Source organism: Arthrobacter sp. P1_B9, from assembly GCF_056406495.1.
The window spans coordinates 1-57,671 of the sequence record NZ_JBFUAA010000003.1; the positions used below are offsets into that span (position 1 = coordinate 1).

The window sequence follows — 57,671 nt, forward strand, 5'->3', positions numbered from 1 at the left end:
GCCGATAACTTACACCACACACTCTTCCCGTGAACGGATTCAATAGAAGTTCACACCATGGGACGGGTACAAAGAAACAAGACTGCTTGCGTCAACTATGTGGTTCCCAAACAACAAAACCGTCAACGAAGGCACTGTTGCGACAGGAACAAAACCACAACAAAATAAAAACACCAAAGATGATGTAAGAACAGTATTCCCCACCAACGCCAACAGCGGGCACGGTGGCGGAGCAAGGGGGTTACGGCGGTCATAGCGTGGGGGAAACGCCCGGTCCCATCCCGAACCCGGAAGCTAAGACCCACAGCGCCGATGGTACTGCACCCGGGAGGGTGTGGGAGAGTAGGTCACCGCCGGAACACCATTAACGGGAGGACCCCCACCACCAGGTGGGGGTCCTCCCGCATTTAACCGCCCAAAACACCCAACTGACTGGCAGCAGGGGCCGTTTTGGCGGCTCAGAACGGCCCCTGCTGCGAGTCAGTTGGGAAGAGGCCCCTGATGAAACAGGCGGGCAGTTCTGGCCATGCGCAAGAACCATGGAAAAACCTTGGGCATTTCCTTAATCGATGGAGACCTTGGGAATACCTTTAAACCGCCGGCTATTTTGGTCATGCGCATTGAGGGGCAGGATTTGACCGGCTAGGGTTTGAATTCCTACGGACCACTAAGGCGCAGGGTGCGTCGACCGGACCTTATAGGAGTCCCGCGATGCGCGTAGATCCTGGATTCGCTTTGGGCACGAAGGCAACTAAGGGGCATCGGTTTGCCCGGTCCTTTGTGGGGCGCCGAGGGATTTCCCTGGCGTCAGTTGTCTTCCTGGTGGCTGCCACAATTTCCCTTATTGCCGGCCCCGCAGAAGCCGCCACTTTGACCTTTTCTACCACGGCCGATGCCGTGGTGAAGCGTGACAGTCCCACTATCAATTTCCGCACGGCGACGGGCCTCAAGGCTGATAATTCGCCGGTCGAAATGATCTTCCTCAAGCTCACGGTCACCGGCACCGCCGGCAGTACCGTGACTGGCGCCAAGCTCCGGCTGTTCGCTACGGATCCATCCAACTCAGGCGGCCAAGTCCGACGGGTCCTCAACAACTCCTGGAGTGAGAACACGATCACGTTCAACAACGCGCCCGTTGCGGAAACCCCGATTGTGGCTTCGCGCGGCGCTGTTGCCGATAACACCTATGTGGAGTTCGATCTCTTCGGCGCGATTAAGGGTGACGGGACGTATTCGTTCCGCATCAGCAACACATCCTCTGACGGCGTCATTTACAGTTCCAAGGAAACTTCCGTCACCACGCAACGGCCTCGATTGACCGTCACCACGAACGCGACGCCGCCGCCGCCTCCTCCGCCGCCACCGCCGCCGCCTCCGCCCCCCGGCGACAATCCGTGTGGCACGGCGACCGCCCCTCCGGCGAAATACGACCACGTCATATGGGTGCTTTTTGAGAACAAGACCTATTCACAGGTCATCGGGAACGCCAGCGCGCCGTACATGAGTACAAAGGCGACCCAGTGCGCCTCGGTTTCCACCTGGGCTGACGCCGGCCTGGGACTGCCCTCGTTGCCGAGCTATCTGGCCATGACCTCCGGCAGCACGCAGGGCGTCACGTCCGATTCGAGCCCGAGCGGCCTGCCGCCCATTACGGCCGACAATATCTTCCGGCAGGTGCGTACGTCCGGCCAGTCCTATAAGAGCTATATGGAGGACATGCCGTCGAATTGCCGGCTGAGCGCGTCCGGCCTTTATGCCGAGCGGCACAACCCCGAAATCTACTACCAAGGGACGGGGGACAGGGCGGCATGCGCGGTCAACAATGTGCCCCTGGGCACCGTGAGCGCCGGGCAGCTGGCGGGCGACCTCGCCAACAACACATTGCCGAATTTCTCCGTGGTGGTGCCGAATGTTTGCAATGACATGCATGACTGCAGCGTCGCGACGGGCGACACCTGGCTCTCGCAATGGCTGCCGGTCATCCTAAACAGCCAAAGCTACCGGGCGGGACGCACGGCGATATTCGTGCTTTTTGACGAAGATACTCCGGTACCCAATTTCGTGGTGGCACCATCCGTGGTCCCGGGCACCGTTATCCAGGGCAACTACAGCCACTACTCCCTGCTCCGGACCACCGAAGAAATGCTGGCCATCAGCCTGAAGTTGCAGAACGCCAGCACGGCCCTGAGTTTCCGGTCGCCGCTGCGCATCTAGGCGCTGCGGGGGATTCCCAGCAGAGTCTCGGAAAGCTCCAGGCTCCGGCGGAACGAACTCTCAGTTGCACTCGTTAGAATTCGACGGGGCTGGATTCCAAAAAACCAGCCCATCGCTTCGTTCTAAGGACACCTCAATGCCCGAGCGCACTATCGTCATCACCGGAGCCAGCGACGGCATCGGCGCGTCCGCCGCGCGGACCTTCGCCCGGCAGGGGGAACGTGTGGTCGTCGTCGGGCGTTCCGCGCAAAAGACCGAAGCGATCGCAAACGAAATCGGCGCCGATTTCTTTGTCAGCGACTTCGCCGACCTTGCCCAGGTACGGACCCTGGCCACGCAGCTGAAGGAAAAGTACCCGCGGATCGACGTACTGGCCAACAACGCCGGCGGCATCATGGGTCCCCGTGAGCTCACCGTGGACGGCCACGAGAAAACCTTCCAGGTCAACCACCTGGCCCCGTTCCTGCTCACCACCGAGCTGATCGAGGTGCTGACCGCCAGCCAGGCCACCGTCATCAACACCTCAAGCGTCGCGAATTCGCTCTTCGCCAAGTTCGACATCGACGACCTCGACGCGGCCAAGAGCTACTCCACCAACCGCGCCTACGGCAACGCCAAGCTCGCCAACATCCTCTTCACCGCCGAACTCCACAACCGCTACAACACCGAGGGAATCTCGACGGCGGCGTTCCACCCCGGCGGCGTGGCCACCAACTTCGCGGCAGACTCCACGAGCCCTATGCGCCTGGCCTACAAGTCCTTCCTCAAGCGCTTCATGCTGACCCCTGACCAGGGCGCGGACACCCTTGTGTGGCTCGCCAACGCCACCCCGGGCCACGACTGGATCTCCGGCGCTTACTACGCCAAGCGGACGCTCTCCAAGGCCAACAGGCAGGCCTACGACGCGGGCCTGGCCAAGGCGCTGTGGCAGCGCAGCGAGGCGATGGTGGCCCAGGACCTCGACAAGCTGGACCAGGGCTCGGATCACGGCGCCTGAGCCTGACCGGAAACGCCGAATTCGTGGGTTAGCATTTTCCTGCCCCTCGCCGATCCGCGGTCGAGGGCTTCTACCTGGGGGAGTGCTCTTAAACGTGCGCCTGAAGAAATTGCTTATCGCGTCCCTGGCGGCATCCGCCGTCGTCCTGAGCGCTACGGCCGTGCCGGCATCCGCCGCGCCCGCGCCGAAGTCGTACAAGAACTGCACGGAGCTGAACAAGGTCTATCCGCACGGCGTCGGCAAGAAGGGCGCCCGCGACAAGACCAGCGGAAAGCCGGTCACCACGTTCCGTGTCGACAACACCCTGTACAGCCTCAACGACGGCGGTTTCCGCCAGTACGACCTCGACCGTGACAACGACGGCATCGCCTGCGAAAAGCGCTGATATGGCCAGTCGGGATCCTCGCCAATGGCGGGGATCCCGACTGCTTTAAGCGGCTACGGCCCCGGGACTCTAACTTCTGGGGCCGGCCCGGACCATCCAACGAAGTGCCACGAACGGCCGCTAAGCCATGATGCTTAGCGGCCGTTTGCGTCCAATGGCAGAGTGTGGCGGCGTCAACGCGCTCCGCCCGGACGGCCAGCGGCCGGCCTAACGTCAGCCAGCCCGCCCGCCTACTGCGCGGCGTCGACCTTGTCCAAGGCGTTCAGGGCACTCTCCATGGTCCCGGCCAGGTGGCTGGCGGGGGCCGGCTTGGCGAACAGGTAGCCCTGCAGGGAGTCGCAGCCGCGGTCCATCAGGTACTTGGCCTGCGCGGGCGTCTCGATGCCTTCCGCCGTGACTTTCAGGCCGAGGGCATGCGCTGCGCTGATCATGGTGGCGAAGAACGGGAGCTGTTCCTGGCCGGTCTTGATCATGGCCACGAAGGAGCGGTCGATCTTGACCTTGTCCAGGGGCAGTTCCTGGAGCCGGCCGAGCGTGGAATACCCGGTGCCGAAGTCGTCCATGGCAATCCGGACGCCGGCGCCGCGCAGCTGCCGCAGCTGGCCCAGCACGTCCGAGGAGGCGTCGAAGAACACGCTCTCCGTCAGCTCAAGGGTGAGCTGGCGCGGGTCAACGCCCGTGGACGCGGCAATCGCCAGCACGTCCGCGGCGAAGTCCCGGTGCTGGAACTGCAGGCCCGAGACGTTCACGGCGACGCTGTAGGCAGGATCGCCGGCCAGCCAGGGCCGGATCTCGGCGCAGGCGCGGCGCAGGACCTCGTCGCCGATCTCGCGGATCAGCCCGCTCTGCTCCGCGACGGGCAGGAACTGGTTCGGCGGCACCAGCCGCCCGTGCCGTTCCCACCGCGCGAACGCCTCGAACTGCACCACCGAACCGATGCCGGGCGAGACCACGGGCTGGTAGTGCACCGAGATCTGGCCCAGTTCGACGGCGCGCCGCAGCCCGGAATCGCCGTCGGCCTTGTGGGCCGCGGTGTTCAGCATCTCCGGCCGGAACCGCATCCAGTTGTTCTTCCCGGCAGCCTTTGCGGCGGTCATGGCGGCGTCGGCCTGCCGCAGCAGTTCCGCGCCGTCCAGCGTCTGCCCCGACTTTGACGCCAGTCCCATGCTGACGCCGGGCCGGACCATGGAGCCGCCGACGCGCAGGGGGGCGTAGAGGGACTCGGCGATCCGTTTGGCCACCGCGTCCGCGTTGAGGCATTCGGTGAGCAGCACCGCGAACTCGTCGCCGCCGAGCCGGGCCACCGTGTCATGCGGGCGGACGCAGTTGCGCAGCCTGGATGCCACCTCCACCAGCAGTTCATCGGCCGCGGAGCGTCCCAGCACGTCATTGAGGTGCTTGAAGTCATCGAGGTTCAGCAGCAGGATGTCCACCGGATCCGGGCGGCGCAGGGCCGCGGCGAGCCGCTCGTTGAAGAGCGGGCCGTTGGGCAGCGCCGTCAAGGGGTCGCGGAGCGAGCCCGCCTTGAGTTCGTCGTCGTGCTCGGCAAACGCCGCAGGAGCGGCTGTCGCTGGACCTCCGGAAAGAGAAACTCCCGCTGCACCAGAAGTACGACGGCGGGCAAAGTCGCCGCTGAGGGTGCGCCCGGCGCTGCCGGCGCCCGGGTTCCGCCCTGCGGCGCCGCGGATGGAGAGGGCAACGGACGTTCCGGCGTCGGCCGCTCCGGCCGCGGCGGGGACCAGCGAGCAGGTGATTTCAACGGGGAGTTCCGTGCCGTCGGCGCGGCGGCCCGAGCCGGCGAACGGGGAGCCGGGGGGCGGGGAGCCGGGGCTTGCGGACTTGGCCAGCCCGGCCAGGACGCCGTGAAATTTCTCCCGCGAGGCCTCGGCCAGGAGCATGCTGTGGTCCGCGCCGAGCAGTTGCGCCCGCGGGTAGCCGAAGAGCCGTTCCGCGGCCGCATTGAGGAAGGAAATGGCTCCGTCCTCGGCGACCAGCAAAAGTGCGTCCGGGCTGTACTCCAGCAGTTGTTGTGCGAAACCAGCTTCCACGATGTCTAACAGCCCCCCGGCGATGAATACGGATAGCGGGCACCTTGCGGAGAGCAGGCGCACTGCGCTGACTGAATCATATGCGGTGCGGGCTCCCCGGACGGGATGGCCATCATGCCGCAATCAAATGTGTCGAACGGCCCCTGCTACCCGGGCAGCGGCACGCCCTCGAGGTCGGCGATGGCCGCCGCCGAGTTCCGGACCGCGCGGTGCCTGGCCGCCCCGGGTTCCGGGCGAGAGAAGAGGAAGCCCTGCAGGGCATCGCAGCCGTGGTCCATGAGATAGCGTGCCTGGGCCGGTGTCTCGATGCCCTCGGCCGTGACCTTCAGCCCCAGGCTCCGGGCCATGTGGATCATGGAGGTGAGGATGGGCAGCTTTTCGACGCCGGTCTGCAGCATCGACACGAAGGACTTGTCGATCTTCACCACATCCACCGGCAGGTCCTGCAGGCGGCCCAGCGAGGAATAGCCGGTCCCGAAGTCGTCCAGGGCCACCCGGATGCCGGCCTCGCGGAGGGTCTCGAGCTGGCCGATCACGTGGGAATGGGCGTCGAAGAACACGCTCTCGGTCACCTCCAGGACCAGCTGGCGCGGGTCCACGCCGCTCCACGCCGCAATGTCCAGGACGCGCTCGGCGAAGTCCCGGTGCTGCAGCTGCACGCCGGAGACGTTGACGGCCACGCTCCGGAACGGGTCCTCCCCGAGCCACGGGGCGAGCTCGGTGCAGCTGCGCCTGAGCACCTCGGCGCCGATTTCCCGGATCAGGCCGCTGCGTTCGGCGGTCTCGATGAACTCGTCCGGCGGAATCAGCTCGCCGTCCCACTCCCAGCGGGCCAGGGCCTCGAACTGCACCACCTCGAGCCGGTCACTGGAGATGACGGGCTGGTAGTGGACGGTGATCTGCCCCAGTTCCACCGCCCGCCGCAGCCCGGCCGTGAGCTGGGTGCGCTCCAGCAGCGCGGCCAGCATCTCGGGCCGGAAGTGCACATAGCAGTTCTTCCCGGCCTCCTTGGCCGCGTACATGGCCAGGTCCGCCTGCCGGAGCAGCTCCGACGACGTCTCGGTGCCGGCGTCGCGCGATGCCACGCCCAGGCTCAGGCCGGGCCGCATGAGGGTTCCCTCGATGGAGACCGGGGCGTTCAGGGTGCTGACCACGCGCTGGGCCACGGTGTCGGCGTCCCGGCAGCCGACCAGCAGGACCACGAACTCGTCCCCGCCCAGCCGGGCGACGGTGCCGTGCGGACCCACGCAGTTCTGGAGCCGGCGGGAAATCTCGACCAGCATCTCGTCGCCGGCATGATGTCCCAGGACGTCGTTGACTTCCTTGAAGTCGTCCAGGTCAAGGAGCAGCACGTGTACCGGTTCCGGGGTCAGCAGTGCCGCGGCAGCCCGTTCGTTGAAGAGCATCCGGTTGGCCAGCCCGGTGAGCGGGTCCTGAAACGCGAGTTCCTTGAGCTTGCCCGCCTGCTCGGCCAGTTCGTCCATGGCGCGGCGGGCCTGGTCCTGGGCGCGCCGGCGTGAGGTGATGTCCCGGAAGTTCCAGATCCGTCCCACGATTGCGTCCGCCACCTTCTGCGGGCGCGAGTACAGCTCCACGGTGCGGCCGTCGGCGAACTCGAGGATGTCATGGCTCTGCATCAGGTTGTCCGCGTAGAGCGCTGCAACCTTTTGCAGGAAGGAGTCGGAATCCACCAGCTGGTCCGCGATGAACCGCACCAGCGCATCGGGGTCCTCGGCCGCGATCAGTTCCGGCGGCATGCCCCACAGCAACAGAAACTGGTCGTTGATCCCGGTGATTTGGCCTTCGCTGGAGAGCACGACGATACCGTCCGACGTCGATTCCAGCGTGGCGTCCACGAGGGAGAGGGCCAGCCGGCGGCCGGAATCGGGGTCGTTGCGGTGCTCGGCGTCGCGGACGGCTACCGCCATGGCCGTGCCGCCGTCGACGCTCACCAGCGAGCACGTGATCTCCAGGGCGAGGTCCGAACCGTCGCGGTGCAGTCCGGCGGCCGCGAACGGGCGGCTTCCGGCCGGGCTTTTGCGTCCCAGCCGGCCGAAGACCCGCAGGAAGCCGCTGTGGGCTTCCTCCGAGAGCAGGATGGTGTGCTGAACGCCGAGGAGTTCCTCGCGGGGGTAGCCGAACAGCCGTTCCGCGGCCGAATTCACGAAGGCGATGGTCCCGTCCGCGGTCAGCAGCAGGAACGCATCAGGACCCTGCTCCAGCAGGTCTTCACCAAATCCAGTTCCCACGACGATACCGGCCCCCAAGCGACGGAAGTTCATAGAGCGATGATGTTCCCGGCCGAGGGCCCGGAGCAATGCGTTTCACTGAATCATAGGGTCCTTCGGCCCCGTGTCCAGCACCTCGGCCATGGAACTTTGCGGGTCACCGGTTGCCGGGCACCCGATCGCCGCGCAGCGCGGCGATGGCCAGGGCCGCCCGGTCCAGCGCGGGCTGGAGCGTGGCCTCCGGCTGGGGGCCTGAAAACAGGAAACCCTGCAGCGAATCGCAGTGCAGACCCATCAGGTAGCGGGCCTGGGCGGCCGTTTCCACGCCCTCCGCGGTGACGGTCAGCCCCAGTCCGTGGGCCATCCCGATCATGGCGTTCAGGATGGGCAACTGCTCGGTGCCGGTGTTGATCATGGACACAAACGACTGGTCGATCTTCAGCGTGTCCACGGGCAGGCCCTGCAGGCGTCCCAGGGAGGAGAAGCCGGTGCCGAAGTCGTCCAGCGCCACTTGGGCACCGGCCGCGCGCAGGGTCATGAGCTGCTGGATGACGTGGCAGTCGTCTTCAAAGAAGACGCTCTCCGTGACCTCCAGGATCAGCTGGCGCGGGTCCACGCCACAGGATTCCGTCACGGCCATGACCAGCTCGGCGAAGTCCCCGTGCTGCAGCTGGACACCGGAGACGTTCACGGCCAGGGACCGGGTGGAGTCCTCGTCCAGCCAGGGCTTGAGCTCCGTGCAGCCGCGCAGCAACACCTCGGTGCCGATCTCGACAATGAGGCCGCTGCGTTCCGCCGCCGGAATGAAATGCTTGGGCGGGACGAGCGCGCCGTTGCGCACCCAGCGGGCCAGGGCCTCGACCTTTGTCACGGTCCCGCTGCCGGCAGAGACGATCGGCTGGTAGTGGACGGCGATCTGTCCGCTGTCCACGGCGCGCCGCAGGCCGGCCTCGAGGTCGTTGCGGTCCACGAGGGCCTTCATCATTTCCGGCTTGAAGCGCATGTACCGGTTCTTCCCGGCGGTCTTCGCGGCGTACATCGCGACGTCGGCACGGCGCAGGAGCTCGGAGGCGTCCACGGCGGCCTCGCCGATCGAGGCGAGCCCCAGGCTGAGGCTGGGCCGCAGCATGGTGCCGTCGATCCACACCGGGACGCGCAGCGAGTCGACGATCCGGGCGGCGACCGCCTCGGGCTCCAGCGAGTCGAGCAGGAGCACCACGAACTCGTCGCCGCCCAGCCGGGCCACGATGTCGCTCGGGCGCACGCACGCGCGCAGGCGCCGGCCGACCTCAATGAGCATCTGGTCCCCGGCGTGGTGGCCCAGGATGTCGTTGACTTCCTTGAAGTCGTCCAGGTCAAGGAGCAGGACGTCGACGGCGCCGCCGTGCTGGTCCGCCAGGGCGCTTGCGAGGCGGTCGTTGAACAGTTGGCGGTTGGACAGTCCGGTCAATCCGTCCCGGAACGCCAGCGCCGTCAGCTGCGCGGACTGTGCGGCGAGGTCGGCCATGGCCCGGGTGATCCGGTCCTGGGCCACCTTGGCCGCGGTCACATCCCGGAAGCTCCACACGCGTCCGACCACCTGGTCCGCGACTTTCTGCGGGCGGGAATAGCGTTCAAAAGTCCGGCCGTCGCGGAATTCCAGGATGTCGTGGCTTTCCGCCGCGGGGTCGGCGTAGAGGGCCTCGACCTTCTCGACGAACTGGGCCGGATCCTGCAACTGGTCCAGGACGAAGGCCATGACCGCCTCGTCCTCCCCGGTGGCCAGCATCTCCCGAGGGATGCCCCACATGGTGACGAACTGATTGTTGACACCGGCGATCTCGCCGTCGCTGCTGACCACCAGGATGCCGTCGGCGGTGGATTCGAGCGTCGCGCTCAGCAGCGACATGGCCTCGCGGAGGCTGTCATCGTTCTCCGGCCGGTGCGAGGTGTCCCGGACCGCGGCGATCATGCTCGCGGTCCCTTTACCAGTCCCGTCCCGGGCGCCTGTACCGGTGAAGAAAATAGATCCGGCCACCTCGGCCTGGAACTCCGTACCGTCCCGCCGCACCCCGTAAGCCTCCACGGGAGCAGTGTCAGTGTCAGTTTCGGCGTCAGCGGCGTCGCCGTCGGGGTGGGCGCCGCGGCGGAGGTTGAAGAACAGCCGCTCGAGGCCGTTCCGGAACCCCTCGGCCAGGAGCATGCGGTGGTCCGAGCCCACGAGTTCCTCGCGAACGTACCCGAACATGCGCTCCGCGGCGGTGTTGACCATCCTGATGGTCCCGTCCTCGGCCACCACCAGCAGGGCGTCGGGGCTGGATTCCACCAGGTCCCCGTAGCCCGGGACCGCGGCGGATACTTCCTGGGGGACTGTCGTTGGGACTGTGCCGGGGGCTTCCTCCGGGTACGACGACGCCGTCACCCGGCTACCGCCGTGCGAACCTGAGACCACCAACGAGACATTTAGAACCCTCCCATCGGGAAATCATAGGCGCCGGAAGCCTCCCTTGGGTGTCAAGAGGGTGTCAACACGTGGGCGGGGCCGAATCCGTGCCCGTGGCGGAGGACCAACCGCCCAGTTGCGCTATCACCTAGGGTGCTTAAAACCCCGGTTTGGCAGCCCTAAGTGATAGGGCAGCGCGGGGGGAGCGGCCCACCTGGGACTCGCTGATCACGGCCCTGTAGTGGCCAGCGAGTTCGGCGCCTAGCACGGACCACGTGCGGCCCTGGACCGAGGCGTGCGCGGCCGCGGCGAACGCTCGGCGCTTGGCGTCGTCGCCCATCAGGTCCATCACCCGGGCACGGAACCCGGCGAGGTCGCCGGGCTCGTACAGCCAGCCGGTCCGCGAGTTCTCCACGAGGTCCAGCGGGCCGCCGCGGCCAGTGGCCACCACCGGCACCCCGGACGCCATGGCCTCCTGGATGGTCTGGCAAAATGTCTCGAACTCGCCGGGATGGACGAAGAGATCGAAGGAGGCCACGGCCCGGGCGAGGTGGTCGCCGCCGAGGAAACCGGTGAAGACCGCCCGCGGCAGGGCAGCTTCCAGGGCGGCCCGCTGGGGCCCGTCGCCGATGATCACCAGCCGGGTCCCGGGAACATCCGCCAGCACCGCCAGATCCTCCACCTGCTTCTCGGCCGCCAGCCGGCCCACGTAGCCGATGAGGCGCTCGCCGCCGGGCGCCACGGCAGCCCGCCAGCCGGCGTCGCGCTTCGCGGGGTTGAACCGCTGCGTGTCCACGCCGCGCCGCCACATGTCCACGCGCGGAATGCCGCGGCCGCGGAGCTGGTTGAGCGCGAACGTGGAAGGGACCAGGGTGCGCGAGGCCAGCAGGTGGATCTGGTCCACCCGGTTCCAGGCCCAGTTCTCCAGGAAGGGGACGCCGTAGCGGCCCGCATAGCCGGGGACCTCGGTCTGGTAGATGGCGACCGTGGGGATGCCGAGCTGGTGGGCGGCCTGCGCTGCCCGCCAGCCGAGCACGAACGGGGACGCGAGGTGCACGACGTCGGGCGCGTAGTCGGCAAGGATTCGCTTGACCCGATACACACCGCCCATCGCCACCCGCAGATTCGCGTAGCCGGCCAGCGGGACCGAGGGGAGCCGGAGGACGTGGGCGCCATAGACCTCGTCCTGTACATCCGTGTCCTGCGTGGACGGTGCGATTACCAGCACCTCGTCCCCGCGCTCGTGCAGATGCTCCAGCACGCGCAGGATGGAGTGGGTGACCCCGTTCATGAGCGGCAGGAATGATTCGGCGACGATTGCGATCCTCACCCCTCCACGGTGCGGGCGGCGGTTTGCGGTGCGGGGGAGCAGGCGTGGCCGGGAGGGGAAGAGTGGGTAAACAGGTGGGCGAACTCAGGAGGGAACCGCCACAGGGCGCGCGGATAGGCGGACGGTTGCCGGGAACTAGTCAGGCGCCCTCAAGTGGGCACACTCCAGTGCGGCCATGCGTCCACGGCGCAAACCCTACGAAGCAGCGGTGCCGGATGGCATGACGAAAGTCGAGCTACAGCGGGTCGGGCCAGTTGCCGACCGGGAAGCGGGCACGGATGCCGGAAACCGGACCGCAACGCGCACGCTTGTTGCCTTCCATCAGAAATACCTCCAGAGGCTACGGAACTTCAGAATACTCCCGTCGCCTCTTACCGTCCAGAGGGTCAATCGGCCTTGAGGACATCCGGAAGTTCGTCCACAAACACCGTCTGCGGCGGCTCAAAATAGATGACCAGGACCTGCTCGCCCACGGCGAAAACGCTGGTCTTATCGAACGGGTGCGCGTGGAACGCACTGGTTCCGCCGCGGACCGGCAGCATGACCTCGCCGATGGTGCCTGGGCCGATCCGTCCGGTGACGCGGCCGATCTTTCCGGTCAGGCTCCGGTCAACATCCTTATGCATCAGAACCCCAGTACATCAGAATCCCAGTACATCAGGTCCTCCGGCTCTCCGCGCGCATTCCCGCCCCTACGCCTCAGGCGCCTTCGCCGGCCGTTTGCCGCCATCCCGGGTGTTTTTGAGGGCTGTGGAGAGCGCCGGGAGGTAGTCGCCCACCTGTGCCAAAATCCCGCCGATCATCCGGTTGACCCCTTCGCCGCCGTTGAGAACGGTCATCTGGCCGACGTGCGCGAACGGCTCGGCCGCCGCCGCCACGATCGCCGGCATGTTCTCGGCGAGCTGCTGGGAGATGACGGCGTCCTGGTTGGTGCCCAGTGCTTCGGCGCGGGCCTTGATGCCATCTGCCTCTGCCAGTGCCTTGGCTTTGATGGCGGAGGCGGCGGCATCGCCGCGGGCCTTCGTGGCGGCGGCCTCGGCCTCACCGGTGACCTTGGTGGCCCCGGCCGCGGCTGCTGCCGCCGTCGCGTTCGCCTGGGCCTGCACCTCGGTCCGCCGGGCGTTGGCCTGGGCCTCGAGCTCGGTGCGCCGGGCCAGCGCCTCGGCAGCGCTGATGTCCGCGGATTTCTGGCCTTCCGCGTCGGTGCGCTTGGCGTACGCCCTCGCGTCGGCGGGCTTGCGGACGGTGGTCTGCAGTTTTTGTTCCTCCCGGTCGGCCTCGAGCTTGGCCACCTCGGTTTCCTGGACCACCACCTGCTGGCGCGCCGTGGCGTCGGCCAGCGGCCCGGCCTGGGCCGCGTTCGCCTTGGCGCGCTCGGCATTGGCCTGCGCCTCGGACTGCCGGATGGCGGATAAGCTCCGGGCATCGGCAATCAAGGCCTCGGCCTCCGCTTCCTTTTCCGCCGCCTCGCGGTTCCGGGTGGCCTCCGCGATGCGGGCCTCCATCTTGACCATGGCAATGTGCGGCTTGGCGATGTTCTGGATGTAGCCCGTGGGGTCCTGGAGGTCCTTGATCTGCAGCGAGTCGACGACGAGACCCAGCTTCTCCATTTCCACGCCGCTGGCGCTGCGGACCTGGGAGGCCAGCTTGTCGCGCTCGCGGATGATCTCCTCGACCGTCATGCTGCCGATGATCGAACGCAGGTGGCCTTCGAAGACGTTGTACACCTGGCTTTCCATCTTGGGCTGCTGGCCCAGGAACCGGCGCGCGGCGTTGGCAATGAACGGCGGGGCGTCGCCGATCTTGTAGATGACCACGCCGTCGACAATCACCTGGATGCCCTGGGAAGTGACGCAGGAGACCTTGAGTTCGGTTTCGTTCAGCGTCAGGGACAGCGGCCGCACCGTCTGCAGGCCCGGCAGCACCAGGGCCCCCTTGCCCGTGACGATCTTGAAGTCCATCCCTTCACGGGTTTCCAGCGTGCCGCGCGTCAGGCCGGAGATAATGAGGGCCTCGTTCGGTTCCGCCACCTTCCACATCAGTTTTGTTGCCACCCAGATGACGCCGACGACGGCGACCGCCCCCAGGATGATCGAAATGAGCGGATACAAAAATGACAAGTCCGGCATAACCAGGTCCTTTCACGGCGGTGGAAAAGAAATTAAGCAAAGCCCCAAACGATGCTGCTGGTAGTCCCCGGCCGGCCTGGAGGCAGGAATTCCCACGCCGCCCAGCCAGCTGTTGTACACAGTCTGTGGTGCTTCCGGCCGGGAGTCCAGCAATTCGACGATGTCCGGGCATACGCCCAGGTCCCGCCGGTGCCTAAAGCCCCTGTTGGGAGCCTCCGCCGCCGTGCCAGCGTGGAAGAGGGTGCGGGCGTGGAAGGGCGGACGAGCGCGCCTGCCTGAGTGAGCGGGGAACGGCGGAGGCCATGAGTGCCTGCCCGTGAAGGGGTGATGGGTGATGCGCGGCTCTCCTCTTGGGATGACACGGACGGCCGGGATCGCGTGGGACATCTGGCGGGCCGGTCGGGCAAGCCAGGATGAGGTCGCCCGCCGGCAGCGCGACCGGCTCGCCGCGCTGGTCGAGTGCGCACGGTCCTCCTCGCCCTTCTTCCGCAGGCTGTACCGGGACGTCCCGGACGTGGTCCCGGACGTGGTCCCGGACGTGGTCCCGGACCGGGCCAAGGATCTGGGCAGGTATTTAGGGGAGCTGCCTCCGGTGGGCAAGCGCGAGCTCATGGAGAACTTCGATGACTGGGTGACCGATCCCCACATCACGCTCGCCGGGCTGAAGCAAGACCTGCTCGATGACCCGTCGCGGATCGGCGGCCTCTACCGCGGACAGTACCTCGTGGTGACGACGTCGGGGTCCACTGGTGAACCCGCGGTCCTGGTCCATGACCGGACCTCGCAGCTGGTGGCCATTCTCCTGGGCCCGATCCGCGAACGGCGGACCCTGATGGCGGCCAAGGAGGCGCGGGCTTTCCTGCACCGGGGACTGCGGGCCGCGGCGCTGATCGCGGACGGGGACCACTTTGCCGGCGTCGTGCTGACCGAATCCGCGCGGCGGCGCAGCCCCCGCATCGCCCGCCGGGTGCGCGTATTCTCCGTGCTCCGGCCGCTCCCGGACCTCGTGGCGGACCTCAACGACTTCCAGCCGACAGTGCTTTACGGGTATCCGAGCGCCATGGTGCAACTGGCCGCCGAACAGAAAGCGGGACGGCTACGGATTCATCCGCTCCTGGCGGTCGCGTCCGGAGAGAGCCTGGCAGCCCACGCAGCGGCCGAGATCGAGGCGGCCCTCGGCTGCCGGGTCACTGAGCGATACCTTGCCTCGGAGGCGCTCGCCCTGACCAGCCGCTGCCGGCAAGGGCTGCTGCACGTCAACGCGGACTGGAACATCGTGGAACCGGTGGACGACGCCTTCCGGCCCGTCCCGCCCGGCGAACTCTCCCACACGGTGCTGGTCACCAACCTGGCCAACCGGGTCCAGCCACTCATCCGGTACAACCTGGGCGACCGGGTGCAGCTGGCTGCCGGCCCGTGCGCCTGCGGCAGCCCGTTTCCCACGCTGCGGGTCGAGGGCCGCAGCGGCGGCGTGCTGAGCTTCGCTGCCGCCGACAAGGCAACGTTGGACGGCACAAGGTTGGACGGTCCAGGGTTGGACGGTGCAGTGCCGGACGGGGCAGTGGTGGACGGTGCAGGGTCGGACGGGAAAGTGGTCACCGTGCTGCCGTTGGCGCTGGGCACGGTGATCGAGGAGACCGCCGGCGTCCGCCGGTTCCAGGCGATCCGCACCGGGCCGCGCTCGCTCACCGTGCGGCTCGAGCTCTGGCCGGATGCCGCGACGACGGCCGTGCGGACGGCGGTGGGGGAGCGCCTGGGTGCGTTCTTCGCGGCCCAGGGCGCCGCCGGCGTCGACGTCCGCTTTAGCGATGAGCCGCCCCGGCCGGACCGGAGCGGCAAGTTCCGCGAGGTGTGGTCCGCCTGAGCCGGCTGCTGCTGCCCCTGCTGTTAGGGCTGTTAGTGCTGTTCCAGGATCCGCCGGGCGTCCTGCTGGGCCTGGAGCTGCTCCGGGGTCACGGACTGTCCGGTCAGGAACCCGGCGGCGGCCATGATCCGGCGCAGCTCCGCGACGCTGCGCGGGGTCCGTACCCCGTGGTGCGCCATGGCGTGGCAGTTGGCGCAGAGCGGGACGAGGTCTGTGATGGGGTCCAGTTCATACCCGCTGCCCAGCTGTGACACCGGGACCAGGTGGTGGACCGGGATGAAGTCTTTACCGATCTCGCCGTAGGCGATTTCAAACGAGAATCCGCACGCGGCGCAGCTGGTCCCGTGGTGGGCGACGCAGACCCTTCGGGCGTCCGGACTGTGTTCGTACTTGTTTACTTCGACCCGGGTGACCGCCGCCGCCGGGACGGTGCCGGGCACGGGCTGCGTGGGGTCAGCCGGCACCGGGCCAAACTCACCCCAGAGGCCGCGGAGCAGGGGCTCGACGGCGGGGTCGACGGCCAGCGCGGGACCATGAAGGGCTTCCCAGTCGATGCCGGGCACGGCCTCGGCGAGGACCCCGGTCGGGATCTGGTCGCCGGCGGGCAGGAGGGCGTCGAAGTCCACCTGGAGGTAGAGCGGGGACGCGCCTTGTGCGCCGGGCGGTGCGCCGGGCGGCGAGTCGGCCGGTACGCCGGTCCGGGCGGCGCTCGCGGAGTCCGGTGCCTGGACGCGGGGAACCGGCCGTTCCGCGACGATAACGCCGTGGCCGATCAGGCCGCGTCCGTGGCGGCCCTGGAGCACCAGCCACGCGTCCGTGCCGGCGGCGCTTCCGGCCGCGTTGCCGGCTCCGCTGTCGAGAGAGGTCCCGACGTCCCAGCTGGCCAGGTGCCGGCCGGTTTCGGCGACCTCTTCCAGCACGGCCGGGTAGGTCCAATCGTTCCATTCGTCGGGGTCCCAGACGAGGATGATTGCTGTCATCTGCCCATTGTCGCAGTGCCCGGACTGCCTGCGGCATTGTTGAGCGGCCCGGTCGGCCCGGTCATGCACGTGGCGTTGAGGGTGTCCTCCGCGATGGACTCCATTTGGTGCAGAATGTGGGTGTCCCCGCGTGGGAGCGGTTCCGGCGGGTAGGCCACGGCCATGGTGAGCTGCCGGGTTCCGTCCGCGCTGGTCATGGTGATGGTGCCGTAGCCGGGCACGTCGCCGGGATGGCCGTAGTAGAAGTCGTTGGTGCACAGATCGTTCCAGCGGACCACGCCGAGTCCGTACCTGGCGTAGAGCGGGCTCTCCATTTGCGTGATCGTCGCCGGCTTGAGCAGCTTGTTCTGCAGCAGCGCGCGGTAGAACGTATTCACGTCCGCCACGGAGGACACCATGCCGCCCGCGGCGTTGTCGATCTGGGCGGCCGGATAGGTGACGTCCAGTTGTTTGCGGTCCAGCGCGATGTAGCCGTGGATCATGGACGACGGCGCCGGCCCGGCCGCCGTCATCAAGGTTTCACTCAAACCCAGCGGCTCGATGATGTCGGTGCTGATCACCTCGCCGATCCGCCGGCCGCTGAGGCGCTCGACGATCAGCGCCAGGGCAATGTAATTCGAGTTGGAGTATTCAAATCCCTGGGCCAGCTTCGCCTGCCAGGAGATCCGCCCCGCCATGGCCAGCAGATCCGCCAGGCTCACCTTGGTGGTCAGGGCTTCGCGCACTGTGGCCGGATCGAACAACGGCCCGTCCACCGACGGCATGCCGGAGCGGTGCTGCAGCAGCTGGCGGACCGTGACCGGTCCCGGCGGGTGCATCACCTTGTTGAACTCCGGCAGGTAGGTGCTGACCGGCGCGTCCAGTTCCAGCCGGCCCTCCTCGGCCAGTTTGAGCACGCAGACGGCCACCATGGACTTGGTGACCCCGCCGATGTGCACCGGGTCCGTTATCTCGGCCCGGGACGGGCTGTTCAGGTTTCGGACCCCGTAGGCCGCGGACCACTCGTCCCCGCCCACGCGGACCTGGATGAGGACGGCCGGGGCGCCCTCGTCGAGCAATCTCCTGCCGAACTGTTCGAGCACGGACCGGTAGCCGGAATCGGGCGACGCCGGCGCCGGCGGTTTCGGCCCGGGGACGCAGCCGCCGAGGGCGGCCGTAAGCACGACGGCGAGGATTGCGGCCGTGAACCGGCGGGATTTTTCGCGGATCCAGACCATCGGCATGAGGGTCCTTCTTGCAGGTCGGGAGTGCAGTCAGGGCAGGAAAACGCCCCCAGCCAGGCACAGTCCTAATGCTTGTGATGGTCCTCAGGCAGACATCAGTCGACCAGAGCCATAAGTCACGGGTATGGATTCGACCGACATTCCGAGATCGCGGGCAACCGGCGCAGCGGGCTCAAAGCCTTCGATCATCCATAATTATCGCTGTGGACCATGCGCGAGTACCTCGGATCGAGGTCGTCTTCGAAACGGATCGGCTGCTGCTGCGGCCATGGCGGGTGTCTGACGCCGCCGTCCTGCGCGAGCTGTGGACCGAGCGCGATCCTCGCGTCCCTCCGCATCGTCGCATCAGTCCCGATGGTCACCCCACGCTGGAAGATATCGAGGACCGGATCCGTCGTGATAGCCGACACCCCTTCCCTGGGTTGCTGGCCGCAGAGCAAAAGAGTTCGGGGCAGGTCATCGGCTACTGCGGGCTGATTCCCAACGAGCACGGACGGGCTGGAGAGCCAGAACTCGCGTTCGAGTTCCTCCGCGAAGTCTGGCGCCAAGGGTTTGCGACCGAGGCCTCGTGGACCGTCCTCCAGCGGGCGCAGGCGTCGGGCTACCGACGCCTGTGGGCTACAGTCCGTGACTGGAACACAGCGTCACGCCGTGTGCTGGCCAAACTCGGATTTGTCGAAACCGGGCAAGTAGAACCTGACGAAATCCACGGCGATTCTCTCTTCACTACGAAGACACTCTGACCATAATCCGGCCCGGCACTGGAGCTAGTCGGTCCGTCTTGGTAGCTTCAACGCATGGCCATCAAACTTGAAAACGTCGGTATTGCGGTTCGTGACCTCGAAGCAACAATCGCCTTTTTCACCGACCTCGGTCTCACCGTCGTCGGCCGTGATACCGTCAGCGGCGAGTGGACCGACACTGCCGTCGGACTTGATGGCAACCATGCCAAGATTGCGATGCTCCAGACCCCGGACGGTCATGGTCGACTTGAGCTCTTCGAGTACATCCACCCTAAAGCGATCGAGTCGAACCCAACCCGTCCCAACGACATCGGCATGCACCGCGTGGCCTTCTCGGTTGACGACATCGACGAGGCCCTTGAGGTAGCTGCGAAGCACGGATGCCGTCCGCTACGCGGTGTGGCGACCTACGGTGACGTCTACAAACTCACCTACCTCCGAGGTCCCAGCGGAATCCTCGTGATGCTCGCCGAGAAACTGAAAAAAGACTGACACCCGGATCGGCCCGATTAGCCCGTGAATCGCGGCCATGCGATCGAGCTGATTGGCGGCCCATCCGGGTCAGTATCCACCAGAGTCAAACCGGCAGCTCACAGTTATCTGCGCAAGGCTGGGGTCGCCCGATGATGGATGGCGGGCAGCGGCGTGATGCGACATGATCAGAAGATGCGCCGATCCGGAAGGACTGCATTCTGGGCGGTCCCGCCGGCCCTGCGTGGCTACAGGATCGAGTGGCTGCGCCACGACTTGGTGGCGGGCGCCGCGCTCTTCGCGATCTTGGTCCCAGCTGGCATGGCGTACGCCCAGGCCGCCGGCCTTCCACCGGTGACCGGCCTGTACGCCACGGTAGTGCCCCTGCTTGTCTACGCGGCAGTCGGGCCATCGCGTGTGCTGGTGCTGGGCCCGGATTCCGCGCTCGCTCCGATGATCGTGGCAGCCTTGATTCCCTTGGCCGCGGATAACGAGCAGAAATCCGTGGCCCTGGCCGGTCTCCTCGCCATACTGATTGGCGGCATCTTGCTGCTCGGCTCAGTGCTGAGGTTGGGAATCGTCACTGGACTGCTGTCGAAGCCCATCCGGCTCGGCTATCTCAACGGTATCGCCTTGCTGGTGGCCGTGTCCCAGCTTCCCACCCTCCTGGGGATCTCCGTGGAAGGCGGTACACCCTGGGAAAAACTCATCGCCGCCGTGCCGAAGGTGCTTGCCGGCGAGACCAATTTGACGGCACTACTGCTCGGCTTGGTCTCGCTGGCGCTCATCTGGGTTCCCCGCCGGCTGAAATGGAAGGTTCCGGGCGTGCTCATTGCGGTGGTTGTGTCCTGCATCGCCGTGGCCGTGCTGGGACTCCAAGAGCGTTTGAAGGTCACTGGTGCCCTCCCGCAGGGGCTCCCTGCACCGGCCCTGGGTGGAATTGGCTGGGCCGACGTCCTGACACTGTTGCCCGCCGCCGCCGCGATCGCCCTCATCGTCTTCGTTGATACCGGTACCCTGGCACAATCCCTGGCGGCCGCAGAGGACGGCAGGGTATCCGGCAACCACGAAATGGCAGCCTTGGGCGCGGCGAACGCTGCCACCGGGCTGCTCGGTGGCTTCCCGGTGTCGGCCAGCACGTCCCGCACGCCGGTGGCAGTCGAGTCCGGGGCGAAATCCCAGCTCACGGGGGCCGTAGGCGCCGTCCTGGTGCTCGGCTTCATGCTTGTGGCGCCTGGCGTCACCGAGTTCCTGCCGGCCACAACCCTTGCAGCCATTGTCATCGCCGCAGCCGCCGCAATAGCCGACCCGGCCGGTGTGCGACGGCTCATCGGCATGAGCCGCAGTGAATCGTTGGTGATGCTCGCGGCCTTCCTGGGGGTGACCATACTGGGCGTCCTCCCGGGCATCGCCGTTGCCATCGGCTTGGCAATTCTGGACTTCCTACGGCAGGCCTGGGACCCCTACCGTGCTGAACTGGTGGACGTGCCCGGGGTACCGGGATACCACGACGTGAGCCGTCATCCGGAAGGGGAACGCATCCCCGGCCTGTTGATCCTGCGCTTCGACGCACCGCTGTTCTTCGGCAACGGCGCCTTGCTGGGGTCCTTCGTGCGCACCGAACTGGACCAGGCGGGGGACGGCATAGAACGCGTGGTGCTGGCGGCAGAACCAGTGACGGGAATCGACACGACTGCACTGGACGAGTTGGTGCAGCTTGACGAATGGCTGGACCGGCACGGCGTGGACCTGGTGTTCGCCGAGCTCAAAGACCCGGTCAAAGACAGATTGTTGCAGTACGGCATGGGCGCCCGCTTCTCTCCCGAACATTTCTACCCAACAGTGAGCGAAGCAGTGAGGGCGTTCCAACGGGAGAAAAGGGAGGGGTAGGGAACGGTTGTCCCCGGTCATCAGCCAGTTCAGTCACGGGCTCAGCCGACGGCGCGTGCGCCTAGAGGCGCACGCGCCACCACCGGGTGGTCGCGGTGCAGGTTTCCGAGGGCTGAGGCGCCCTGCGGCGACCCCAGTTCCTCGAAGAACTCCACGTTGGCGCGCACGTAGTCGTCCCACTCGTCCGGGACATCGTCCGAGTAGTAGATCGCCTCGACCGGGCAGACGGGATCGCAGGCGCCGCAGTCCACGCATTCGGACGGGTGGATGTAGAGCGAGCGTTCACCCTCATAGATGCAGTCCACCGGGCATTCGTCGATGCAGGCCTTGTCCTTGACATCCACACAGGGCTGGGCGATCACGTACGTCATGGCTGGCTACACACCCGTGTAGACGGTCTTGCCCCACGTGAAGAAGTCCAGCGCGGACTTCCCCTGTTCGCGGAACGTGTTGGTGGAGGAGTCCTTGACGCCGCCGAACGGCACGTTCAGGTCCAGGCCCGCCGTCGGACGGTTGACCTTGATGACGCCGGCCTGGGCGCGGGCGGCGAAGTCCGTGGAGAACGCCAGGGAGTCGGTGCAGATGCCGGCGGTCAGGCCGTAGCGGGAGCCGTTGATCGCGGCGAGCCCGGCCTCGTAGTCCGGGACCTCGAGGACGGCCACGACGGGTCCGAAGATCTCTTCGGTCACGGCGGCATCGTCGAAGGGCAGGTCCGTGAGGATGGCGGCCGGGAAGAGGAACCCGGCGTCCGTGCCGCCGTCGTACTCGCCGTGCAGCAGCGTGGCGCCGCGTTCGACGGCGGTGCGCACCGCGGACTGGTTCTGTTCGAACTGCTGGCTGCTCACCACGGCGCCCATCCTTGCGGCCTCGAGGCCGTCGCCGGCCGTGTACTGCGCGGCTTCCTCGGTGAGGGCCGCCAGGAATTCCTCGCGGATGCCGGGCGTGACGTAGACGCGGGACGTGGCGGTGCAGGCCTGGCCGGTGAGGCCGAACGCGCCGGCCGCCACCACCTGGGCGGCCTTGCGGGGATCGGCGTCGTCCAGGACCAGCACGCCGTTCTTGCCGCCCATTTCCAGCTGGACCCGGGCGCGGCGGGCGTTGAGGATCTCCTGCAGCCCCAGCCCGACGTTGGTGGAGCCGGTGAAGGACAACCCGGCGATGCGGGGATCGCGGGCCAGGGCGTCGCCCACCACGCGGCCCTTGCCGTGGACCACGTTGAACACGCCGGCGGGCAGCCCGGCGTCCTGCAGGGCGCGGGCCAGGTGCGTGGCGGAGAGCGGGGTGAGCTCGGCCGGCTTGATGACCACGGCGTTGCCGCTGATCAATGCAGGGGCGGACTTCCAGGCCGGGATGGCGATGGGGAAGTTCCACGGCGTGATGAGCCCGACGACGCCGAGAGCCTCGCGGCGGGTGGTGATGGTGGTGTCCGGCAGGCCGCTGGGCAGCACCTCGCCGGTGGCGGCCCAGCCGAGGGAACCGAAGAAACGCAGCACGTCGGAGGCGCGCTTGACCTCGCCCTTGGCCTCGGCGAGGGTCTTGCCCTCTTCACGGACGAGGTCCTCGGCGATGGCGGTCTGGCGCTCCAGGAGCAGGTTGCCGGCGGTCATCAGGATGGCGCCGCGGGACGGGGCGGGCAGTGCTGCCCAGGCCGGCTGCGCGGCGGCGGCGGCGGTGATGGCGGCGTCGACGTCGGCTGCGGTGCCGCTGGGGGAGAGGGCGGCGAGTTCGCCCGGGCGGGCCGGGTTCATCCGCTCGGTGTCCGCCCCGCCGAGCCATTCGCCGTTAATCAGGTGCCGGGCGGTGAGGAGGTCCCGGGCTGTTGCGGTTGAGGTGTCTGTGTCGGTGGAAGTCATGGTGTTCCTTCGTGAGAGTCGGAGCAGGGTGTGTGCTGAGTGTTCAGCGCCTGTGGCTAGAGCCCGCGGATCAGGCCGCCGTCGCAGCGCAGTGCCACGCCGGTGATGTAGGAGGCCGGGGCGCTGCAGAGGAACGCCGCGGCGGCGCCGAATTCCTCGGGTTCGCCGTAGCGGCGGGCGGGGATGGTCTTGCGGGATTCGAGCTGGATTTCCTCGGGCGTGGTGCCGCGCCGTTTGGCGGCGGCCTGGTCGAGTTCCGCGACCCGGTCCGTGGCGATGCGTCCGGGAAGGAGCATGTTGACCGTGACGGCGTCCAGCGCCACCTCGGCGGCGAGGGTCTTGAGGTAGCCGGCCAGTGCCGCGCGGCCGGTGTTGGACACGGCCAGGTTCGGCAGTGGTGCCACGACGCCGCTCGACCCGACGGCCAGGATCCGGCCCCAGCGCCGTTCCCGCATGCCCGGCAGGATGTGCGAGACCAGGGCGTGGTGCGGTTTGACGAGTTGTTCGAACGCCGCGGCGATGTCGTCCGCGCCGAGTGTGGCGGCCGCGCCGGGCTTCGGCCCGGGACCGTTGAGGACCAGGATGTCGATGGGCCCGAGTTCCGCGACTGTCTGCTCGACGGCTGCGGCCACGCCTTCGGCGGTGCTGAGGTCCGCTTCGATGGCGACGGCGCCCGGTCCGTAGGCGTCCGTCAGTTCGGCCACGATCTCCTTGGCGCGGACTTCGCGCCGGCCGGTGATGGCCACCCGGACGCCTTCGGCGGCGAGGGCCCGGGCGATGGCGAGGCCCAGGCCGCCGGTCGAGGCGGCCACAAAGGCGGTCTTTCCGCTGATTCCGAAATCCATCAGTTCCTCCCCGCCGTGGTCAGCACGGCGGCCGGGTTCTGGCCGAGGGCCTCGGCGGCCTCGGCCAGGTGCGTGCGCAGCCCGGTCCGGAGAACCTCCGGGAACGCCGCGGCCGGTGCCCGGACGCCGGCGTCGGCAATGAGTCCGCGCTGGTGCAGGCATTCCTTGCGGATCGCCAGCGCGATTTTCGCCTGCTGCTCGAAGTTGATCAGCGGCAGGTAGGGCAGCAGGGCATCGCGGGCGGCCTCGTAGCCGTCTTTCTGCCAGGCCTGCACGCAGGCGATGAGCGCTTCCGGGTAGGAGAAACCGGTCATCGCCCCCGCGGCGCCGGCCATGAGCTCGTCCAGCAGCCCTTGGCCGCCGAGACCGCCGAAGACGGAGACGTCGAGGGCTGCGGTGAGGTGCCCGATCGCCACGGAGGTGGGCGGGGCCTCGGCCTTGACCGCGGTGACGAAGCCGCAGGCCTGCACCACCGAAATGAGCGCCTCGGTGCTGATGTGGACGCCGCTGGCCAGCGGGTAGTCCTGCAGCACCACGTTGGCGCCGGTGGAGTGGTGGATGGCGTTCAGGTGCGCGATGACCACCCCGGGGGTGGCGGAGTTGGCCTGGACCATGACGGCCGACAGCCGGTCCCCGGTGGCGGCCTGGATGGAACGGATTTCATCGACGGCCGTGCCGGTGAAGAGGGAAGTCACTCCCACCACGAGGGGCAGGCGCGTTTCCTCCATGACCACTTCCAGGACCAGGCTGCGCTCGGCCGCCGTCAGGGCCGCGGCCTCGCCGAACACGCCCAGGACCGTGAGCCCCGTGGCGCCGATCGACTCGTAGTAGCTCACGAGCCCGGCCAGGCTGTCCGTGTCGACATCCAGGGCGCTGCCCTGGAACGGTGTGGCGACGACGCCCCACACGCCGGGTGTCAGTGACTCCCGCATTGGTTTCTCCTTCTAAGCTCTTGTTGTTCTTCGAGCGGCTGAATCTTCGGGCCGTGGAACGGCTAGCGTCCCGGCCAGTGCGGGGCGCGCTTCTCCTGGAAGGCGCGGACGCCCTCGGCGGAGTCTTCGCTGTCCAGCGCCGCCATGAGGGCGGGGAGCCGGAGGCCGCGGGCCTCGGCGGCGGTCAGGTGCGCGGTCTGCGTGACCATCTGCTTGACCGCCCGGACCGAGGTGGGGGCGCAGGCGAGGATCTGGTCCAGCCAGCGCTGTACCGCGGCGTCGAGCTGGTCCGCGGGGACCACCTCATTGACCAGGCCCATGGACTGCATCTCGGTGGCCTCGGCCTTCCGCCCGGTCAGGAGCATGCCCATTGCCTGGGTGTAGGGGATCCGGCGCACCAGCTGGTGGATGCCGCCGTCGAGCGCCAGGCGCCCGACGCGCGGTTCCGTCAGCCCGAAGCGGGCCGTGTCCGCGGCGATTACGATGTCCGCGCCGAGCACGATCTCCATGCCGCCGCCGAGCGCATAACCGTTGACCCGGGCGATCACCGGGATGTCCAGCGTGGTGCGCAGGCTGAGCCCGCCGAACCCGTTCGGGTCCAGACCGGCCCAGTATTCGAGCCCGGTCTTGTCCACGGCGGAGGCGGACATGTCCGCGCCGACGCAGAAGGCCCGGGTCCCGGCGCCGGTGATGACCACGGCGCGGACGTCCGGATCGGCTTCGAGCTGGTCCCAGATCTCGTTGAGCCGGGCCTGCGCGCCGCCGTCGACGGCGTTGAGCACGTGCTGGCGGTCGATGACCACGGTGGCGACGTGGTTCTCGATGGTCAGGGTGACCTGGTCAACGGCGGCGGGAACCGAGGCGGTATGCCCGGCTTCTGAAACGGCGGTCACCGAAGGACTCCCAGCTGCTGCAGGCGCTCGATGGTCTCGGCGTCGAACCCGTTCTCCAGCAGCACCTCGACGTTGTGTTCGCCGAGGCGCGGGGCCACCCGGCGGATGGTGGGCGGGGTGGCGGAGAGCCGGATGGGTGCGTTGAGCATCTTCACGGTGCCGACGCCGGGGTGTTCGGCCTCGACGATCATGTTGTTGGCGTGGGTCTGAGCATCGGCCAGGGTCTGTTCCAGGGTGTGGACCGGGGCGTTGAGCAGCCCCTGGTCTTCGAGCCGGGTGGTCCAGTATTCGGTGGTGTTGGTGGCCATGCGCTCGCGGAAGATCGCCTGCAGTGCCGGCTTGTGCTTGAACTGCTGTTCGAGGTTGGCGAACTCGGGCCGCAGCGTGAGGTCCTCGTCCAGGCCCAGGGCCTCGGAAATGCGCAGCAGCGGGTCCGGGGTGAAGCCGCCCACCATGCAGACGGCGCCGTCGGTGGTTTCAAAGACGCCGCTGAGCGGCATGGCGCCCCAGTTGACCTCGTAGCCGCGGTTGAGCTGCATGCAGGCCTCCTGCATCTGCAGGTGCAGCATGGAGTCGTACATGGTCACCTCCACCTTCTGCCCGACGCCGGCGGACTCGCGGGTGCGCAGTGCCAGCAGGATGCCCTGCATGAGGTGCATGCCCGTGATGTAGTCGCACAGCGTGGTGGGGTAGATGGCCGGTTTCATGTCATCGGACTCGCGCCGCCACATGACGCCGGAGTAGGCCTGGGCGATCGCGTCCTGGCCACCCTTGTGCGAGTAGGGGCCCTCGGGGCCGAAGCCGGTGCCGGAGGCCCAGATGATGCCCGGGTTCTGCTCCTTGAGGTCCTCGTAGCCGAAGCCCATCCGCTCCATGACGCCGGAGCGGAAGTTGCTGACCACGACGTCGGCGTCGGCGAGCAGCCGGTGGAGGACGGCTTTGCCCTCATCGGTGCGGGTGTCCACGGAGATGCTGCGCTTGTTCCGGTTGATGGACAGGAAGATCGGGTTGTCCTGGCCGTCCTTGTCCGGGAACGAGTTGCGGGAGATGTCTCCGGCGCCGGGGCGTTCCACCTTGATGATGTCCGCGCCGTAGTCGCCCAGCAGCTGGGTGCAGGACGGGCCCATGAACACCTGGGTGAAGTCCACGATCTTGATTCCCTCGAGCGGGAGCGGGGTGCCGGCCGGGAACGGGGTGCCGGCCGGCTGTGCCTCCGTCCCGGCGGCTGGGGCCGCCGTCGTGCCGTCTGCTGTTGTGCCTTCTGCTGTTGCGCCTGAGAAGAGGTCGTCGATGACGGTGCTCATGCCCCCACCACCGCGTCCACGTCAAGGGTGGCGTTCGACGACGGGACGTCGCCCGGGTCCGCGCCGTGCCGGCGCATGCCCTGCTGGATGTCCAGGGCGGAGACGTCGCGGACGAGGGTGCCGTTCTGGATCGCCAGCGCGGCGGCGACGCCGACTGCCTGGCCCATGGCCATGCAGGGCGGGATCTCGCGGGACATCTTCTGGGCCTCGGGGGTGGCGGAGTAGTGCCGGCCGGCGACGAGCAGCTGGTCCACTTCCTTGGGCAGCAGCGAGCGGAACGGGTAGTAGTAGTCGCGGCCGCGGGCCACGGTGTCGGCGAAGTGGCGGCGGGAGGTGACATCTTCCTTGGTCATGACGTACTCGCCTTCGAGCAGGCGGGTCTGGCGCACGCCCATCTGGGACGCGACGTCGAGCATGTAGCAGTTCTCGAAGCCGGGCAGGTTGGCGCGGACGTAGTCCACGGCCTCGGTGATGCGGTCCCGTGCGGCGAACTCGGCGGCCGTCATGTCCGCCGGGTCGACGCCGTCGAAGCCGGTCATGTGGGGTGCGTTGCACCAGACGACGCCGTCGATGGGGGTCTTGAGCCACCACAGTTCCCAGGCGCCGCCGAGGAGGCGCTTGATCTTGCGGTTGATGGCGCGGGCTTCCTTCGGGTTGGCCTGTTCGAAGGCCTCCGCGGCGTTGGTGTCGACGTTGCCCAGGCGGAAGACGAGCGTGGTGAGGTAGCTGTCCTTGACGTAGCTGGCGCCGGCCCGGGAGGCGACGTCGATGTCGCCGGTGGTATCGATGACGATGTCGGCCATGAAGGCCTGCGGGCCGGACTTGGTCTCGCAGATCACGCCCTTCATGACGCCGTTGTCCACGATGGGGCGGGAGAACCAGGAGTGCAGGCGCAGGTTGACGCCGGCCTCGCGGACGAGGTCGTTGGAGACACGCTTCCAGCCGTCCGGGTCGAAGGCTGCGGCGTAGCAGACCGGCTTGGGGGTGGTGTGGGAGTGGAAGTCGAAGGTGCCGTAGCGGCCCCACTTGTTCCACAGTTCCTCGGAGGTCTTGCGGTCATCGGCCGGCGGGACGATCGCCAGGCCCAGCTTCTGCAGCCGCTCGACGTACTCGGAGACGATGCCGGTGACCGTGATTTCCTGGCCGTTGATCATGTCATCGAGCACCAGGACCATGCCGCCGGAGGCGAGGCCGCCCAGGGAGGAGTAGCGTTCCAGCAGCGTGACAGAGGCGCCCGAGCGGGCCGCGGTGACGGCTGCGGCCACGCCTGCGGGGCCACCGCCGACGACGAGGACGTCGGAGCGGGAGATGACGGGGGCGGTGAGGTCCGCCGTGGTGGTGCTGAGTTCCAGCGACGACATGGCTGTGGACGGGTTCATGGGGGATCCTTACTGTTTCGGCCGAAGTGCCGTTAGAGGCGTGCCGTGGGAACGGGTGCCGTTGGAACGGTGCCGGTGACGTAGAAGACGGTGACGTAGAAGACGGTGCCCGGCAGTAACGCGGCAACGCTGACCGCGAAATCGACCCGGCAGAGGGTATGACGCATCGCGGCCCGTTGCGGGGCCGTGGTGCGGGCTGTTGGAGGGGTTCCGGCGGACACCGCGGTATAGAAGAGGCGTCCGGACCGGAGAAAGGTGACGGCGGCTAGGGCCGGCGGATCACCACGCGTGAGGTGCGTTAACCCAGATTGCTACGCAGACCTCTTCGTAGCTGTTCTTGTACCAGTGGGGCGTATCCGAGGAGAAGGTGATCGAATCGCCTTCTTCCAGGGTGTACTTCTCGCCGTCCAGGAAGATGTCCTTCCGGCCGGAGAGCACGATGCCGAATTCCTCGCCGCTGTGCCGGAAAGGAGTGGCGCTGGTGTCGTGGCCTGGCGGACTCACGATCCATTGGGCCTCCAGCGCACCGTTGAGGTCCGGGGTGAGCAGTTCATAGACCGCTTCACCCACGGACTTCTTGGTGACGCCCTTGAGGTTCCGCCGCTCGGCCTTGCGGACCACGGGGGACCTGGTTTCCTCCTGTCCGAGGAAGAACTTCCCCACCGGAATGTCCAGGCCATGTGCCAGCTGCGCCAAGGTGGTGAAAGAGGGATTGGCCAGGCCGCGTTCGATCTGGCTGACAATCGCCGGGCTGAGGCCAGTGACTTCCGAGAGCTTCGCAAGGGTCATTCCTTTGTCCTTGCGCATGTTGCGGACCTTGTTGCCGACGGTGGCAAGAAGGACGCTTGTGCCGGCGGGGGAATGTCCCGTGACGATTTCGTTGGTCATGCTCCGACTCTCTCTTGGTGAGCTAACACACATAACTATAGTGAAAACTTTTAGCGAATCAAGGTTTTAGTGAATATTTTTACGGTTCCGGGCCGAATCTGCGCCTGACGTGGGGCTTTGTAATCCGGCCCGGGCCCGGCCTGCTGCGGGCGGACGGGACTTCTCCGAAAACCATTGACTCTGTGAAGATCTTCAATATAGTTGTGTGAGCCGCAACACTTTTGGGAAGAACGCTTCAAACAGGTTAGGGCGCACAGCCTTCTGGCGGAAGGTGCATCCGACCCGCGAACACGTTCCTTGCCTTAAGCCAAGCTGCCGTGACATCTGCCAAGCCATCCGCAGAGCACGATGTTGGCCGGTCACCAGGGACCAGTTCCTTGTTGCCGAGCTGGATGGCCCGTTTGCATTCAAGCGCTACGAAGAGGCATGCGTAGCTATCTGGGCTAACTCGCCTCCCATGTGGTGAGCCGGTCCCGCCCCGCGGACCAAGCCAAACGATAGTTTCGATTGCCGGCGACCCCAACAGGGGTGCCCGCCGGCAATCCGTACCCTCACGCACCCCGAAAGTGCGGGGGAAGGAAAAAGGAATCATGACTGACACTGTCGTCAAGACTGACCTGGAGACCGGCCGCAAGTCCCGGCTATCTCCGGAAGTCCGCCGGGGACTGCTCGGCCTTGGACTTGGAAACACCCTGGAATGGTACGACTGGATGGTCTTCGGCCTGCTGTCGGCCTTCATCGGACCCAAGTTCTTCCCGTCGCAGGACCCCGTTGCCGCGACGCTGAGCGCGCTGGCAGTCTTTGCTGTCGGCTTCGCGTTCCGTCCGCTGGGCGGCATCCTGCTCGGCACCTTCGCCGACAGGATCGGACGACGGCGGGTAATGCTCTGGTCCATCATGATGATGGCGATCACCACCCTGATCATTGCCGTGTCGCCGACCTATGACCAGATTGGCCCCGCGGCCGGCGTCATCCTGCTGGTCTGCCGCATCGTTCAGGGCATCTCCACCGGTGTCGAAGCTCCGCTGTCCACCGCCCACGCCGTCGAACTCGTCCCCGAGGGACGCGAGGGCTTTGTCGCCGGCATCATCTCCTTCTACGTCAACGCAGGCATCCTGCTCGCCTCGCTGGTCAGCTACCTCTCGTCCCTGATGCTCGGTGGGGCCGTCATGGCCGACTGGGGATGGCGTGTGCCGTTCATCGTCGGCGCAGCCTTCGGCTTCGTCGTTGTCTACCTTCGCCGGACGCTTCCGGAAACCATGAAGCCGGAAGAGCTGGCGAACAACTCCGCCAAGACCGTCTGGGGTGGAGTGCGCAAGCACTGGCTCAGCGTCCTGGCCATCACCTTCGTCGTCGGCGCGGCGCAAGCCTACAACTACGCCTGGAACACCGGCCTTCCCACGGCGGCCCGCACCGGCTTCAAGGAGGACGCAACCGCCGTCTTCGCGCTCACCACCATCCTCGGCGTCGTGCTGGTTGTCGGCAGCCTCATCATCAGCAAGGTCGCTGACGGCAAGTCAATGTCCAAGTGGTTCCTGATCACCCGTGCGCTGGCCATTCCGTCCGTGTTCCTGATGCTGATGTACGTCAAGCCCGGCATCGCCGGCTTCGCGGCCGTCCTCCTCGGCGGCTCGGTTGTGCTGGTCCTGAACATGACCCTGTACAACGTGGTCACCAGCTCCCTGATGCCGAAGGGTTGCCGCGGTGCCGGCACCGCGCTCGGCTACGGCCTGGGCGTCGCCCTCTTCGGTGGCACGGCCTCCTACCTCCTGGTCTGGCTCCAGTCCATGAACGCCTCCTGGATCTTCCCCGTATACGTGGCTGTCCTGTCGGCGCTCAGCATCGTCTTCTACCTGCTCGCCCGGAAGAAGAACGGCATCTTCATCGGCCGGTAGAGCACCCAGCCGGCCACGAACGCAGCCGGCTACGACCACGGCCGGTTACGAAGACAGCCAGGCCAGAACACAGGCACGCAAGAACAGCGGTAAGCAGGAACGGAAAGTGGGAACCCTCATGGACGTCAGTCGCCCGGACACAAACGGTTTGCAGGCAAACGTGATCTCCTTTGATGTCGACGCCTCCGACGTGGAGCTTTACGAGGCAGCGCGCGCGCTGTTGCTCACCGCCCACCACAGCGAGAACCACCGGGTGGCGGCCGCCATGCGCGGTGAGTCGGGGGCCATCTATCTCGGACTGCACATTGGCGCCAAACGCATCAATGTGTGCGCCGAACCCAGCGCCCTCGCCAATGCCCGCATGGCCCAGGAGCCAGCAATCCACTCCGTGGTAGCCGTCAGCATGGACGGGCAGGGACACCCCCAGGTCACCAACCCGTGCGGCGTCTGCCGGGAGTTGCTGCGTTCTTACGGAACCGAGACGTCTGTACTGGTCGATGCCGGGGGCGAGGTGGGCAAGGTCCGGATCAAGGAACTGCTGCCCTTTCCCTGGATGCGTGCCACCGAAACGGAGTGGGACACTGTTCCGCCCCGCGTTCAGGAACACGCAACCTAACGAGCCGCCGCGGCACCCGCATCATCACCGGCGGCAACGGCAGCGGCAGGGCATCACGGAAGGCCGGGACTCACAAAGTCCCGGCCTTCCGCCGTGCCGGGAGGTTCCGCCGTCGGGCGGCCCCAGACGCCACACAGAAAGCTGGTGCAGCCGCCGCGTTTCCGCTAAACCGCTGCACCAGCAGGTAGTACGAATTTTCTGAATACTATGAAACGTTACTCATTCGCGGCTCCCTATGTCCCGGGGGTTGATGACCGGGTCTTTACGTCTTCTTCCAGGTGCCTTGTCATCAGCCAGCCTGCGCCGGCCATTACTACGCCCATCACCATGAAGGCCCAATTGTCCATGGTGTTCAGCGACAGGAAGTTGGCCGCCGAATCCACGCCGACGATGAAACCGTAAATGCTAAGGACGATGTACAGCAGACCGGAGCCCATGAGGAAATTCCGGGCGCCCATGGCAGTCCGGGACATGGTCAGGCCGGTGGCGCCGATCGCGAGCTGAACGATGTTCAGCAACATCGACACCTGGAACAGGCCCAGGAACAGGGCCTTGGAATCGGGCCCGAAGAACCTAAGTTCGCTGTAATTCGTAGTGATGCCGGGGATGAACCCCAGGATGCCCACGACGATCAGGACGATACCTGCACCCATGCCGACGTTCTGTACATCTGTCCGACCAAAATGAACGCCGTGCGCATGAGGAGATGCGGTAGTCATTATCTGCCTCCAACCACTGATTGCGGACATTTACAATTTTACGACCGGGGTGCGCAAAAAGCGCCGGGGGCCCCCGACGGCAAATCCGGCGGATCCGGCCAATGTGCCTGTCGGAAACCGGCCGGGTGCCGGGCCCGTGGCACCATGGATCTCGATGAAACTGCGCGCTGATCAGACCGGACAACGTGGCCTTCCCATGCCCCTGTGGCTGCAGGGTGCCCTCGAGTCCGCCCAGGCCGCCGTCATTTCCGCCCTCGTGGTGGTGGCCCCGATCGTCATTGTCTGGGCCACGGCCGGATTCCAGCATGACGGATTCGATGTCCTGGCACGCCTGGCCGGCCAGGCCTGGCTGCTGATCCACGGCGTGCCCCTGCTGCTGGACACCGCCGGTGCCGGGTCCGCCGCGCAGCCGGAATCCGGGACGCTCTCGCTCATCCCGCTGGGCCTGGCCCTCATCCCGTTCCTGCTCGCCTGGCGCGCCGGTCGGCGCCTTGCCCGCGCCTCATATACGGACCAGCTCTGGCAGGCGCTGCTCGGCTCCTGGCTGGCGTATGCCGGATTCGGGATTGCAACGGGCTTCGTCTGCCGCACGGCCGACGTCGGCATCAGCCTGTGGGCCGCCGCGTTCATTCCCCTCGTCCCGTTCGGGCTCGGCATGGTGGTGGGCGCGCGCCGCGAGGCCGGGTCGTGGAGCCGGCTGATCGGCGTCGACGCCGTGGCCTGGCTGTCCCGTACCAGCCAGCACTCGCGTTGGGCCGGGTCCTACCTGGGTTCGGCCATCAAGGCAGGCTCGGTGGCGCTGATGGCGAGCCTGGCGATGTCCGCCGCCCTGCTGGCCGTCGACCTCTTCATCCACTGGAACCTTGTGGTCGCCGTTTATGAAGGGCTCGACGCCGGCGCCATGGGCGGCGGTGTCCTCACCATCGTGCAGCTCGGCTTTCTGCCCAACCTCGTCGTCTTTGCCCTGGCCTGGATCTCCGGCGCGGGGTTCGCCCTGGGCGTCGGGTCGCTGGCCGGACCGCTCGGGACCGCCGTCGGGCCGCTGCCGTCCGTTCCGGTGTTCGCCGCGCTGCCGGCCGGTTCCCTCGACTTCGGCTTCGTGGCCCTGGTGGTGCCGGCGCTGGCCGGGGCGCTGGCCGGCTGGTGGTTCCTGCGCGAAGGCGAAAACCACTTCGACGAATGGCTGTCCATCAAGATCCGGGCCCGCTGGTTTACCGCCGCCGCCTCCACCGTGGTGCTGGGCGCGGTGATCGGCTCCGTCGCCGGGCTGCTCGCGGCGGGGCTCGCCTGGCTGGCCCGCGGTTCGGCCGGCATCGGTCGGCTGACGGAGATCGGGCCCGAACCGCTGCGCACGGCGCTGTTCGTGGCCGCGGAGGTCGGAATCGGCGTCGTGATCGGCTACGCGGCCGGACCGTGGCTGGAACGCCAGCAGAAGCTGCGCGAGGCAGACCTGGAAACGGTCAGCAGCCGCTAGGGCAGCGGCGTCGGTGCAGCTGTTAGCGCAGCTGCGTGGGTAGCTGGCTCGGCAGGGACTTCTCCAGCTGCGTCCTGCATTCCGAGGTTGCCTGCTGCGTCAGTGCGTAGCGGACGCACTGCTGGTAATCGCGGATCTGGTTGAAGAACAGCGTCGAGGCCAGGACCACCAGCAGCATCACCGCCGAAACCACCAGCCCGGATATCGCGCCGTACAGAACCAGCCGCGATTCCTTGTATTTCACCGCCCGGACCAGGACCACGATGCCCAGCACAATCCCCGCCACCGTGAGCAGCGCCGTCAGCCACACGTAGCCCACGTCGAGCTGGAAGACGAAGAACGAGCCCAGGACCGCGATGACGAACAGCCGGAACAGGGTGTGCGTCAGCCGTGCGGAATCTTGTGCTGCCTGGCCGGCCGGCTGCCGGTTCGACTGGCCGCTGCCGGATTCCGTGGGGGGATTCATGTTTTCCAGCCTACGCGAGCGGCCCCATAAGCTAGGACCATGCGCATAGTTGTCCTCGTTTCCGGCACCGGCTCCAACCTCCAGGCAGTAATCGATGCCGTGAAGTCCGGCGATCTCGACGTCGAGATCGCCGCCGTCGGCGCCGACCGGCCGGGGACGTTCGGGGTGGAACGCTCCGCCGCCGCCGGGATTCCCACGTTTGTGGTGGACTTCAAGGCCTACCCGGACAGGGCGGCCTGGAACGCGGCCCTGACCGAAGCCGTGGCCGGCTTCGCCCCGGATGTGGTGGTCTCCTCGGGCTTCATGCGGATTGTCAGCGCCGACTTCATTGACGCGTTTGGCGGCAAATACCTCAACACCCACCCGGCGCTGCTGCCGTCCTTCCCCGGCGCCCACGGTGTCCGCGACGCGCTGGCCTACGGCGTGAAGGTCACCGGCTGCACGGTGCACTGGGCTGACGCCGGGGTGGACACGGGCCCCATCATCGCGCAGGAAGCCGTGGCGGTCGGGGACGGCGAGAGCGAGGAATCCCTGCACGAGCGCATCAAGGTGGTGGAACGCCGGCTCCTGGTCTCCACTCTGGCTTCCCTCGCCGCGGCCCACACCCCTGCCTGAGTTCCGCGCTGCCTGATTCCCGCGCTGCCGGGTTTCCCCCGATGCGCTGACACTTGCGGTGGCTATCAGCGCTCAGAACAGCCTGGAGTGATAGCGCATCGGGTCGTGGGCGCGTAGCGGCCTTCGCGGCCCAACCAAGTGGTCGGACCCGCAAAAGTGAGTACTCGGTCCGAAAGTCAGGTACTGCAGGGCCAAAGACAGGTATTTCCGAGCCGATGCAAGTAGTGAAATGGGCAATAGTCTGACGCAGTCTCATTCATTCGTCGCATCTCCGGGGGTTCTTCATGTCTCGATTCAGCCTTGCCAAAACAAGTCCAAAAGTCCTGTGTCTCACTGCGGCGCTCGTTCTGGGAACGGGCGCCGTTTCTGCTGCCATCGCCGCCACTCCAACGTCGGGAACAGGCGAAATCAAGGGGTGCTTCAACAACAACAACGGCGGTGAGCTGCGGGTACTCCCCGCGGGCGCCTCGTGCGATTCCAAGAAGGAAACCGCAATCTCCTGGAACGCCCAAGGCATCCAGGGCATGCAGGGCATCGCCGGTGCCCCGGGGATCCAGGGTCTGCCCGGGTTGAAGGGCGACACCGGCGCCACGGGCGGAACCGGTGCCACAGGGGCCGCCGGTGAAACGGGCGCCACGGGGGAGACCGGTGCTACTGGCGAGACGGGGGCCACGGGCGCCACAGGTGAAACGGGTGCCCAAGGCGAGAAGGGCGACACCGGCGACAAGGGAGACACCGGTGTCACAGGTGAGACGGGTGCCGCAGGTGCCACAGGCGAGACGGGTGCCCAAGGCGTCCAAGGCGAGAAGGGTGATACCGGTGACAAGGGAGACACCGGTGCCACGGGCGCTGCCGGGACCCCCGGACTCCAGGGCGAGACGGGTGCCACCGGTGCAACCGGTGCTGCCGGACCCATGGGTGCCATCGGACCGGTCGGCCCTGCAGGGGCGAAGGGCGAGAGGGGCGCAACCGGCGCGACCGGTGCGACCGGTGCCGCAGCGTCCACCAGTGTGAGCGTCACGTCGGCCAGCGGCTCAACGCTCACCGTCGTCGCCAGCTGCCCGGCCGGCAACGTCGCCACCGGCGGCGGGTTCGCGATCAACAGCGGCAACGGCAACCAGGTCGTGGCCAGCCAGCCGGTCGTGGGCGCATCGGGTCAGCCCACGGGCTGGTCTGTCACCCAGCTCAAGGCAAACGCGCTCTCGGTGTCCGTGACCTGCATCCAGTAGCCGGGGGATCGGACCACAGACGACGGCGCCCCTCACCTGTCTCAGGTGAGGGGCGCCGTCGTAATTTCCCCGATGCGCTATCACTTGGGGTGGCTATCAGCGCTCAGAACAGCCTGAAGTGATAGCGCATCGAGTGGTGGGCGCGTTACTCGAGCCGGCGCTGCTTGGTCTCGGGGGCGAAGAACGCCATCCACAGCACGGAGAGCAGCACGAGGCCGCCGGCCAGGGCGAACGACGTCGCGAGCCCCAGTTCCGGCCACAGGAAGGCCGCGAAGATCAGCGGACCGAACCCGGCGCCGAGCCGGGAGAACGTCGAGGCCCAGCCGAAGCCGGAGCCACGCAGTTCCGTGGGGTAGAGCTCGGAGACGTAGGTGTAGAGCACCGGGATGGCCACCTGCACCACGAAGCCGAACACCAGGAGCCAGAACACGGCGGCGGTGGGAATGTCCACCACGATCGCCACGATCACCAGCGTCAGCGCGGACAGCGGTCCGGTGATCGCCAGGATCCACTTGCGGCCCACACGCTCCACCAGCAGGGCGGCCACCACCACGCCCAGGAGTCCGACGGCGGCCATCGACGCCGTGGTCAGGAAGGCCTTGTACTCCTCGAAGCCGGCGCCGATCAGGATCCGCGGCATCCACGTCAGCGACAGGTAGTAGACGAGCAGGATGCTGAAGAACAGGGCCCATGCCGCCGTCGTGATCTTCCAGTTGAACTGCCAGAGGGCGCGCAACTGCGTCCACGCACTCCCCGCCGAGAGGCGTGGTGCATCCTGCGGTGCGGGCAGGCTGTAGACGCGGGCCTCAGCGCCAGTGGCCTGGACCAGGGCGTCGATCACCTTGGCGGCCTCGTCGCGGCGGCCCTTGCGGATCAGGAACAGCGGGGATTCCGGCACGCTGCGGCGGATCCAGAACACCAGCAGCGCCGGGAGCACCATGACCAGCATGGTCAGCCGCCAGTCCGCGAAGGCCGCGACCAGCCCGGCGGAGACGAAACCGCAAAGGGCGGCGCCGATCGGCCACCAGCCGTCCATCGCGGTGAGCACCCGGCCGCGCTGTTTGCGCGGGGTGAACTCGCCCACCAGCGCATAGTCCACCGGGATGCAGCCGCCCAGGCCGAACCCGGCCAGGAACCGGAACACGACGAACCACATGAAGTCGGGGGAGAAGGCGCCGAGCACGGTGAAGATGGAGAAAATCAGCAGGGTCGCGGTGAAGGCCTTCTTGCGGCCGATGGTGTCCGCAATGGTGCCCCAGACGAACGCGCCCAGGGCCATGCCAATGAGGTTCGCCGTGCCGATCCAGGCGGCATCGCCCGGGCTCAGCGACCAGTGCTTGGACAGCAACGGAATGAGGATGCCGTTGAGGGTGACGTCCCAGGCATCAAACATGAAGCCCAGTCCGCCGATCAGGAAGATCCGGCCCTGGACCTTCCACCGCCACGGCAGTTCCTGGACCACCTGTTCGCCGCTGGGCACAGTGGTGTACGTGTTCATCTTGGCCTCCTGTGAAAACTCTACGTGGCCGGGCCGCGGCCTGCGCGTGCTTCACACTCCGGCGCGCGGGAGGGCCCGGCGGCGGGACGCGATAAACTGGCCGCATCCCCACCACCCGCGGCCCCGCCGCGATATAAGACGGAGACTTTTGTGAGCTTCACGCAGCTTGACCGTGTATCCATCGACCGAGTTCCCATCCACCGGGCACTGATTTCGGTCTACGACAAGACCGGTCTGGAGGAGCTCGCTCAAGGCCTGCACGCCGCCGGCGTCAAGATCGTCTCCACCGGCTCCACGGCCAAGAAGATCGCTGCCGCGGGCATCCCCGTGCAGGAAGTCGAGGAAGTCACCGGCTCCCCCGAAATGCTGGACGGCCGCGTCAAGACCCTGCACCCGCGCGTGCACGGCGGCATCCTCGCGGACCGCCGCGTCCCGGCCCACATGCAGACCCTGGCGGACATGGAGATCGAGCCGTTCGACCTCGTCGTCGTCAACCTCTACCCCTTCGTGGAGACCGTGAAGTCCGGTGCAGCGCCGGACGACGTCGTCGAACAGATCGACATCGGGGGCCCCGCGATGGTGCGCTCCGCCGCGAAGAACCACGCCGCCGTCGCGATCGTGGTGGACCCGGCGTCCTACGGTGCCGTGGTGGAGGCCGCCGCCTCGGGCGGTTTTGACCTGAAGACCCGCCGCCGGCTCGCCGCCAAGGCGTTCGCGCACACCGCGGCCTACGACACCGCCGTGGCCACCTGGACCGCCAGCCAGTTCCGTGACGAGGACGGCGACGGCGTGATCGACTGGCCCGCCTACGCAGGCCTTGCCCTGGAACGCTCCGAGGTGCTCCGCTACGGCGAAAACCCGCACCAGCAGGCCGCACTGTATGTGGACAAGGCCGCCCCGGCCGGCATCGCCCAGGCCGACCAGCTGCACGGCAAGGCCATGAGCTACAACAACTTCGTCGACGCCGACGCCGCCCTGCGCGCCGCCTTCGACTTCGCCGAACCCGCCGTCGCCATCATCAAGCACGCCAACCCGTGCGGCGTGGCCGTGGGGTCCGCGTCGGCGGCCGACCCGATCGCCGACGCCCACGCCAAGGCCCACGCCTGCGATCCCGTGTCCGCGTTCGGCGGCGTCATCGCCGCGAACCGCACCGTCACCGCCGGGATGGCACGGACCGTCGCCGGCATCTTCACGGAGGTCGTCATCGCGCCGGGCTTCGACGACGAGGCAGTGGAGATCCTGTCCAAGAAGAAGAACATCCGCCTCCTGGCCCTCCCGGACGGATACGGCCGCTACCCGACCGAGTTCCGCCAGGTCTCCGGCGGCATGCTGGTACAGGCCACGGACAAGGTCGACGCCGACGGCGACACCCCCGCGAACTGGACCCTGGCCGCGGGCGACGCCGCCGACGCCGCCACTCTGGCCGACCTCGCGTTCGCCTGGACCGCGTGCCGCGCGGCGAAGTCCAACGCCATCCTGCTCGCAGACAACGGTGCCGCCGTCGGCATCGGCATGGGCCAGGTCAACCGGCTCGATTCCTGCAAGCTCGCGGTCGAGCGCGCCAACACGCTGGGTGTCACGGTTGAGTCCGATGTCGAGGGTGCTGGCGGTGCTGCTGGCACCGACGCCGCCGCTTCGCCGGAGCGTGCCCGGGGCGCCGTGGCGGCGTCGGACGCGTTCTTCCCGTTCGCCGACGGACTGCAGATCCTGGTCGACGCCGGCGTGCGCGCCGTCGTCCAGCCCGGCGGCTCAGTCCGGGACGAGGAAGTCATCGCCGCGGCCAACGCCGCCGGCATCACCATGTACTTCACCGGGGCACGCCACTTCTTCCACTAGGGCCCTTCCACTCGGGTAGTGCTCTTCCACTCGGGCTGCGGTTCGCGCACAAGGGACCCGCGCGCAAGAGACCCCCGCAAAAAATGGACATGCCCTCCCTGGCCGGGGGACATGTCCATTTTTTGTGCCATCGAGCGGGCTGGTGGCCGGTCCTTGGGACATGCCCATTCTTTCCGCGGGACATGCTCATTCTTCGCGGCAAGGAGTGGGCATATGGGGGATATGTCCAGGCTTCGGAGCGTGGGGAGGGCATGTCCCGTGCGACCGGGGCTGCCAGGGCCATCCGGGGGACATGCTCATTCTTTTCGGTGCGTACCGGGCCAACCCAAAGGACGTGCTCACGGGTTCAGGAGCTCGAGACCGACCCGGTCGGACATGCCCATTCCTTTCCGGGACATGCCCTCCCTGGCCGGGGGACATGTTCCATTTTTTGTGCCATCGAGCGGGCTGGTGGCCGGACCCTGGGACAGGCTCATTCTTTCCGCGGGACATGCTCATTTTTCGCGGCAAGGAGTGGGCACATGGCGGATATGTCCAGGCTTCGGAGTGTGGAGAGGGCATGTCCCCGTGCGACCCTCGGCTGCCAGGGCCAGCCGGGGGACATGCCCGTTCTTTCTGGAGCGCAGCGGGCCAGCCGGGGGACATGCTCATTCGTTCCCAAGCGCCGAGAAGCCGCCCGGGAGGACATGTCCATTCCTCATGGCAAGGCCCGGACATGTGGGGTATATGTCCGGGCCTTGGTGTTAGCGGAGGGCATGTCCAGGGGGCGGGCGCGATCCGCCGTCGCACATAAAGCCAGCGCGGGGCCACTGCGTCCTCCCCACTGCTGAAGATGGGACGCAATGACCCCGCGCTGGGGTAAACAGGGTAGACAAGCCCGGCTGCGCGGGCCCCGCGAACAGGCCCCCGCGAACGGAGCGCGGGCCCCGCGAACAGGCCCCCGCGAACGGAGCGCGGGGCCCCGCGCGAACGGGGCCCCGCGCCCTCAGATCAGGAAGCGGCCGCCGTGGTGTAGGCCTGCTGGATCACGCTGCCCCAGTAGGGACCGTACATCGTGGTGGAGTTGCTGCCGTAGCCGTAGCTGTTAATGGAGTTCTGGTAGCCGGCGGCGCTGGTGCCGATGAACCACGGACCGCCTGAGGAACCGCCGGTCATGTTGCAGGGGATCCCCTGGGTGTTGAACTGCGGGTTGTAGGGATCGTTCGTGGCGGTGCCGGAGCAGCTCTTGAGGGATTCACCGTTGAAGGGCGCTGCGGCGGGGTAGCCGAATGACTTGTAGCTCAGGCCGCGGGCGGCGTTGAACTGCAGCCCGGAGCCGCCGACGACGTCGCTCAGGTACTGGCCGTTGAGCGTGGACATGACGGCGAAGCCGGTGTCGTAGGTCATGTCACCCGAGGAGCTCCACTGGGTGGGGGCGTAGAGGGCCTTGGCCGTCCACTTGCCGTAGGGGGCCGCGCCGTTCAGGTACGCCGGGACGAACGTGAACTTGGTGGCGAAGGCGCCCGGGCCCTCATTCACGCAGTGCCCGGCCGTGGAGACCGTGCTCTTGTTGCCGGAGGAGACCGAGTTGCCGGAGCAGACGTAGTTCGTCCCGCCGAGGGTGAAAAAGACCTTGCCGATGTGCGGGACGGGGGTTTCGCTGGCATTGGTCTTGGTCTGGAGCGTCTGGGATTGCAGCTTGGGAGCCGCGGCCTCGACCTTGCTCGGCGCGCCCGTTTCCGCCGGGCCCCTGGCCGCGGTGGCCTTGCCGTTGCGCTTCATGGCCCTGTCGGCCAGGACGTCGCCGGGGACGGCGCTGCGCATGCGTTCCGCGGTCCAGTAGTCGGCCGCGCCCGTCTCGGTGACGGTGTGGCTGGCGACATCGGAGGTGGAAACCGGTGCCTTGGCCGGTGCGGGGGAGGCCGTGGCCGCCCCCGCGGCACTCAGGGCCAGCAGCGCGGCGGCCGAAAGAGTCAGCAGGCTGGTGGCCAGAGTCTTGGGTGTTCTCATGGGTGTCCTAACCGGTGGAAAAGCGGGGCGGCCGCTGTTGGCGGCCGCTGGATGGAACGAAACTACGGCAATTTGACTAACCTGTAAAGTCGCTTGTCAATTTTTGTTATGCCGTGTTGGGACGTCACTCATCCGTCCGCGCACGACGCCGGTAGGCGCCAACGGGGGCACCTCGGGTAAGTTAGGGGTGTTGAGATAACACAAGATTCCGGAAATACCCAGACCTTCAGGGAGACGCCCGCGCAATGGCAAAGATTATCTATACCCACACCGACGAAGCGCCGATGCTGGCCACCTATTCGTTCTTGCCGATCATTGAGGCGTTCGCCTCGACGGCCGGTGTGGAAGTGGAGACCCGCGACATCTCGCTGGCCGGCCGCATCATCGCCGTGTTCGGCGACTACCTCACCGAAGAGCAGCGCGTCAGCGACGCCCTGGCCGAGCTTGGTGCACTCGCCAAGACGCCCGAAGCCAACATCATCAAGCTGCCCAACATCAGCGCCTCCGTGCCCCAGTTGAAGGCCGCAATCGCCGAACTCCAGGGCCACGGCTACGCGCTGCCGGACTACCCGGACAACCCCTCCTCGGACGAGGAAACGGACATCCGGTCCCGCTACGACAAGATCAAGGGCTCCGCCGTGAACCCGGTCCTGCGCGAAGGCAACTCGGACCGCCGCGCCCCGCTCTCGGTCAAGAACTACGCCCGCCAGAACCCGCACAGCATGGGCGCCTGGACTCCGGAGTCCAATACCAACGTGGCCCACATGGACGCCGACGACTTCCGCTCGAACGAGCTGTCCGTGGTGATCGAGGCCGACACCAACATCAAGATCCAGCTCGTCAAGGAAGACGGCACCGTCAAGGTCCTCAAGCGTGCCTTCCCGGTCCTGGCCGGCGAGGTCATCGACGGCACCGTGATGCGTGCCGCGGCCCTGGATGAGTTCCTCGCAGCCCAGGTCGCCCGGGCCAAGAACGAGGGCGTGCTGTTCTCCGCCCACCTCAAGGCCACCATGATGAAGGTCTCGGACCCCATCATCTTCGGCCACGTCGTCAAGGCCTACTTCGCGGACCTCTTCGCCACCTACGGTGAGCAGATCGCCGCCGCCGGCCTGAGCCCCAACAACGGCCTTGCCTCCATCCTCAACGGCCTCGAGGACCTGCCGGAGGAGATCCGCGGCGAGGTCCAGGCAGCCATCGAAAAGGGCCTCAACGAGGGCCCCGAACTCGCGATGGTCGATTCCGACAAGGGCATCACCAACCTGCACGTGCCCTCCGACGTCATTGTCGACGCCTCGATGCCGGCCATGATCCGCAGCTCGGGCCACATGTGGGGCCGCGACGGCCAGGAAGCCGATACGCTCGCCGTCCTCCCGGACAGCAGCTACGCCGGCATCTACCAGGTCGTGGTTGATGACTGCCGCGCCCACGGGGCCTTCGATCCCACCACCATGGGCACCGTCCCGAACGTCGGCCTCATGGCCCAGGCCGCCGAGGAATACGGCAGCCACGACAAGACGTTCGAGATCCAGTCCGCCGGCACCGTCCAGATCGTTGACGACGCCGGCACGGTGCTGATCGAGCACAAGGTTGCCCCGGGCGACATCTGGCGCGCCTGCCAGACCAAGGACGTGCCGATCCGCGACTGGGTGAAGCTGGCCGTCACCCGTGCCCGCGCCTCCGCCACGCCCGCCGTCTTCTGGCTGGACAAGGGCCGCGCGCACGACGCCCGGATGATCGCCAAGGTGGAGGAATACCTCAAGGACCACGACACCGAGGGCCTGGAAATCGCCATCATGTCCCCGGATGAGGCCACGGCCTTCACGGTGGAGCGCCTCCGCAAGGGCGAGGACACCATCTCGGTGACCGGCAACGTGCTCCGCGACTACCTCACCGACCTCTTCCCGATCCTGGAACTGGGCACCAGCGCCAAGATGCTTTCGGTGGTACCGCTGATCAACGGCGGCGGCCTGTTCGAGACCGGCGCCGGCGGATCCGCCCCGAAGCACGTCCAGCAGTTGCTCAAGGAAAACCACCTGCGCTGGGACAGCCTGGGTGAATTCCTCGCACTGGCCGTCAGCTTCGAGCACCTCGCCACCAGCACCGGCAACGCCCGCGCCCAGGTCCTGGCCGACACCCTGGACCGGGCCACCGGCACGTTCCTGCTGGAGGACAAGTCCCCGAAGCGCAAGGCCGGCGAGTTGGACAACCGCGGCAGCCACTTCTACCTGGCCAAGTTCTGGGCCCAGGAACTGGCCAGCCAGAACGACGACGCCGAGCTCGCCGCGGCCTTCGCCGCCGTTTCTGACGCGCTGAACTCCAACGAGGACACCATCACCGGCGAACTCCTGGCCGTCCAGGGTTCCCCGGTGGACCTTGGCGGGTACTACCGGCCGGATGCGGCCAAGGTTGCAGCGGTCATGCGCCCGTCGGCGAAGTTCAGCGAAGTGCTTGCGACGCTGACCAAGTAGTCCCAGCCTCAACCGGCGCCAGACCTCAGGCAGCGTCCGGGCCGGCCGCCACGCAGAACGCCCCGTCTCCCGAAAGGGAGGCGGGGCGTTCTGCTGTCCGCCCGGGATTCCGGTGCGCGCGTCGCTGCTGGTCGTAGGAATGGCTGGTCGGAGGATGGCAGGAAAGAGGGGCAGCCGGGCGGGGGAGGGCTGCGGGGTCAGCCCTTGCCGTTGCCCTTGTGCTTCGATTTCCCGGTGGCGGCCTTGGCCGGGGCCGGGGCGACGGCGGCCGGGGCCGTCCGCGCTGCAGCGACCTGGGCTGCTGCCTGAGCCGCGGCAGCCTTTTCAGCCGCTGCTTTGTCGGCTGCCGCTTTGTCAGCCGCTGCTTTTTCCGCAGCCTTCCGGGCCGCCTCGGCCGCCTGCTGCGCGGTAAGGTCCGCCCGGACGGCGTCAATCGATGACTTGATGCTCTGGTGGCGTCTGAAGGACACCTCGCCGCTCGCGGCGACGGCATCCAGCCGGGTCAGCAACTCGTCAAGGTGCTTCAGGGAACCCTCCGGGTCGTTGGCGGCTGCAGCCTGGCTGACAGCCAAGACTTCGGATTGGAGTTGCCGGGCCGCGCCGCTGCCCAGTTCGGGGGCGGGGGAGCCGCAACCGGCCAAAGCCCCGGCGGCCAGCAGTCCGGCAAGGAGGCTTGCGGACACCCGATACCTCACCCGGCCGCGGTCTTGCCCGGCGGTTCGCGAATCGCTCATGGTTCCACACCCTTCTGCAGTTCCCTCAGGTGATCGCCGAGCGGTCCGGTGACGGTGGGGTAGGGGACGACGTCGGGCGCCGCGGGGACGGACAGGGCGACCGCGATCGTCGCCACGACGGCAAGGACTGCCAGCACGGCGAGCAGCACGGCCACGCGGGTGCGGGGCCGGGCCCGGAGAAACCATGCGGCCCCGCGCGACACGGAGCGGCGGCGGCGCGGCCGCAGCGGCAGGGCATCCGGGTCCAGCGAGTTCAGGGGGCGTGTTCTCGACGCCGCAGCCGTTGCGGCTCCGGGCCTGGGTGGGCGGGGCCGCCTTGCCGGCGGGGCCGGGAGGACCCGGGTGGGTTCCGTTGTGACCGGCCCCGGCAGCGATCCGGGGGAAACGAGGGCAACACGGAAAGCTGCCTCGAGATCGGCGGCCGCGGGGCGGTCCAACGGGTCCAGGACGGTCATGGCCTTGATGAGCCGGGCCCACTCCTCGGGCACGGCGTCCGGGATGACGGGGGCGCGGTGCAGGCGGGCCACGGCGGATTCGACGGCGCTGCCCGGGTACTCCACCTCGCCCTTGAGGCATTCGAGCAGGACCAGGCCCAGCGAGTAGATATCACTCGCCGGACCGAGGTCGGCCCCGCGGGCCTGTTCGGGACTGAGGTAGGCGGCGGTTCCCACCATGGTTCCCGTGGCGGTCAGCCGGGTCCCGTCGATGATCCGGGCGATGCCGAAGTCTGTGAGCTTGGGCCGAAGCGGCTCTCCCGGCCGGACCGGCACCAGGAGGATGTTGGCGGGCTTGATGTCCCGGTGGACGATGCCGAGGCCGTGGACGTAGGCGAGGGCATCGGCGATCCCGGCGCCCACCACGGCCAACTCGGCCAGCGGCAGGGGACTGTGGCGGATCCGGGTCCGCAGATCCTGGCCGTCCACGAGCTCCATGGTCAGGAAGGGCCGGGGCTCCTCGGGAATCCGGGTGTCCGTCCCGGCGTCGAACAGCGTCACCAGGCTTGGATGATTCAGGGTCGCCAGCAGTTCGATCTCCGCTTCCTGGCGGCGGAGCTCGTCAGGATCCGCCGATTGCGGTGCAAAGAGCTTCAGGGCAACGTCCCGGCCAAGGTTCAGGTCCTTGGCCGTGTAGACCGACGCCATGCCGCCCCGGCCAATCACCTCCCCCAGCTGATAGCGGCCGCCCAGGGGCTCCGCCATGATGCTGTTGGGCGAACTGTCCACGCTGTCCCCGTACCTTTCGTGTGCGCCCCGGCGGCGCTCCTAAAGAATGATACGGGTACGGGTATCTGATTGCGGTCCGCGTGGTGCGTGGGGGACCTCCGGTCCCGGCGCCGAAGCGTCTTTCCTCACCGGACGCCCACCCGCGGACGCCCCTCCGCCGGAGCATGCCGTTGGGTCCCCCAGCGGACCCAACGACCTTGCTCCGGCGGTACAGGACCTTGATGGGAGCGGTGGCATGCGCTAGGGCGGGCGGGGCTTGCAGCCGGGCCTCGGCTGCGGACCGGAACGCTCGGGGTGGGCGGGCGCTGAGAGGGTCAGGCCGGCGGGAAATGGGGTGCCGGAAGCCCGGCGGTGGACGGTCGTGTCCATGGGGGATTCTCCTGGGTGACTGTTGGCGGGCGGCGAAGGCAGCCCGACGGGCCGTGCTCTGTGGAGGCAGAGACGGCCCGACTAGTCAGGAGAAGAACCGGGATCAGCGCTAACGGCTGCGTACTCGTGCTGGAGCGGTCCGCCGATGGCGTCGGCCCCGATGGTGGGCACGTAGAAGACCAGGCTGGGCATCCACGCAGCCGTTCCGGCAGGCCCGCCGCCGGAGTGCCCGCTGCCGGACCCCGAGCCCGGAGCCGGCGGGAGTGCGTCAGGCGCAGGCAGTCCCGTTCCGCCATGCCATGGGCCCGGACCCGGGTTGCCGGAGGGAGCCGGCGGTTCACCGGTCCCGGCAGGGGCCTTGGCCGGCGGGGCAGCGCCGGACTGGACAGCTGCCGCGCCCCGGGGTTCAGGGATCAGCAAGGCGGGATAGGCAACAGTGGCACCCGGGGAAGGAGACGCCGGGAACGGACGGGCCGCCACGGTGCCGGTGGGGGCAGGCGCCGGCAGTTCAGCTGGTGCTGCGTTGGCGGCGGTCGCTTTTGCGGCGCCCGCCGGTGCCGATTCGCCATCGACAGCGGCCGGCGTCCCCGCAGGCGATCCCGCCGCGACGTCGCCGCCTGGAACGACGCCGCCTGGAACGACGCCGTCTGGAACGACGCCGTCTGGTGGCCCGGCCGCAGGGTCGCCGGGGAGCGGAGTTGCTGGATCCGGAGCCGGAGCCGGGGCCGCCGGGTCGCCGGGCGACGAAGGTGCTGGAGCCGGAGCCGCGGGGTCCACGGCCGGCGGATCGACGCCGGGGACCGGTACCGCAGGGTCCACCACCGGCGGAACAACACCGGGGACCGGAACCGCAGGGTCCACCACAGGCCCGGTTGCCGGCGGGGTGAGTGCCGGCGCAGGGAGCGAAGGGTCAGGGAGTACCGGGGAGGGGAGCGCCGGGTCCGGTGCCGCCTGCCCAGGGGCGGGCGGTGGCGCGTCGGGAACCGCCGGGTCAGGGGCGGTGTCCGCGGGCCCGTTCGGGTCGGCATGAACGACGTCCGCGGAAGCTGCTCCCGGCCCCGGAACAGCGCCCGCCGCCCAGGCGCCCGCCGGGACCGCAGAGATGTCCACGGAAACCACGCCGTCGAGGGAGGGAACAGGGAGGTCGTCGGCGTCCGTACAGGAGGCGGCGGCCGTGCTCTCCCCGGCGTCGTCGGCCGTCCCGTAGAACGCGCAGGCGTCGTCCGCCTGCGCGGCCGTGCAGGTCAGTGTCAGCCACGCGGCGCCGGCGACGGCGGCCAAAAGCACGCGCCGCAAGGGGCGCAGGGGGCGCAAGGTGCGGCCCGCGCGGGAGGACGCTGCTGCAGGATCCATGCGCGCACCCCCGATCCCGGAAGACTGGACAATTGCCTACAGGGTAAGTCGGCCCCAACAGGAGAGTCCAGAGCGGGGCCGAAACTGTAGGCATACCGAGACACTTGGAATGCGCCGGGTCCGTTGCCTGGGGCGTGGAAAATGCGAGGCGGTTAGTGGGCGTCGTTGGGGTAGCTCACGCCGAGCTGCGCGCGTACGCCGTCGAAAAGCCGCATGGTGTTCAGGGAGTCCTCCAGAGGCATGACCGGGCTCTCGGTGAGGCCCTGCTGGATGCACCGCGTGACCTCGCGGAGCTCGTAGGTGTAGCCACGTCCCACCACGGTGAACTGCTCCGTCCGGGGCCCCTCGAAGCCGATCCGGACCAGCAGTTCCTTCGGGTTGTTGATGGAGCCGGGGCTCTGGAGGTAGCCCTTGGTGCCGGCGACGGTGGCCGTGCGGGGGCCGTAGGCCATCAATGACGAGGTCAGTTGGGCCTGGGCGCCGTGGTGGTAACCGAGCGTCAACGCATTCTGGGCGTCGACGCCGTCGTCGTTCAGCCAGCCGGTGGCGCTGACCGTTTGCGGGAACCCCAGGGTGCCGAGCGCCCAGAGCAGGGGATAGACCGTCATGTCCAGCAGGGCGCCGCCACCGTCCTTGGGTGCCCAAAGCCGGGAACCGGGCGAGTACGGCGCCGGAAAGCCGAGGTCGGCGCCGACCCATTTCACCTCGCCGATCTCGCCCGAGGCAGCGATCTCGAACGCCCGCTGCATGCTGGGCAGGAACCGGCTCCACACCGCCTCCATCAGGAAGACTCCGTTGGTCCGGGCCGCCGCGATCAGCTCGGCTGCTTCCCTGGCATTGATCGTGAGGGCCTTCTCGCACAGCACGTGCTTGCCGGCGTTGAGGGCGGCGAGGGCTATCTTGTGATGGTGGGCGTGCGGGGTGGCGACGTAGACGACGTCGACGGCGTCATTGGCGAGCAAGCGGGCATAGCCACTGGCGCCCTCCTGGTCACCGTAGGCGTGGACAAAGCCGTAGTCGGCCGCGAACGCGTCCGCGGCCGCCTGTGTGCGGGAGCTGACGGCGTACAGTTCCGCATCCGCCAGCAGCCCAAGGTCGCGTGTGACCGAAGCGGCGATCCCGCCGGTGGCGATGACACCCCAGCGCAGCCTGGCACCGGTGGCTGTGCGGGGGTCCTGGTCCGGCTGGCTGAACAGCCACGGCTTTGCGATGAGGGCAGACATGATGCCATCTTCTCACCCAGGGGCGGGCGGGCCGCGGTGTTCACGGCCCTGGCATGGCGGAGGTTCGACGCGGAGATCCAGTCTCACGAAGTTCAGCCCCGGCGCCCCGACGCCGGAGCCGCGGGCGGGCCCCCAAGGCCTGCCCGCAGCTCCGCCGCCGAAGTCCCCGCCGCCGGCCGGTCCTCAGCCGGTCAGGGCCGCCGTCGCACGGGTCCGGGCCGTTTCCTCGGTGAGCCGGCCCTGCTGGAGCCGGAAGCGCCGGTCCGTCTTGTTGGCCAGGGCACGGTCGTGGGTGACCACCAGGATGGTGGTGTTGTGGTCCCGGCTGAGCGTGCTGAGCAGCTCGATGATGTGCTCGCCGGTCTGCTCGTCCAGGTTGCCGGTGGGTTCATCGGCCAGGATCAGTTTGGGTTCGTTCGCCAGCGCCCGGGCGATCGCCACCCGCTGCTGCTCGCCGCCGGAGAGCCGGTTGATGCGCCGCCCGTGCTTCTCCGGATCGAGCTGGACCTGTTCGAGCAGCTGCCGGGCCCGCTCGGCCCGCGCCGCCTTGCGCACGCCGGCGAATTCCATCGGCAGCATCACGTTGTCCACGGCCGAGAGGTTCGGGATCAGGTTGAACTGCTGGAACACGAAGCCGATGTCCCGGCGCCTGTAGTTGGTCAGTTTCCCGTCGGGCATGCTGGCCAGGCTCACGCCGTTGACCACCACGTCGCCGCTGGTGGGCTTGTCCAGCGCCCCGAGCAAGGAGAGCAGGGTGCTCTTGCCGCTGCCGCTCTTGCCCACGATCGAGGCCAGCGTGCCCTGCTCCAGCTCGAAGCTGACATCGTTGACCGGCTTGATGGTCCGGTCGCCGGACTTGAACGTGCGGACCAGGTTCTTGACTTCGATCATGGCTATTCTCCTCGGAGGACTTCGATGGGACGAATGCGGGCCGTGAGCAGGGCCGGGACGAGCGCGCCGATGATGGCGACGCCGAAAACTGCGGCGATGCCCGCGGCGATGACGTCGGGGGAGGCGCTCGCCGTCACGGAGGTCAGCAGCTGGCTGGCCCCGCCCAGCGGTCCGCCCGCCCCGCCCGGGAACCCGCCACCGGGAAAGCCGCCAGCGCCGCCGCGCTGGCCGGTGGCCGCCGCGCTCGTGCTGCTGCTTGAACTGATGAGGGCGCTGGCGATGCCGCCGCTTGCGAGGGAGGCGACGGCGGCGCCCACCACGCTGCCCATGGCCACCAGCACGAGGGCCTCCAGCACAAACTGCAGGCCGATGGTGCGGTTCGGGGCGCCGATGGCCTTCAGGACACCGATCTCGCGGCGTCGTTCGCGGACCAGCATGACCATGATCAGGAGGATGATCAGGCCGGCGGTGCCAAGGGCCGCGACGAAGGCGATGAAGGAAATGTTCTTGACGCTGTCCAGCGAGCTGACGGCGGTCTCAAGGTTCCGCTGGCCCTGGGTGACGTCGGCCTTGTCGGAGCCCAGCGCCGCCTGCAGGGCGGTCTTGGCGGCGTCGACGTTTTCCATGCTGTTGACCGTGACGATCATGGTGGAGAGTTCGCCTGGGAGCGCGGCGAGGGTCTGGGCGGTCGGCAGCGTCACGTAGAGCGCATTGTTGCCGAACGCGGTCCCGGCGTCGAACAGCCCCCGGACGGTGAAGCTCTGGTCCCCGATGGTGAACGTCGAGCCCACGCTGAGGCCGTTCTTGGTGGCCAGGGTGGTGCCCAGCAGGGCGCCGGTGGACGCGGCGGTGTAGTTGCCCAGGCCGGTGCCCTGCGTCAGCTGCAGGGCCTTGCCGGTGGAGTCCACCTCGGCGCCGATGCCCGTTGCCGTGATGGGCAGCGAGAACGCCGGCGCGGCCTGCGCGGTGCTGCCGGTACTGCCCGAGGTGCTGCTTCCGGTGGCGCCGGTACTGGCTTGGTTACGGTTGCCGAGGGTGCCGGCGTCGACGGCGGCCGTGAGGCTCGTGGTGACGGAGGTGGCCGACTGGCCGCCGGGGCCGCCTTGGCCTGTCCGTCCTGACGCGGCCTCGGCGGCAATGTCAGCGGCGTTGCGCAGGCGCAGCGCCTTGGTGCCGACCACGCTGCTGACGTTGGGGACGGCCGCCGCCGTCGCTGCCTGGGCGGACGTCAGCGGCTCGCCGCCGCCCTCGAACCCCTGGCCGCCGGCGGGGTTCACGGTCAGGACCGTGCCCACCGAGGCGTTCAGCTCGGCAACCTTGCCGGTGACGGACTGGTTGGCCACGAGCATGGCCAGGGCAAGTCCAATGGCTACGGCCAGGACCGCCACCACGGCGGCGGTCCTGACCTTGTTTCGAAAGGCGTTGCCTACACTCCGGGCAAGAACGCTCACGGTGCTCCTAGTTTTTCTTGGGTGTCTCTGGGGGGTATCTCCTGCCGGGCCCGATGCCCGGCGCTGGTCCCACAGTGGTACGGGCCGCTGTGCGAACCTCCCCCGGGAGCTATGGATCTGCTGTGAAGCGCCTCGCCACAGGCAAGGTCACCGCCAAGGTCACCGCCAAAGTCACCGCCAAGGTCGCGGCCGGCGCACCACGGCCGGTGCGCCACTGCCAACGCAAGAGCCCCGGCCCTCCCTTGCGGGAGAGCCGGGGCTCTGTACTCTGGCGCGGCCGGTGAAGCGGTCGCCCAGATAAGGAACTACTGCTTGGTGATCGGGCCGAGGACCGGATCGTTCTCGTACGCCGTGTGGACGTTGTCCTTGGTGACGATGACCGGCTTCAGCAGGTACGCGGGAACAACCTTGTTTCCGTTGTTGTAGGACTTGTCGTCGTTAATCTCCGGCTTCTTGCCTGCCTGGACGTCGTTGACCATGGTGATCGAGTGGTCAACGAGTGCATTGGTGTCCTTGTTGATGGTGGAGTACTGCTCGCCCGCCATGATGGACTTGACCGACTCAACCTCGGAGTCCTGACCCGTGACAACCGGGATCGGCTTGCCGGCGGCCTTGACAGAGGTGATGATCGCGCGGGCCAGGGTGTCGTTCGGGGACAGCACGCCGTCAAGCGGGGCGCTGCCGTACGTTCCGGCGAGCAGGGTGTCCATGCGCTTCTGGGCGTTCTCTGCCTTCCAGCCCTGGGTAACGGCCTGTTCGAAGCTCGTCTGGCCCGAAAGGACCTTGAGGGTGCCGTCGTCGATCTTCGGCTTCAGGACGCTCATGGCGCCGTCGAAGAAGACCTTCGCGTTGGCGTCATCAGGGGAACCTGCGAAGAGCTCGATGTTGTACGGGCCTGCCGGCTTCTTGCCCTTCATGCCGTCCAGCAGCGCCTGGCCCTGGAGTTCACCGACCTTGAAGTTGTCGTAGGCCACGTAGTAGTCCACGTCCGGGGTGTTCAGGAGCAGACGGTCATACGCGATGATCGTGGCGCCGGCATCCTTGGCCTGCTTGAGCTGGGTGCCCAGCTGCGCACCGTCGATGGCACCGACGATGATGAGCTTGTCGCCCTTGGTGATCATGGCACTAATCTGGTTCTGCTGATCCGAAACGCCGCCATTGGCGAACTGCACATCCGGCTTGTAGCCGGCCTTGGTGAGGCCGTCGTTGAACAGCTGCTCCGCCAGAACCCAGTTTTCCGAGGTCTTCTGGGGCAGCGCGACGCCGATCGACGAGCCCTTCGGGAATGCTTCGCCTCCGGAGCTCGAACCGCCGGTAGTCCCGGTGTCGGAACGGCCGCAGGCCGTCAGCGCCAGTGCCGCAATAGCAGCGATTGCTGCTGCCTTTCCTGCTTTACCAATCATTCGCATTGCTTGGTTCACTTTCTTTTGGTGGTGTGCGGAGAATTGTGGGGTTGGGGAACCGGGGGAGCCGCTCAGGCTCCCCTGGAGATGACGTCTGTGGTTTGGGTTGTCTCGTCGGCCTTGATCTCGTTACTGCGGCTGAAGTTCTTCATCAGCATCCCGACGACGGACCTCTTGCCCTGGGTCTTGTTGTAGACGTCGAAGGCGACGGCGATCAGGAGCACCAGGCCCTTGATGATCTGGGTGAGGTCGGCGCCGACGCCGAGCAGCTGCAGGCCGTTGTTCAGGACTGCCATGACCAGGCCGCCGATGATCGAGCCGATCACGGTGCCCACGCCACCGGTGACCGCGGCGCCGCCAATGAACACGGCGGCGATGGCGTCCAGTTCCCAGCCGACGCCGTCGAACGGGCCTGAGGCGGTGGAGCGGCCGACGAAAATCATGCCGGCGAGGCCGGCCAGGAAGGACATGTTCATCATGACCAGGAAGTTGACCTTCTTGGACTGGACACCGGAGAGCTCGGCGGCGTGCCGGTTGCCACCGACGGCGTAGATGTGGCGGCCGATAACGGTCTTGGAGGAGATGAAGCCGTACACGAGGACCAGGACGGCCAGGATCAGGCCCGGCACGGGGAAGGAGGTGCCCGGCCGGCCGGTGGCAAAGAGGTAGGTCGCGTAGAGGATGGCGCCGGAGACCAGCACCAGTTTGATAACCATGACCCACGCTTCGGGAACCTCGGCACCGAGGGCCTTGGCGTTGCGGCGGGAGCGGATCTCGCTGAAGATCACGAACGCGACGCCGAGCAGGCCAATGAGCATGGTGGGGTTGTTGTAGCCGGTATTCGGTCCAAACTCGGGCAGGTAGCCGGAGCCGATGTACTGGAAATCCGTGGGAACCGGGATGGTGTTCGACTTGCCGACCAACTGGTTGGCGCCGCGGAAGATCAGCATGCCGGACAGCGTCACGATGAACGCGGGGATGCCGACATAGGCCACCCAGAATCCCTGCCACATTCCGATCAGGGCGCCGAGCCCGAGCCCCATCAGGACGCCGATGTACCAGGGCAGCCCCCAGTCGCGGATGAAGAGTGACACGCAGACACCCACGAAGGCCGCGACGGAACCGACCGAGAGGTCGATGTGCCCGGCGATGATGACCAGCACCATGCCGATGGCGAGGATCAGGATGTAGGAGTTGCCGTTGAAGAGGTTGATGACGTTGCCCGATGTGAGCGTGCGGCCCTCCGTGAAAATCTCGAAGAACACGATCAGCGCAACCAGGGCGAAGATCATGCCGAATTGGCGGGTGTTGCCGCCAAAGAGCTTCTTGAGCGCGTTCATTGTTTCAGTCCTTGTGTCCGGGGTGTTCGGATTGTTCTGGTTTGTCCCAAAGGGTCAAGCGGTCTTGCGGGCGGACGTCATGAGTTTCATGAGGCTTTCCTGGCTGGCTTCGTCCTTGTTCAGGACGCCGGTGATGGCGCCTTCGAAAATCGTGTAGATCCGGTCCGAGAGGCCCAACAGCTCGGGCAGCTCCGAGGAAATGACGATCACGGCCTTGCCCTCGTTGGCCAGCTTCTGGATGATGCCGTAGATCTCGTACTTGGCCCCGACATCGATCCCGCGGGTGGGTTCGTCCAGGATCAGCACGTCCGGGTCGGTGAACATCCACTTCGCCAGCACGACCTTCTGCTGGTTGCCGCCGGAGAGCTTTGCGACGCCTTCCTCCACGGAGGGCGTCTTGGTCCGCAGCGACTTCCGGTATTCCTCCGCGACGGCGTATTCCTTGTTGGCGTCCACCACGAAGTTCTTGCTGATCTTGCGCAGGTTTGCCGAGACCGTGGTGGCCTTGATGTCGTCCAGCAGGTTCAGGCCCAGGGACTTGCGGTCCTCGGTGACGTAGCCGAGTCCGGCGTCGATCGCCTGGCGGACGCTCTTGAGCTGCAGTTCCTTGCCTTCTTTGTAGACATGGCCCGAGATGAAGCGGCCGTACGAGCGCCCGAACACGGACCGGGCCAGTTCGGTGCGTCCGGCGCCCATCAGGCCCGCGAACCCGACGATCTCGCCGCGGCGGACGAAAAAGCTGGAGTTCTTGCAGACCAGGCGGTCCTGGATCTGCGGGTGCCCGACGTTCCAGTTCTTCACCTCGAAGAGGACATCGCCGATCTTCGGCTCGTGGTCCGGGAACCGGGATTCCAGGGTCCGGCCCACCATGCCCTTGATGATGCGGTCCTCGTCGACGCCGTCGGCCTTGACGTTCAGGGTCTCGATCGACTTGCCGTCGCGGATGATCGTGATCTCATCGGCGATCTGTTCGATCTCGTTGAGCTTGTGCGAAATGATGATCGAGGTGATTCCGCGGCCCTTGAGGCCCAGCATGAGGTCCAGCAGGTGCTGGGAGTCGGACTCGTTCAGCGCCGCCGTGGGCTCGTCCAGGATCAGGAGCTTGACCGACTTGTTCAGGGCTTTGGCGATCTCGACCAGCTGCTGCTTGCCGACGCCGATCTCCTTGATGGGGGTGTCCGGGTCCTCGCGCAGCCCCACGCGGGCCAGCAGTTCGGTGGACCGGGTCCGGGCCTCGGCCCAGTCGATCACGCCGCGCTTGGTGGGCTCGTTGCCGAGGAAGATGTTCTCCATGATCGACAGTTCGGGGATAAGCGCGAGTTCCTGGTGGATGATCACGATGCCGGCGTGCTCGCTGGCCCTGATGTCCTTGAACTCCTGGACTTCGTTCTGGTAAACGATGTCCCCGGTGTACGTGCCGTAGGGGTACACGCCTGAGAGTACCTTCATCAGGGTCGATTTCCCGGCGCCGTTCTCACCGCAGATGGCGTGGATCTCGCCGGCCTTCACCCGCAGGCTCACATCGGCCAAAGCTTTAACGCCGGGGAACTCCTTGGTGATGGATCGCATCTCGAGGATTAGCGGATCACTGTGCGTGTTGAGGGACGTCATCTGCCCTTACGCCTCCAATGCATGACTTCGTTGTCCGCCCCTGCAAACCGCAGGGCCGTCTGATGGAAAAGTAAACTGGATCACAGCCCTTGTCGTCAAGTCTTTAACGCAACAGCCACATAACGAAATGGTTAGTTTCGCCGGATTCCGGCGTGCTGGAAGACCAAAGCCGTGGCCCCGAGGGCCTCGGCCCGGTCGCCCAGGGACGACATCGTGAGGGTGGTTGTCTCGCCTATGACCGGCACCGCGTGGCGGATCAGGCCGCGCCGGATCGGGTCCAGCAGCAGCTGGCCAAGGCCCGCCAGCGGGCCGCCGACCACAATGACCTCGGGGTTGATCAGGTTCGCCACGTTGCCCAGCGCGCGCCCGACGGCGAGCCCGGCGTCGTCCACGACACGGAGCGTGGCGGAGTCCTTCTCCAGGGCCTTGCGAACGATGTCCCCAGGCGAGAGCGGCCGGTCCTCGCCGCGGCTCAGGAGCTCGATCATGGTGGTGGTGGAGGCGATGGTTTCCAGGCAGCCGCGGTTCCCGCAGCGGCAGATCAGCCCGTGCTCGTGGATGGTGGCATGGCCGATTTCGCCGGTGATGCCCACGTTGCCGTAGTACGGGGCGCCGTTGAGGATCAGCCCCGCGCCGATGCCCGAGCCGATCTTGAGGAACATCAGGTTGCTGATGCCGCTGTGCGGCCCCCAGGTGACCTCGGAGAGGGCGCCCAGGTTGGCGTCGTTGTCCACAAAGACGGGGAGTTCCAGCGCTTCTTCTAGGCGTTTGAGGATGTTGATGCCCACCCATTCGGGCAGGATCGCGCCTTGCGCCACGGTGCCTGTGCGGCGGTCGATCGGGCCGGGAATTCCGACGCCGGCACCCACCAGGGCGCTGCGTTCCACACCGCTGTCCGTGAGCAGCCGGTCCAGCACGCCGACGGCGGCCTGGATGCCTTCCTCGGCGTGATGGCCCAGGGGCAGCAGGACCGACTCTTCGGCGATCACGTGGTAACTCAGCGAGGCCAGCACGACGCGCAGGTGGCGCCGGCCGAAGTCGATTCCGACGGCGACGGCTCCGTTGCTGTTGAGCCGGACGTTCAGAGCGCGCCGCCCGGAACTGGTGATCGGTTCAGTCGAGGCCAGCCCGGCGTCCTGCATGATTTTGACGATGTTCGAGACCGTGGCTGTCGAAAGCCCGGTCTGGCGGGCCAGTTCCGCCTGCGTGGATGGGCCCGCGAGGAGGCATTCGATGATCCGCTGCTGGTTCAAATGCCGGAGGGCGGACTGCGATCCGGGGTTCTTGGTTCGGCTCCTCGTTGAGCGCGTTGGTGAGGGCATGCTATGAAGCGTGACGCATTCGCGCCTTGTAGTCAAGAAGTTAACGCAACGATAACGGCCGCGCCGGTCGAATGTCGGGGAGAGGGCGGTCAGCACCCGCCGTCTCCGCGGCAAGGACGTTCTGCCCCGCCGGCACGCTGGCCGGGTGGAATTGCACCACACCCCGCGTTCCGGGCCACGGCTACTCTGGTCGGGAGAACCCGCCGCGACCGCGGAGGCGTCCGGAAACGTGAGGTGGTAATGGTGCTGCTGGCCCTGATGCAGGCGAACTCCGCCGTGCTGGACATCGAGGCGAACTGCGCCGCGGTGGAGGCCGCGGCGCGCAATGCGTCCGCCGCGGGCGCGCAGCTGCTGGTGACCCCGGAGCTCTTCCCCGTGGGCTACGCGCCGCGGCGGCTGCGGGAGGCGTTCGATCCCGGCAGGTTGCCCGCGCTCCGGGAAGCCCTGGCCGGCATCGCGCGGCGCAACAACATCGCCCTGGTCTACAGCCTGCCCACGCTGACGCCGGCCGGCGGGTGGCACATTTCCGCCACCCTGGTCGACGAGGCGGGCGAGGAGCTGCTCAGTTACGACAAGGTGCACCTGTTCGGCCCGGACGAGCGGGCGGCGTTCACACCCGCCGCGGCTTCCCCCGGCGTCGTGGATTTCCACGGGCACAAAACGGCGCTGGTCATCTGCTACGACATCGAGTTTCCCGAGTCGGCGCGGGCGGCCGCCCTGCGCGGCGCGGACCTGCTGCTGGTGCCGACGGCACTCGCCGGCGGATTCGACGTCGTGCCGCAGGTGCTGATCCGGGCCCGCGCCCTGGAGAACCAGCTGACGGTCGCCTACGCCAATCACACGGGTTCGGAGGATGACAGCGACTTCCGCGGCGGCAGCATCGTCGCGGGCCCGGACGGCTCGGTCCTGGCCGCGGCCGGGGCCGGGC

At 67.4% G+C, this 57,671-nt stretch carries 46 protein-coding genes and 1 rRNA gene (1 of these 47 running past the window's edge); 16 read left to right on the plus strand and 31 right to left on the minus strand.

The window, feature by feature from the left end:
• Positions 1-242 precede the first annotated feature (242 nt).
• The 4 genes from rrf (at position 243) to AC1D1A_RS05060 (ending at position 3,596) form a co-directional block, all read left to right on the plus strand.
• Positions 243-359 (plus strand): 5S ribosomal RNA (gene rrf / locus AC1D1A_RS05045).
• Between the two features lie 352 nt (positions 360-711).
• Positions 712-2,214 (plus strand): CBM96 family carbohydrate-binding protein, encoded by a 1,503-nt coding sequence (locus AC1D1A_RS05050; protein ID WP_476947266.1) that lies wholly within the window; start codon positions 712-714, stop codon positions 2,212-2,214.
• Positions 2,215-2,350: 136 nt separating this feature from the next.
• The gene (locus AC1D1A_RS05055; RefSeq protein ID WP_476947267.1) at positions 2,351-3,211 is read left to right on the plus strand and encodes an SDR family NAD(P)-dependent oxidoreductase; all 861 of its coding nucleotides are present in this window, start codon (positions 2,351-2,353) and stop codon (positions 3,209-3,211) included.
• A gap of 94 nt (positions 3,212-3,305) precedes the next feature.
• Positions 3,306-3,596: an excalibur calcium-binding domain-containing protein gene (locus AC1D1A_RS05060; protein WP_223915864.1), complete on the plus strand. Its 291-nt coding sequence runs from the start codon at positions 3,306-3,308 to the stop codon at positions 3,594-3,596.
• A 230-nt stretch (positions 3,597-3,826) separates the two neighbouring features.
• Here the strand turns inward: AC1D1A_RS05060 and AC1D1A_RS05065 are convergent, their stop codons facing one another.
• The 6 genes from AC1D1A_RS05065 to AC1D1A_RS05090 form a co-directional block, all read right to left on the minus strand.
• Positions 3,827-5,644: a putative bifunctional diguanylate cyclase/phosphodiesterase gene (locus AC1D1A_RS05065; protein WP_476947268.1), complete on the minus strand. Its 1,818-nt coding sequence runs from the start codon at positions 5,642-5,644 to the stop codon at positions 3,827-3,829.
• A 146-nt stretch (positions 5,645-5,790) separates the two neighbouring features.
• On the minus strand, positions 5,791-7,926 hold the full coding sequence (locus AC1D1A_RS05070; RefSeq protein ID WP_476947269.1) for a putative bifunctional diguanylate cyclase/phosphodiesterase: 2,136 nt from the start codon (positions 7,924-7,926) through the stop codon (positions 5,791-5,793).
• A 103-nt stretch (positions 7,927-8,029) separates the two neighbouring features.
• Positions 8,030-10,303, minus strand: coding sequence for a putative bifunctional diguanylate cyclase/phosphodiesterase (locus AC1D1A_RS05075; protein WP_476947270.1), 2,274 nt, complete (start codon positions 10,301-10,303; stop codon positions 8,030-8,032).
• Positions 10,304-10,451: 148 nt separating this feature from the next.
• Entirely contained in the window at positions 10,452-11,624 is a 1,173-nt protein-coding gene (locus AC1D1A_RS05080; protein ID WP_476947271.1) for a glycosyltransferase family 4 protein, read from the minus strand.
• 386 nt (positions 11,625-12,010) lie between these two features.
• On the minus strand, positions 12,011-12,250 hold the full coding sequence (locus tag AC1D1A_RS05085; protein WP_143264731.1) for a hypothetical protein: 240 nt from the start codon (positions 12,248-12,250) through the stop codon (positions 12,011-12,013).
• 66 nt (positions 12,251-12,316) lie between these two features.
• Positions 12,317-13,753 carry a flotillin family protein gene (locus AC1D1A_RS05090; RefSeq protein ID WP_476859199.1) on the minus strand — a complete coding sequence of 479 codons (1,437 nt, stop codon included), beginning with the start codon at positions 13,751-13,753 and terminating at the stop codon, positions 12,317-12,319.
• Between the two features lie 355 nt (positions 13,754-14,108).
• Between AC1D1A_RS05090 and AC1D1A_RS05095 the strand changes: the two genes are divergently transcribed.
• Entirely contained in the window at positions 14,109-15,617 is a 1,509-nt protein-coding gene (locus tag AC1D1A_RS05095; RefSeq protein WP_476947272.1) for a phenylacetate--CoA ligase family protein, read from the plus strand.
• Positions 15,618-15,649: 32 nt separating this feature from the next.
• Here AC1D1A_RS05095 and AC1D1A_RS05100 read toward each other — a convergent pair whose 3' ends face one another.
• Both AC1D1A_RS05100 and AC1D1A_RS05105 read right to left on the minus strand, forming a co-directional pair.
• A complete protein-coding gene (locus AC1D1A_RS05100) occupies positions 15,650-16,597 on the minus strand; it encodes an HNH endonuclease (protein ID WP_476947273.1) in 948 nt (315 codons plus the stop codon).
• A complete protein-coding gene (locus AC1D1A_RS05105) occupies positions 16,594-17,820 on the minus strand; it encodes a serine hydrolase domain-containing protein (RefSeq protein WP_476856632.1) in 1,227 nt (408 codons plus the stop codon). Before AC1D1A_RS05105 ends, AC1D1A_RS05100 begins: the two co-directional genes overlap by 4 nt.
• 203 nt (positions 17,821-18,023) lie before the next feature.
• Here AC1D1A_RS05105 and AC1D1A_RS05110 point away from each other — a divergent pair, with 203 nt between their 5' ends.
• From AC1D1A_RS05110 to AC1D1A_RS05120, 3 genes are all read left to right on the plus strand, one after another.
• Positions 18,024-18,563, plus strand: a complete 540-nt coding sequence (locus AC1D1A_RS05110) for a GNAT family N-acetyltransferase (protein ID WP_476849152.1) — start codon at positions 18,024-18,026, stop codon at positions 18,561-18,563.
• Positions 18,564-18,617: 54 nt separating this feature from the next.
• Positions 18,618-19,055: a VOC family protein gene (locus AC1D1A_RS05115; protein ID WP_230012177.1), complete on the plus strand. Its 438-nt coding sequence runs from the start codon at positions 18,618-18,620 to the stop codon at positions 19,053-19,055.
• A 174-nt stretch (positions 19,056-19,229) separates the two neighbouring features.
• Positions 19,230-20,924, plus strand: coding sequence for a SulP family inorganic anion transporter (locus AC1D1A_RS05120; RefSeq protein ID WP_476947274.1), 1,695 nt, complete (start codon positions 19,230-19,232; stop codon positions 20,922-20,924).
• Positions 20,925-20,965: 41 nt separating this feature from the next.
• Here the strand turns inward: AC1D1A_RS05120 and fdxA are convergent, their stop codons facing one another.
• The 9 genes from fdxA to AC1D1A_RS05165 form a co-directional block, all read right to left on the minus strand.
• Positions 20,966-21,295, minus strand: a complete 330-nt coding sequence (gene fdxA, locus AC1D1A_RS05125; protein WP_476872663.1) for a ferredoxin — start codon at positions 21,293-21,295, stop codon at positions 20,966-20,968.
• Between the two features lie 6 nt (positions 21,296-21,301).
• Positions 21,302-22,777 (minus strand): aldehyde dehydrogenase family protein, encoded by a 1,476-nt coding sequence (locus AC1D1A_RS05130; protein WP_476947275.1) that lies wholly within the window; start codon positions 22,775-22,777, stop codon positions 21,302-21,304.
• Positions 22,778-22,833: 56 nt separating this feature from the next.
• A complete protein-coding gene (locus AC1D1A_RS05135; RefSeq protein ID WP_223915886.1) occupies positions 22,834-23,622 on the minus strand; it encodes an SDR family oxidoreductase in 789 nt (262 codons plus the stop codon).
• Positions 23,622-24,554: a dihydrodipicolinate synthase family protein gene (locus tag AC1D1A_RS05140; RefSeq protein ID WP_476947276.1), complete on the minus strand. Its 933-nt coding sequence runs from the start codon at positions 24,552-24,554 to the stop codon at positions 23,622-23,624. Before AC1D1A_RS05140 ends, AC1D1A_RS05135 begins: the two co-directional genes overlap by 1 nt.
• Positions 24,555-24,616: 62 nt before the next feature.
• Positions 24,617-25,447 carry an enoyl-CoA hydratase-related protein gene (locus AC1D1A_RS05145; RefSeq protein ID WP_476856624.1) on the minus strand — a complete coding sequence of 277 codons (831 nt, stop codon included), beginning with the start codon at positions 25,445-25,447 and terminating at the stop codon, positions 24,617-24,619.
• Positions 25,444-26,751: a CaiB/BaiF CoA transferase family protein gene (locus AC1D1A_RS05150; RefSeq protein WP_476947277.1), complete on the minus strand. Its 1,308-nt coding sequence runs from the start codon at positions 26,749-26,751 to the stop codon at positions 25,444-25,446. Before AC1D1A_RS05150 ends, AC1D1A_RS05145 begins: the two co-directional genes overlap by 4 nt.
• Positions 26,748-28,130, minus strand: coding sequence for an FAD-dependent oxidoreductase (locus AC1D1A_RS05155; protein ID WP_028277300.1), 1,383 nt, complete (start codon positions 28,128-28,130; stop codon positions 26,748-26,750). Before AC1D1A_RS05155 ends, AC1D1A_RS05150 begins: the two co-directional genes overlap by 4 nt.
• Positions 28,131-28,162: 32 nt before the next feature.
• Positions 28,163-28,297 carry a hypothetical protein gene (locus AC1D1A_RS05160; RefSeq protein WP_476856621.1) on the minus strand — a complete coding sequence of 45 codons (135 nt, stop codon included), beginning with the start codon at positions 28,295-28,297 and terminating at the stop codon, positions 28,163-28,165.
• Between the two features lie 112 nt (positions 28,298-28,409).
• Positions 28,410-29,018: a helix-turn-helix domain-containing protein gene (locus AC1D1A_RS05165; RefSeq protein WP_028277301.1), complete on the minus strand. Its 609-nt coding sequence runs from the start codon at positions 29,016-29,018 to the stop codon at positions 28,410-28,412.
• 590 nt (positions 29,019-29,608) lie between these two features.
• On the opposite strand from AC1D1A_RS05165, the gene AC1D1A_RS05170 reads away from it, so the two are divergent.
• Positions 29,609-30,913 carry an MFS transporter gene (locus AC1D1A_RS05170; RefSeq protein WP_459384138.1) on the plus strand — a complete coding sequence of 435 codons (1,305 nt, stop codon included), beginning with the start codon at positions 29,609-29,611 and terminating at the stop codon, positions 30,911-30,913.
• Between the two features lie 106 nt (positions 30,914-31,019).
• On the plus strand, positions 31,020-31,529 hold the full coding sequence (locus AC1D1A_RS05175; RefSeq protein WP_476947278.1) for a cytidine/deoxycytidylate deaminase family protein: 510 nt from the start codon (positions 31,020-31,022) through the stop codon (positions 31,527-31,529).
• 233 nt (positions 31,530-31,762) lie between these two features.
• On the opposite strand, the gene AC1D1A_RS05180 is transcribed toward AC1D1A_RS05175, so the two are convergent.
• Entirely contained in the window at positions 31,763-32,182 is a 420-nt protein-coding gene (locus AC1D1A_RS05180; RefSeq protein WP_253906807.1) for a DUF4383 domain-containing protein, read from the minus strand.
• Positions 32,183-32,402: 220 nt separating this feature from the next.
• Between AC1D1A_RS05180 and AC1D1A_RS05185 the strand changes: the two genes are divergently transcribed.
• A complete protein-coding gene (locus tag AC1D1A_RS05185) occupies positions 32,403-33,722 on the plus strand; it encodes a cell division protein PerM (protein WP_476947279.1) in 1,320 nt (439 codons plus the stop codon).
• Between the two features lie 22 nt (positions 33,723-33,744).
• On the opposite strand, the gene AC1D1A_RS05190 is transcribed toward AC1D1A_RS05185, so the two are convergent.
• The gene (locus AC1D1A_RS05190) at positions 33,745-34,188 is read right to left on the minus strand and encodes a hypothetical protein (RefSeq protein ID WP_476947280.1); all 444 of its coding nucleotides are present in this window, start codon (positions 34,186-34,188) and stop codon (positions 33,745-33,747) included.
• A gap of 39 nt (positions 34,189-34,227) precedes the next feature.
• Here AC1D1A_RS05190 and purN point away from each other — a divergent pair, with 39 nt between their 5' ends.
• On the plus strand, positions 34,228-34,803 hold the full coding sequence (gene purN / locus AC1D1A_RS05195) for a phosphoribosylglycinamide formyltransferase (RefSeq protein WP_476856619.1): 576 nt from the start codon (positions 34,228-34,230) through the stop codon (positions 34,801-34,803).
• 284 nt (positions 34,804-35,087) lie between these two features.
• Complete coding sequence (locus AC1D1A_RS05200; RefSeq protein WP_476947281.1) at positions 35,088-36,032, plus strand: hypothetical protein; 945 nt, start codon at positions 35,088-35,090, stop codon at positions 36,030-36,032.
• A 145-nt stretch (positions 36,033-36,177) separates the two neighbouring features.
• Here the strand turns inward: AC1D1A_RS05200 and AC1D1A_RS05205 are convergent, their stop codons facing one another.
• Positions 36,178-37,530, minus strand: coding sequence for an MFS transporter (locus AC1D1A_RS05205; protein WP_243180242.1), 1,353 nt, complete (start codon positions 37,528-37,530; stop codon positions 36,178-36,180).
• A 150-nt stretch (positions 37,531-37,680) separates the two neighbouring features.
• Between AC1D1A_RS05205 and purH the strand changes: the two genes are divergently transcribed.
• Positions 37,681-39,366: a bifunctional phosphoribosylaminoimidazolecarboxamide formyltransferase/IMP cyclohydrolase gene (gene purH, locus AC1D1A_RS05210; RefSeq protein ID WP_476947282.1), complete on the plus strand. Its 1,686-nt coding sequence runs from the start codon at positions 37,681-37,683 to the stop codon at positions 39,364-39,366.
• Positions 39,367-40,356: 990 nt separating this feature from the next.
• On the opposite strand, the gene AC1D1A_RS05215 is transcribed toward purH, so the two are convergent.
• A complete protein-coding gene (locus tag AC1D1A_RS05215; RefSeq protein ID WP_476947283.1) occupies positions 40,357-41,355 on the minus strand; it encodes a trypsin-like serine peptidase in 999 nt (332 codons plus the stop codon).
• A 245-nt stretch (positions 41,356-41,600) separates the two neighbouring features.
• Here AC1D1A_RS05215 and AC1D1A_RS05220 point away from each other — a divergent pair, with 245 nt between their 5' ends.
• Positions 41,601-43,823 carry an NADP-dependent isocitrate dehydrogenase gene (locus AC1D1A_RS05220; protein ID WP_476947284.1) on the plus strand — a complete coding sequence of 741 codons (2,223 nt, stop codon included), beginning with the start codon at positions 41,601-41,603 and terminating at the stop codon, positions 43,821-43,823.
• 197 nt (positions 43,824-44,020) lie between these two features.
• Here the strand turns inward: AC1D1A_RS05220 and AC1D1A_RS05225 are convergent, their stop codons facing one another.
• The 10 genes from AC1D1A_RS05225 to AC1D1A_RS05270 all read right to left on the minus strand — a co-directional run bounded on the left by AC1D1A_RS05225 (position 44,021) and on the right by AC1D1A_RS05270 (position 56,743).
• Positions 44,021-44,557 (minus strand): mucin-associated surface protein, encoded by a 537-nt coding sequence (locus AC1D1A_RS05225; protein WP_476859179.1) that lies wholly within the window; start codon positions 44,555-44,557, stop codon positions 44,021-44,023.
• Positions 44,554-45,756 (minus strand): serine/threonine-protein kinase, encoded by a 1,203-nt coding sequence (locus AC1D1A_RS05230; RefSeq protein ID WP_476947416.1) that lies wholly within the window; start codon positions 45,754-45,756, stop codon positions 44,554-44,556. Before AC1D1A_RS05230 ends, AC1D1A_RS05225 begins: the two co-directional genes overlap by 4 nt.
• Before the next feature lie 474 nt (positions 45,757-46,230).
• Positions 46,231-47,502: a hypothetical protein gene (locus AC1D1A_RS05235; protein WP_476947285.1), complete on the minus strand. Its 1,272-nt coding sequence runs from the start codon at positions 47,500-47,502 to the stop codon at positions 46,231-46,233.
• Positions 47,503-47,654: 152 nt separating this feature from the next.
• Entirely contained in the window at positions 47,655-48,725 is a 1,071-nt protein-coding gene (locus AC1D1A_RS05240; RefSeq protein WP_476856612.1) for a Gfo/Idh/MocA family protein, read from the minus strand.
• 183 nt (positions 48,726-48,908) lie between these two features.
• Complete coding sequence (locus tag AC1D1A_RS05245) at positions 48,909-49,616, minus strand: ABC transporter ATP-binding protein (RefSeq protein ID WP_476931467.1); 708 nt, start codon at positions 49,614-49,616, stop codon at positions 48,909-48,911.
• Between the two features lie 2 nt (positions 49,617-49,618).
• Positions 49,619-51,067 carry an ABC transporter permease gene (locus tag AC1D1A_RS05250; protein ID WP_476947286.1) on the minus strand — a complete coding sequence of 483 codons (1,449 nt, stop codon included), beginning with the start codon at positions 51,065-51,067 and terminating at the stop codon, positions 49,619-49,621.
• Positions 51,068-51,372: 305 nt separating this feature from the next.
• Positions 51,373-52,476, minus strand: a complete 1,104-nt coding sequence (locus AC1D1A_RS05255) for a substrate-binding domain-containing protein (RefSeq protein ID WP_476856609.1) — start codon at positions 52,474-52,476, stop codon at positions 51,373-51,375.
• Positions 52,477-52,541: 65 nt separating this feature from the next.
• Positions 52,542-53,810, minus strand: a complete 1,269-nt coding sequence (gene mmsB, locus AC1D1A_RS05260; RefSeq protein ID WP_476856608.1) for a multiple monosaccharide ABC transporter permease — start codon at positions 53,808-53,810, stop codon at positions 52,542-52,544.
• 54 nt (positions 53,811-53,864) lie between these two features.
• Positions 53,865-55,421, minus strand: a complete 1,557-nt coding sequence (gene mmsA / locus AC1D1A_RS05265; RefSeq protein ID WP_476849130.1) for a multiple monosaccharide ABC transporter ATP-binding protein — start codon at positions 55,419-55,421, stop codon at positions 53,865-53,867.
• A gap of 131 nt (positions 55,422-55,552) precedes the next feature.
• Positions 55,553-56,743: an ROK family transcriptional regulator gene (locus AC1D1A_RS05270; protein WP_243180206.1), complete on the minus strand. Its 1,191-nt coding sequence runs from the start codon at positions 56,741-56,743 to the stop codon at positions 55,553-55,555.
• Positions 56,744-56,983: 240 nt separating this feature from the next.
• Here AC1D1A_RS05270 and AC1D1A_RS05275 point away from each other — a divergent pair, with 240 nt between their 5' ends.
• Positions 56,984-57,671 carry the 5' portion of a nitrilase-related carbon-nitrogen hydrolase gene (locus AC1D1A_RS05275; RefSeq protein WP_476947287.1) on the plus strand. Its footprint extends 119 nt past the window's final position, so the window shows 688 of its 807 coding nt (coding positions 1-688); it begins with the start codon at positions 56,984-56,986; the stop codon falls past the right edge of the window.

Bases quoted from the DNA above. Each gene is read 5' to 3' on its own strand.
- AC1D1A_RS05085 (WP_143264731.1), bottom strand. From the start codon at position 12,250: ATGCATAAGGATGTTGACCGGAGCCTGACCGGAAAGATCGGCCGCGTC.
- AC1D1A_RS05185 (WP_476947279.1), top strand. From the start codon at position 32,403: ATGAAACTGCGCGCTGATCAGACCGGACAACGTGGCCTTCCCATGCCC.
- AC1D1A_RS05170 (WP_459384138.1), top strand. From the start codon at position 29,609: ATGACTGACACTGTCGTCAAGACTGACCTGGAGACCGGCCGCAAGTCC.
- AC1D1A_RS05155 (WP_028277300.1), bottom strand. From the start codon at position 28,130: ATGAACCCGTCCACAGCCATGTCGTCGCTGGAACTCAGCACCACCACG.
- AC1D1A_RS05120 (WP_476947274.1), top strand. From the start codon at position 19,230: ATGCGCCGATCCGGAAGGACTGCATTCTGGGCGGTCCCGCCGGCCCTG.
- AC1D1A_RS05225 (WP_476859179.1), bottom strand. From the start codon at position 44,557: ATGAGCGATTCGCGAACCGCCGGGCAAGACCGCGGCCGGGTGAGGTAT.
- AC1D1A_RS05160 (WP_476856621.1), bottom strand. From the start codon at position 28,297: ATGCGTCATACCCTCTGCCGGGTCGATTTCGCGGTCAGCGTTGCCGCG.
- AC1D1A_RS05050 (WP_476947266.1), top strand. From the start codon at position 712: ATGCGCGTAGATCCTGGATTCGCTTTGGGCACGAAGGCAACTAAGGGG.
- fdxA (WP_476872663.1), bottom strand. From the start codon at position 21,295: ATGACGTACGTGATCGCCCAGCCCTGTGTGGATGTCAAGGACAAGGCC.
- mmsB (WP_476856608.1), bottom strand. From the start codon at position 53,810: ATGAACGCGCTCAAGAAGCTCTTTGGCGGCAACACCCGCCAATTCGGC.
- AC1D1A_RS05130 (WP_476947275.1), bottom strand. From the start codon at position 22,777: ATGACTTCCACCGACACAGACACCTCAACCGCAACAGCCCGGGACCTC.
- AC1D1A_RS05095 (WP_476947272.1), top strand. From the start codon at position 14,109: ATGACACGGACGGCCGGGATCGCGTGGGACATCTGGCGGGCCGGTCGG.
- AC1D1A_RS05245 (WP_476931467.1), bottom strand. From the start codon at position 49,616: ATGATCGAAGTCAAGAACCTGGTCCGCACGTTCAAGTCCGGCGACCGG.
- AC1D1A_RS05215 (WP_476947283.1), bottom strand. From the start codon at position 41,355: ATGAGAACACCCAAGACTCTGGCCACCAGCCTGCTGACTCTTTCGGCC.
- AC1D1A_RS05200 (WP_476947281.1), top strand. From the start codon at position 35,088: ATGTCTCGATTCAGCCTTGCCAAAACAAGTCCAAAAGTCCTGTGTCTC.
- AC1D1A_RS05055 (WP_476947267.1), top strand. From the start codon at position 2,351: ATGCCCGAGCGCACTATCGTCATCACCGGAGCCAGCGACGGCATCGGC.
- AC1D1A_RS05190 (WP_476947280.1), bottom strand. From the start codon at position 34,188: ATGAATCCCCCCACGGAATCCGGCAGCGGCCAGTCGAACCGGCAGCCG.
- AC1D1A_RS05255 (WP_476856609.1), bottom strand. From the start codon at position 52,476: ATGCGAATGATTGGTAAAGCAGGAAAGGCAGCAGCAATCGCTGCTATT.
- AC1D1A_RS05165 (WP_028277301.1), bottom strand. From the start codon at position 29,018: ATGACCAACGAAATCGTCACGGGACATTCCCCCGCCGGCACAAGCGTC.
- AC1D1A_RS05070 (WP_476947269.1), bottom strand. From the start codon at position 7,926: ATGAACTTCCGTCGCTTGGGGGCCGGTATCGTCGTGGGAACTGGATTT.
- AC1D1A_RS05140 (WP_476947276.1), bottom strand. From the start codon at position 24,554: ATGCGGGAGTCACTGACACCCGGCGTGTGGGGCGTCGTCGCCACACCG.
- AC1D1A_RS05230 (WP_476947416.1), bottom strand. From the start codon at position 45,756: ATGGCGGAGCCCCTGGGCGGCCGCTATCAGCTGGGGGAGGTGATTGGC.
- AC1D1A_RS05270 (WP_243180206.1), bottom strand. From the start codon at position 56,743: ATGCCCTCACCAACGCGCTCAACGAGGAGCCGAACCAAGAACCCCGGA.
- AC1D1A_RS05150 (WP_476947277.1), bottom strand. From the start codon at position 26,751: ATGAGCACCGTCATCGACGACCTCTTCTCAGGCGCAACAGCAGAAGGC.
- AC1D1A_RS05105 (WP_476856632.1), bottom strand. From the start codon at position 17,820: ATGCCGATGGTCTGGATCCGCGAAAAATCCCGCCGGTTCACGGCCGCA.
- AC1D1A_RS05135 (WP_223915886.1), bottom strand. From the start codon at position 23,622: ATGGATTTCGGAATCAGCGGAAAGACCGCCTTTGTGGCCGCCTCGACC.
- AC1D1A_RS05205 (WP_243180242.1), bottom strand. From the start codon at position 37,530: ATGAACACGTACACCACTGTGCCCAGCGGCGAACAGGTGGTCCAGGAA.
- AC1D1A_RS05240 (WP_476856612.1), bottom strand. From the start codon at position 48,725: ATGTCTGCCCTCATCGCAAAGCCGTGGCTGTTCAGCCAGCCGGACCAG.
- AC1D1A_RS05180 (WP_253906807.1), bottom strand. From the start codon at position 32,182: ATGGGTGCAGGTATCGTCCTGATCGTCGTGGGCATCCTGGGGTTCATC.
- mmsA (WP_476849130.1), bottom strand. From the start codon at position 55,421: ATGACGTCCCTCAACACGCACAGTGATCCGCTAATCCTCGAGATGCGA.
- AC1D1A_RS05090 (WP_476859199.1), bottom strand. From the start codon at position 13,753: ATGCCGGACTTGTCATTTTTGTATCCGCTCATTTCGATCATCCTGGGG.
- AC1D1A_RS05220 (WP_476947284.1), top strand. From the start codon at position 41,601: ATGGCAAAGATTATCTATACCCACACCGACGAAGCGCCGATGCTGGCC.
- AC1D1A_RS05235 (WP_476947285.1), bottom strand. From the start codon at position 47,502: ATGGATCCTGCAGCAGCGTCCTCCCGCGCGGGCCGCACCTTGCGCCCC.
- AC1D1A_RS05100 (WP_476947273.1), bottom strand. From the start codon at position 16,597: ATGACAGCAATCATCCTCGTCTGGGACCCCGACGAATGGAACGATTGG.
- purN (WP_476856619.1), top strand. From the start codon at position 34,228: ATGCGCATAGTTGTCCTCGTTTCCGGCACCGGCTCCAACCTCCAGGCA.
- AC1D1A_RS05115 (WP_230012177.1), top strand. From the start codon at position 18,618: ATGGCCATCAAACTTGAAAACGTCGGTATTGCGGTTCGTGACCTCGAA.